The 50,096-nt window shown below is 72.9% G+C and carries 46 protein-coding genes; 28 read left to right on the top strand and 18 right to left on the bottom strand.

Translation table 11 applies throughout. The features are described 5' to 3' along the window. From IEZ00_RS36965 to IEZ00_RS22380, 4 genes are all read left to right on the top strand, one after another. A partial coding sequence (locus IEZ00_RS36965) for an aminotransferase class III-fold pyridoxal phosphate-dependent enzyme (RefSeq protein ID WP_373293177.1) occupies positions 1 to 233 on the top strand: 233 nt, incomplete at its 5' end. Next, a complete protein-coding gene (locus IEZ00_RS22370) occupies positions 230 to 1,720 on the top strand; it encodes a CoA-acylating methylmalonate-semialdehyde dehydrogenase (protein ID WP_189225260.1) in 1,491 nt (496 codons plus the stop codon). The genes IEZ00_RS36965 and IEZ00_RS22370, both read left to right, overlap by 4 nt. Before the next feature lie 224 nt (positions 1,721 to 1,944). Continuing rightward, positions 1,945 to 2,262, top strand: a complete 318-nt coding sequence (locus IEZ00_RS22375; protein WP_189225261.1) for an STAS domain-containing protein — start codon at positions 1,945 to 1,947, stop codon at positions 2,260 to 2,262. Then, on the top strand, positions 2,259 to 3,221 hold the full coding sequence (locus tag IEZ00_RS22380) for an anti-sigma factor RsbA family regulatory protein (protein WP_189225262.1): 963 nt from the start codon (positions 2,259 to 2,261) through the stop codon (positions 3,219 to 3,221). The genes IEZ00_RS22375 and IEZ00_RS22380 overlap by 4 nt, the downstream gene beginning before the upstream one ends. Positions 3,222 to 3,224: 3 nt before the next feature. Here IEZ00_RS22380 and IEZ00_RS22385 read toward each other — a convergent pair whose 3' ends face one another. Beyond that, positions 3,225 to 5,285, bottom strand: a complete 2,061-nt coding sequence (locus tag IEZ00_RS22385; RefSeq protein ID WP_189225263.1) for an elongation factor G-like protein EF-G2 — start codon at positions 5,283 to 5,285, stop codon at positions 3,225 to 3,227. 313 nt (positions 5,286 to 5,598) lie between these two features. On the opposite strand from IEZ00_RS22385, the gene pdxS reads away from it, so the two are divergent. Continuing rightward, on the top strand, positions 5,599 to 6,513 hold the full coding sequence (pdxS, locus tag IEZ00_RS22390; protein ID WP_189225264.1) for a pyridoxal 5'-phosphate synthase lyase subunit PdxS: 915 nt from the start codon (positions 5,599 to 5,601) through the stop codon (positions 6,511 to 6,513). A 51-nt stretch (positions 6,514 to 6,564) separates the two neighbouring features. Here pdxS and IEZ00_RS22395 read toward each other — a convergent pair whose 3' ends face one another. From IEZ00_RS22395 to IEZ00_RS22405, 3 genes are all read right to left on the bottom strand, one after another. Continuing rightward, the gene (locus IEZ00_RS22395) at positions 6,565 to 6,969 is read right to left on the bottom strand and encodes a type II toxin-antitoxin system VapC family toxin (RefSeq protein WP_189225265.1); all 405 of its coding nucleotides are present in this window, start codon (positions 6,967 to 6,969) and stop codon (positions 6,565 to 6,567) included. Next, positions 6,966 to 7,220, bottom strand: a complete 255-nt coding sequence (locus IEZ00_RS22400) for a hypothetical protein (RefSeq protein ID WP_189225266.1) — start codon at positions 7,218 to 7,220, stop codon at positions 6,966 to 6,968. Before IEZ00_RS22400 ends, IEZ00_RS22395 begins: the two co-directional genes overlap by 4 nt. Before the next feature lie 88 nt (positions 7,221 to 7,308). Continuing rightward, positions 7,309 to 7,866, bottom strand: a complete 558-nt coding sequence (locus IEZ00_RS22405; protein ID WP_189225267.1) for a helix-turn-helix domain-containing protein — start codon at positions 7,864 to 7,866, stop codon at positions 7,309 to 7,311. Positions 7,867 to 7,922: 56 nt separating this feature from the next. Here IEZ00_RS22405 and IEZ00_RS22410 point away from each other — a divergent pair, with 56 nt between their 5' ends. Both IEZ00_RS22410 and IEZ00_RS22415 read left to right on the top strand, forming a co-directional pair. Further along, the gene (locus IEZ00_RS22410) at positions 7,923 to 8,621 is read left to right on the top strand and encodes an AzlC family ABC transporter permease (protein WP_189225268.1); all 699 of its coding nucleotides are present in this window, start codon (positions 7,923 to 7,925) and stop codon (positions 8,619 to 8,621) included. Next, a complete protein-coding gene (locus IEZ00_RS22415; RefSeq protein WP_189225269.1) occupies positions 8,618 to 8,926 on the top strand; it encodes an AzlD domain-containing protein in 309 nt (102 codons plus the stop codon). Before IEZ00_RS22410 ends, IEZ00_RS22415 begins: the two co-directional genes overlap by 4 nt. On the opposite strand, the gene IEZ00_RS22420 is transcribed toward IEZ00_RS22415, so the two are convergent. Next, a complete protein-coding gene (locus IEZ00_RS22420) occupies positions 8,919 to 10,772 on the bottom strand; it encodes an acyl-CoA dehydrogenase family protein (RefSeq protein WP_189225270.1) in 1,854 nt (617 codons plus the stop codon). The two genes, IEZ00_RS22415 and IEZ00_RS22420, sit on opposite strands and share 8 nt — an antisense overlap. A gap of 285 nt (positions 10,773 to 11,057) precedes the next feature. On the opposite strand from IEZ00_RS22420, the gene IEZ00_RS22425 reads away from it, so the two are divergent. The 4 genes from IEZ00_RS22425 to IEZ00_RS22440 all read left to right on the top strand — a co-directional run bounded on the left by IEZ00_RS22425 (position 11,058) and on the right by IEZ00_RS22440 (position 14,475). After that, a complete protein-coding gene (locus tag IEZ00_RS22425; RefSeq protein ID WP_189225327.1) occupies positions 11,058 to 12,404 on the top strand; it encodes an amino acid permease in 1,347 nt (448 codons plus the stop codon). Positions 12,405 to 12,535: 131 nt separating this feature from the next. Continuing rightward, a complete protein-coding gene (pdxT, locus tag IEZ00_RS22430) occupies positions 12,536 to 13,147 on the top strand; it encodes a pyridoxal 5'-phosphate synthase glutaminase subunit PdxT (RefSeq protein ID WP_189225271.1) in 612 nt (203 codons plus the stop codon). Positions 13,148 to 13,165: 18 nt separating this feature from the next. Then, positions 13,166 to 13,918: a YebC/PmpR family DNA-binding transcriptional regulator gene (locus tag IEZ00_RS22435; RefSeq protein WP_189225272.1), complete on the top strand. Its 753-nt coding sequence runs from the start codon at positions 13,166 to 13,168 to the stop codon at positions 13,916 to 13,918. 35 nt (positions 13,919 to 13,953) lie between these two features. Then, positions 13,954 to 14,475 (top strand): DUF4262 domain-containing protein, encoded by a 522-nt coding sequence (locus IEZ00_RS22440; protein ID WP_189225273.1) that lies wholly within the window; start codon positions 13,954 to 13,956, stop codon positions 14,473 to 14,475. A 231-nt stretch (positions 14,476 to 14,706) separates the two neighbouring features. Here IEZ00_RS22440 and IEZ00_RS22445 read toward each other — a convergent pair whose 3' ends face one another. Then, entirely contained in the window at positions 14,707 to 15,270 is a 564-nt protein-coding gene (locus tag IEZ00_RS22445) for a TIGR03086 family metal-binding protein (RefSeq protein WP_229795984.1), read from the bottom strand. A gap of 139 nt (positions 15,271 to 15,409) precedes the next feature. Here IEZ00_RS22445 and IEZ00_RS22450 point away from each other — a divergent pair, with 139 nt between their 5' ends. After that, complete coding sequence (locus IEZ00_RS22450) at positions 15,410 to 16,885, top strand: peptide MFS transporter (protein WP_189225274.1); 1,476 nt, start codon at positions 15,410 to 15,412, stop codon at positions 16,883 to 16,885. Between the two features lie 108 nt (positions 16,886 to 16,993). Here the strand turns inward: IEZ00_RS22450 and IEZ00_RS22455 are convergent, their stop codons facing one another. Both IEZ00_RS22455 and IEZ00_RS22460 read right to left on the bottom strand, forming a co-directional pair. After that, positions 16,994 to 18,283, bottom strand: a complete 1,290-nt coding sequence (locus IEZ00_RS22455; RefSeq protein WP_189225275.1) for a cytochrome P450 — start codon at positions 18,281 to 18,283, stop codon at positions 16,994 to 16,996. 95 nt (positions 18,284 to 18,378) lie between these two features. After that, complete coding sequence (locus tag IEZ00_RS22460) at positions 18,379 to 19,539, bottom strand: cytochrome P450 family protein (RefSeq protein WP_229795985.1); 1,161 nt, start codon at positions 19,537 to 19,539, stop codon at positions 18,379 to 18,381. An 88-nt stretch (positions 19,540 to 19,627) separates the two neighbouring features. Here IEZ00_RS22460 and IEZ00_RS22465 point away from each other — a divergent pair, with 88 nt between their 5' ends. Next, entirely contained in the window at positions 19,628 to 20,704 is a 1,077-nt protein-coding gene (locus IEZ00_RS22465; RefSeq protein WP_189225276.1) for a TetR/AcrR family transcriptional regulator, read from the top strand. A gap of 35 nt (positions 20,705 to 20,739) precedes the next feature. Here the strand turns inward: IEZ00_RS22465 and IEZ00_RS22470 are convergent, their stop codons facing one another. From IEZ00_RS22470 to IEZ00_RS22485, 4 genes are read right to left on the bottom strand one after another with little or no spacing between them, the layout of a single operon-like run. After that, positions 20,740 to 21,327, bottom strand: a complete 588-nt coding sequence (locus tag IEZ00_RS22470) for a maleylpyruvate isomerase mycothiol-dependent enzyme family protein (protein WP_189225277.1) — start codon at positions 21,325 to 21,327, stop codon at positions 20,740 to 20,742. Positions 21,328 to 21,353: 26 nt separating this feature from the next. Next, positions 21,354 to 21,779 carry an acyl-CoA thioesterase gene (locus IEZ00_RS22475; RefSeq protein ID WP_189225278.1) on the bottom strand — a complete coding sequence of 142 codons (426 nt, stop codon included), beginning with the start codon at positions 21,777 to 21,779 and terminating at the stop codon, positions 21,354 to 21,356. A gap of 8 nt (positions 21,780 to 21,787) precedes the next feature. Next, entirely contained in the window at positions 21,788 to 22,954 is a 1,167-nt protein-coding gene (locus IEZ00_RS22480; protein ID WP_189225279.1) for an MFS transporter, read from the bottom strand. After that, positions 22,954 to 23,547: a TetR/AcrR family transcriptional regulator gene (locus tag IEZ00_RS22485; protein ID WP_189225280.1), complete on the bottom strand. Its 594-nt coding sequence runs from the start codon at positions 23,545 to 23,547 to the stop codon at positions 22,954 to 22,956. Before IEZ00_RS22485 ends, IEZ00_RS22480 begins: the two co-directional genes overlap by 1 nt. 138 nt (positions 23,548 to 23,685) lie before the next feature. Between IEZ00_RS22485 and IEZ00_RS22490 the strand changes: the two genes are divergently transcribed. The 5 genes from IEZ00_RS22490 (at position 23,686) to egtD (ending at position 28,731) form a co-directional block, all read left to right on the top strand. Then, a complete protein-coding gene (locus IEZ00_RS22490; protein WP_189225281.1) occupies positions 23,686 to 24,243 on the top strand; it encodes a Scr1 family TA system antitoxin-like transcriptional regulator in 558 nt (185 codons plus the stop codon). Positions 24,244 to 24,442: 199 nt separating this feature from the next. Next, positions 24,443 to 25,708 (top strand): glutamate-cysteine ligase family protein, encoded by a 1,266-nt coding sequence (locus tag IEZ00_RS22495; protein ID WP_189225282.1) that lies wholly within the window; start codon positions 24,443 to 24,445, stop codon positions 25,706 to 25,708. Further along, on the top strand, positions 25,705 to 27,018 hold the full coding sequence (egtB, locus tag IEZ00_RS22500; RefSeq protein ID WP_189225283.1) for an ergothioneine biosynthesis protein EgtB: 1,314 nt from the start codon (positions 25,705 to 25,707) through the stop codon (positions 27,016 to 27,018). Before IEZ00_RS22495 ends, egtB begins: the two co-directional genes overlap by 4 nt. A 1-nt stretch (position 27,019) precedes the next feature. Beyond that, positions 27,020 to 27,766, top strand: a complete 747-nt coding sequence (egtC, locus tag IEZ00_RS22505) for an ergothioneine biosynthesis protein EgtC (RefSeq protein ID WP_189225284.1) — start codon at positions 27,020 to 27,022, stop codon at positions 27,764 to 27,766. Beyond that, complete coding sequence (gene egtD, locus IEZ00_RS22510; protein ID WP_189225285.1) at positions 27,763 to 28,731, top strand: L-histidine N(alpha)-methyltransferase; 969 nt, start codon at positions 27,763 to 27,765, stop codon at positions 28,729 to 28,731. Before egtC ends, egtD begins: the two co-directional genes overlap by 4 nt. Positions 28,732 to 28,737: 6 nt before the next feature. Here egtD and IEZ00_RS22515 read toward each other — a convergent pair whose 3' ends face one another. Then, complete coding sequence (locus tag IEZ00_RS22515; RefSeq protein WP_189225286.1) at positions 28,738 to 31,479, bottom strand: WD40 repeat domain-containing protein; 2,742 nt, start codon at positions 31,477 to 31,479, stop codon at positions 28,738 to 28,740. A gap of 124 nt (positions 31,480 to 31,603) precedes the next feature. On the opposite strand from IEZ00_RS22515, the gene IEZ00_RS22520 reads away from it, so the two are divergent. Beyond that, on the top strand, positions 31,604 to 31,960 hold the full coding sequence (locus tag IEZ00_RS22520; protein WP_189225287.1) for a hypothetical protein: 357 nt from the start codon (positions 31,604 to 31,606) through the stop codon (positions 31,958 to 31,960). 180 nt (positions 31,961 to 32,140) lie between these two features. Beyond that, positions 32,141 to 33,742 carry an alpha/beta hydrolase gene (locus IEZ00_RS22525; RefSeq protein WP_229795986.1) on the top strand — a complete coding sequence of 534 codons (1,602 nt, stop codon included), beginning with the start codon at positions 32,141 to 32,143 and terminating at the stop codon, positions 33,740 to 33,742. A 102-nt stretch (positions 33,743 to 33,844) separates the two neighbouring features. Here IEZ00_RS22525 and IEZ00_RS22530 read toward each other — a convergent pair whose 3' ends face one another. Then, entirely contained in the window at positions 33,845 to 34,873 is a 1,029-nt protein-coding gene (locus tag IEZ00_RS22530; RefSeq protein WP_189225289.1) for an NADP-dependent oxidoreductase, read from the bottom strand. Positions 34,874 to 35,015: 142 nt separating this feature from the next. On the opposite strand from IEZ00_RS22530, the gene IEZ00_RS22535 reads away from it, so the two are divergent. The 3 genes from IEZ00_RS22535 (at position 35,016) to IEZ00_RS22545 (ending at position 37,782) form a co-directional block, all read left to right on the top strand. Next, complete coding sequence (locus IEZ00_RS22535) at positions 35,016 to 35,894, top strand: helix-turn-helix domain-containing protein (protein ID WP_189225290.1); 879 nt, start codon at positions 35,016 to 35,018, stop codon at positions 35,892 to 35,894. Positions 35,895 to 35,906: 12 nt separating this feature from the next. Continuing rightward, positions 35,907 to 36,605 (top strand): SDR family NAD(P)-dependent oxidoreductase, encoded by a 699-nt coding sequence (locus tag IEZ00_RS22540; protein WP_189225291.1) that lies wholly within the window; start codon positions 35,907 to 35,909, stop codon positions 36,603 to 36,605. A 322-nt stretch (positions 36,606 to 36,927) separates the two neighbouring features. After that, positions 36,928 to 37,782 carry a helix-turn-helix domain-containing protein gene (locus IEZ00_RS22545; protein WP_189225292.1) on the top strand — a complete coding sequence of 285 codons (855 nt, stop codon included), beginning with the start codon at positions 36,928 to 36,930 and terminating at the stop codon, positions 37,780 to 37,782. Here the strand turns inward: IEZ00_RS22545 and IEZ00_RS22550 are convergent. Further along, positions 37,694 to 39,394, bottom strand: coding sequence for a vWA domain-containing protein (locus IEZ00_RS22550; protein ID WP_189225293.1), 1,701 nt, complete (start codon positions 39,392 to 39,394; stop codon positions 37,694 to 37,696). The genes IEZ00_RS22545 and IEZ00_RS22550 overlap by 89 nt on opposite strands. Before the next feature lie 299 nt (positions 39,395 to 39,693). Continuing rightward, positions 39,694 to 42,552 (bottom strand): aconitate hydratase, encoded by a 2,859-nt coding sequence (locus tag IEZ00_RS22555; RefSeq protein ID WP_229795987.1) that lies wholly within the window; start codon positions 42,550 to 42,552, stop codon positions 39,694 to 39,696. Positions 42,553 to 42,707: 155 nt separating this feature from the next. On the opposite strand from IEZ00_RS22555, the gene IEZ00_RS22560 reads away from it, so the two are divergent. Both IEZ00_RS22560 and IEZ00_RS22565 read left to right on the top strand, forming a co-directional pair. After that, entirely contained in the window at positions 42,708 to 43,463 is a 756-nt protein-coding gene (locus IEZ00_RS22560) for an ABC transporter ATP-binding protein (RefSeq protein ID WP_229795988.1), read from the top strand. Positions 43,464 to 43,548: 85 nt separating this feature from the next. Next, positions 43,549 to 44,196 (top strand): hypothetical protein, encoded by a 648-nt coding sequence (locus IEZ00_RS22565; protein ID WP_189225296.1) that lies wholly within the window; start codon positions 43,549 to 43,551, stop codon positions 44,194 to 44,196. Positions 44,197 to 44,264: 68 nt separating this feature from the next. Here IEZ00_RS22565 and IEZ00_RS22570 read toward each other — a convergent pair whose 3' ends face one another. Both IEZ00_RS22570 and IEZ00_RS22575 read right to left on the bottom strand, forming a co-directional pair. After that, positions 44,265 to 45,752 (bottom strand): flagellar basal body protein FliL, encoded by a 1,488-nt coding sequence (locus IEZ00_RS22570; RefSeq protein ID WP_189225297.1) that lies wholly within the window; start codon positions 45,750 to 45,752, stop codon positions 44,265 to 44,267. Beyond that, positions 45,749 to 46,189 carry a hypothetical protein gene (locus IEZ00_RS22575; RefSeq protein ID WP_229795989.1) on the bottom strand — a complete coding sequence of 147 codons (441 nt, stop codon included), beginning with the start codon at positions 46,187 to 46,189 and terminating at the stop codon, positions 45,749 to 45,751. The genes IEZ00_RS22570 and IEZ00_RS22575 overlap by 4 nt, the downstream gene beginning before the upstream one ends. A 73-nt stretch (positions 46,190 to 46,262) precedes the next feature. Here IEZ00_RS22575 and IEZ00_RS22580 point away from each other — a divergent pair, with 73 nt between their 5' ends. The 3 genes from IEZ00_RS22580 (at position 46,263) to IEZ00_RS22590 (ending at position 49,961) form a co-directional block, all read left to right on the top strand. Continuing rightward, positions 46,263 to 47,048, top strand: coding sequence for an SIR2 family NAD-dependent protein deacylase (locus IEZ00_RS22580; protein ID WP_189225299.1), 786 nt, complete (start codon positions 46,263 to 46,265; stop codon positions 47,046 to 47,048). A 54-nt stretch (positions 47,049 to 47,102) separates the two neighbouring features. Then, positions 47,103 to 48,635, top strand: a complete 1,533-nt coding sequence (locus tag IEZ00_RS22585) for an AMP-binding protein (RefSeq protein ID WP_189225300.1) — start codon at positions 47,103 to 47,105, stop codon at positions 48,633 to 48,635. Between the two features lie 132 nt (positions 48,636 to 48,767). After that, entirely contained in the window at positions 48,768 to 49,961 is a 1,194-nt protein-coding gene (locus IEZ00_RS22590; RefSeq protein ID WP_189225301.1) for an NlpC/P60 family protein, read from the top strand. Positions 49,962 to 50,096: the final 135 nt, after the last annotated feature.

Consider the following 50,096-nt stretch of genomic DNA (forward strand, 5'->3'; position numbering starts at 1 on the left):
TGCGCGGCAAGGGCCTGATGGTGGGCGTGGAGCTGGTCGGCCCCGGCGGTGAACCGGACCCGGCCGCCGCGGTGGCGGTGCTGGAGGGCGCGCGGGAACGAGGTCTGCTGGTGGGCAAGGGCGGCTTGTACGGCAACGTGATCCGCCTGGCCCCGCCGATGACGCTGACCGAGGACGAGCTGGAGGAGGCGCTGGCGGTGCTGCGCGAGACCATCGCGGAGGTGGCGTCGTGAGGATCACCCACTGGATCGGCGGCAAGCCGTGGACCGGCGCGGTCGAGCGCGCGGGCGAGGTCCACGACCCGGCCACCGGCCGGGTCTCGGCGCGGGTCGACTTCGCGTCGGCGTCGGTGGTGGACGAAGCGGTGGCCGCGGCGCGCGAGGCGTACACGCGGTGGCGCGGCGCGTCACTGGCGCAGCGGGCGAACGTGATGTTCGCCTTCCGCGAGCTGCTCAACGCGCGCAAGGGCGAGCTCGCCTCGATCGTCACCGCCGAGCACGGCAAGGTGCTCCCCGACGCGATGGGCGAGGTGCAGCGCGCCCTGGAGGCGGTCGAGTTCGCCTGCGGCGTCCCGCACCTGCTCAAGGGCGGGTTCAGCGAGAACGCCTCCACCAAGGTCGACGTCTACTCGATCCGGCAGCCGCTGGGGGTGGTCGGGGTGGTGTCGCCGTTCAACTTCCCCGCCATGGTGCCGCTGTGGTTCGTGCCCAACGCCATCGCGTGCGGCAACACCGTGGTGCTCAAGCCGAGCGAGAAGGACCCGTCGGCGTCGGTGTTCATCGCCGAGCTGTTCGCGGAGGCGGGCCTGCCCGACGGCGTGCTCAACGTCGTGCACGGCGACAAGGTGGCCGTGGACCGCGTCCTGGAGCACCCGGAGGTCAAGGCCGTCTCCTTCGTCGGCTCCACGCCGGTCGCCCGGCACGTCTACGAGACCGGCACCCGGCACGGCAAGCGCGTGCAGGCGCTGGGCGGGGCCAAGAACCACATGGTCGTGCTGCCCGACGCGGACCTGGACCTGGCCGCCGACGCGGCGGTGTCGGCGGGCTTCGGCTCGGCGGGGGAGCGGTGCATGGCCATCTCGGTGGTGGTCGCCGTGGACCCGGTGGGCGACGAGCTGGTGGCCAAGGTCGCCGACCGCATCGCCGCGCTGAAGGTCGGCGACGGCCGTCGCGCGGGCTGCGAGATGGGGCCGCTGATCACCGGCGAGCACCGCGACCGCGTGGCCGCCTACGTGGACGCGGGTGTCGCGGAGGGGGCCCGCCTGGTGGTCGACGGCCGCGACCGCCCGGTCGACGGCGACCCGTCGGGCTTCTGGCTCGGGTCGACCCTGTTCGACCACGTGGGCGTGGACATGTCCGTCTACCGCGACGAGATCTTCGGCCCGGTGCTGTCGGTGCTGCGGGTGCCCACCTACGACGAGGCGCTGGAGGTGGTCAACGCCAACCCGTACGGCAACGGAACGGCCGTCTTCACCAACGACGGCGGTGCGGCCCGGCGGTTCCAGAACGAGGTCGAGGTCGGCATGGTCGGGGTGAACGTGCCGATCCCGGTGCCGGTGTCCTACTACTCGTTCGGCGGGTGGAAGGACTCGCTGTTCGGCGACTCGCACGCCTACGGCCCGGACGGCGTGCACTTCTTCACCCGCACCAAGGTCGTCACCGGCCGCTGGCTGGACCCGTCGCACGGCGGGGTCAACCTCGGGTTCCCGCGCAACACCTGACCGACCGGCACACCGCCCCGCGAACGGCTTGCGCGCGCAACCGGAAAATCGGTGGCGAACGGGCGCAATGCCCGGCGGTGCCAGTTCAATAGCTGAACAATTTATTTCGCACGGTCGTGGTGGGGCCGTTTTGGCATTGTGGGCGGAATGGCGTAATCTGCTCCGCGTTGTGCACTCGGCTTTGGGGGCGCTGGGGCTTATCGCGATTCCCGCTAGGAGCACCGTTGGTCATCACTCGCCACACCGATCCGCCCGGTCTGGTGTTGTCGGGGGACATCGGCGCCGCGCAGTTGCAGGCGCTGCGCGATGTCGTCCTCGAAGCCGCTGACGCGGGGGGTGACGGCGTCCGGCTCTGCGCGCGGGACGTGCCGTTCCTCCGGGTCGAGGCCATCCGCGTACTGATCGCGGTCGCCGCTGAGCTGGCCCCGAGAGGTCGCGCGCTGGTGCTCGACGTCGCCAGGCACCACGCCTGGGCGATCGAAGCGCTGGGCTGGGCGGATGCGCCCGGTCTGGTCCTGTTGAACGGAGGTGTGCCCAGGTGAGCGAAGACCGGTTCCGGCACCACGCGGCCGTCTACACCACGGACGAGGAATTCCTCGCGGTGGCGGCCCCATTCGTGGCCGAGGGGATCGAACTCGGTGAGCCGGTGCTGGTCGCCACAACACCCGCGAACGTCGAATCGTTGCGATCCGCGCTCGGCACCCTGGCGGGTGATTTCGACCATGCCGAAACTGCCTATTTCGGGCGGCGACCACCGGAACGGGCTACCGCCTTCTTCCGCTACTGGCAGCACAAAGTGACGTCGGCCACCTGCCGCAACGTCAGGGTGCTCGCCGAACCGCTGTGGGCGGGCCGCACGCGCGCCGACGCGACGGCCTGGCGGCGCATGGAGTCGGGGCTCAACGTCGTCTTAGCCGCCACTAACGTGTGGATGCTGTGCCCGTACGACGCGCGGGTGGTCGGCGAGGAGGGCGTGACCCACGCGCTGATGACCCACCCCGAGCACGTGGTCGACGGCGAGGTGATCACCTCGCCGCACTACGTCGAGCCCGCCCACTACGCCGACACCTGCGACGCGCTCCCGCTGCCGCCCCGACCGGCCGACGCCAGGGTGCTGCCGCTGCGCGGTGACCTGCAGGCGTTGCGCCGGTTCATCGTGGGCCGGGCCATCGGTTTCGGGCTGTCGGAGGAGAACGCGGCGATGCTGACCGTCGCGGTCGGCGAGGCGCTGGCGTTCCTGCGCGACGACGGCCACGCCGCGATGTGGCTGGCCGACGGCTCGCTGGTGTGCGAGCTCAGCGGTGCACAAGCGGGTGAGCTGGACCCGTTCGCCGGGTTCCGGCCGCCCGCGCTGCACGCGCCCACCGCACCCGGCGACGGGCTGTGGGTGACCCGCCAGATCTGCGAGTCGGTCGACGTGCGCTGCGTCGAGGGCACCGTGGTGTTCCGGTTGCGCGTGGCGGGACCGCGCGCGGCGGAGAGCGCGGTCCCGGAGCGGTAGGAGTCACCTGGCCTGGGCGGCCAGCGCTTGGGGGAGCGGGTCGTAGCGGCAGAAGCGGCGGCTGTAGGTGCCGGTGCCCGACGTCAGCGAGCGCAGCTCGATGGCGTACCGCAGCAGCTCGGTGCTGGGCACCTCGGCCCGGATCACCGTGTGGCCCGCGCTGTCGGCCTCGGTGCCCAGCACCCGGCCGCGCCGCCCGGACAGGTCGCCCAGCACCGTGCCGAGGTGCTCGTCGGGCAGCCTGATGCGCACCTCGTCCACCGGCTCCAGCAACGAGGTCCGGCCGTTGGCCGCGGCGTCCTTGAGCGCCAGCGAGCCCGCGGTCTGGAACGCCGCGTCGGAGGAGTCCACCGAGTGCGCCTTGCCGTCCACCAGCGTCACGCGCACGTCGACCACCGGGTGGCCTGCCTGCAGGCCGCGCTCCAGCTGCGCGCGCACCCCCTTCTCGACGCTGGGGATGAACTGGTTGGGGATCGCGCCGCCGACGATGCGGTCGACGAACTCGAAGCCCGCGCCGCGCGGCAGCGGTTCGACCACGATGTCGCACACCGCGTACTGGCCGTGCCCGCCGGACTGCTTGACGTGCCGCCCGTGCCCCTTGGCCGGCGCGGCGAAGGTCTCCCGCAGCGCCACCCGCACCGGCTCGGTGTCCACCTCGGCCCCGCCCGCGCGCAGCCGGGCCAGCACCACGTCGGCGTGCGCTTCGCCCATGCACCACAGCACCAGCTGGTGGGTCTCGGCGTTGCGCTCCAGCCGCAGCGTGGGATCGCCCGCGACGAGCTTGTTCAGGTTGCGGGCCAGGTTGTCCTCGTCGCTGCGGCTGCGCGGCACCACCGCGACCGGCAGCAGCGGCTCGGGCATGTCCCACGGCGCGACCAGCAGCGGGTGCTCCGGCGCGGACACGGTGTCCCCGGTCTCCGCCGAGCCCAGCTTGGTCAGCGCGCACAGGTCGCCCGCCACGCAGTACGGCACCTCGCGCAGGTTCGCCCCCAATGGTGAGTACACGTGCGCGACGCGCTCGTCCGCGTCGTGGTCCTCGTGCCCGCGATCGGCCATGCCGTGACCGGAGACGTGCACGGGCCGTTCCGGCCGCAGCGTCCCGGAGAACACCCGCACCAGCGACACGCGGCCCACGTAGGAGTCGACGGCGGTGCGCACCACCTCGGCGACCAGCGGCCCCTCCGGGTCCGGGGCGAGGCGGGGATGCGGGATGCCGTCCACGCCGGTGATCTCGGGCAGCGGGTGCTCCAGCGGCGAGGGGAACGCGCGGGCGATGCCGTCGAGCAGTTCGGGCAGGCCCGTCCCGGTCGCCGCGCACACCGGCAGCACCGGGTGGAACGAGCCGCGCGCCACCGCGGTCTCCAGGTCGGCGATCAGGGTGGCCTGGTCGATCTCCTCGCCGTTGAGGTAGCGGTCCATGAGGGTCTCGTCCTCGCTCTCGGCGATGATCCCCTCGATGAGCTGGTCGCGCTGCTCGGCGTAGCGCTCGTCGTCGGTGGTGAGCAGGCCCACCAGCCCTCCGTCGTCGCCGGGCAGGTACAGCGGCACCACGCCCGCGCCGAACGCCTCCTGGCAGGCGGCGATCTCGTTGAGCACGTCGGCGCGGTGGTGGTCGGTGCGCGAGATGACGACCGCGCGCGGCATCCCGACCGCCGCGCACTCCTGCCACAGCGCCACGGTCGTGGCGTCGACGCCTTCCGCGGCGCTGACCACGAACAGCGCCGCGTCCGCCGCGCGCAGGCCCGCGCGCAGCTCGCCGACGAAGTCGGCGTAACCGGGGGTGTCGATGAAGTTGATCTTGATGTCGCCGTGCCGGACCGGGGCGACCGACAGGCCGACGGAGCGCTGCTGGCGCACCGCGGCCGGGTCGTGGTCGCACACCGTGGTGCCCTCGGTGACCGAACCCGCCCTGGTCAGGACGCCGGTGGTCGCCAGCAGGGCTTCGGCGAGGGTCGTCTTGCCCGACCCGGAGGGGCCGACCAGCACGACGTTGCGCACTTTGGCCGGGTCGTCCACAGCGACCGCGGCTGCCGAGGGACTGCTGTCGGAGTGTTTGCTGCCCATGGGATGCCCACCCTCCACAAGTGATTAGTGTTCGATCTCACACCCGTGGCGCGCGTCGGACAACCCCGTGGGCCGGACCCAACCCGGCAGGAGGAACCAGGGCGGGCGCGGACGGGGGCCGTGCTCACCCCACCGCTGCCACCGGAGCGTCGGGTCGCCCGCTCGGCCGGTGCTCGCACCCGGACGTGTGCCAGGCCACTACCTGCGGTGGGGGTGCGAGTGGACTGCTGAGAACGCGTCGGATTGGCCTGCTTCGGCGGTCCACGTCCGACGTACGATCAGGTGGTCGTCCCCCTGATCCGAAAGGCTGGCCGTGACCACTTCATCCAACTCCGAGGCCGGTGCGCACCTGACCGGCACCGCCCGCGTCAAGCGCGGCATGGCGGAGATGCTCAAGGGCGGCGTGATCATGGACGTGGTCACCCCCGAGCAGGCCAAGATCGCCGAGGACGCGGGCGCGGTCGCCGTCATGGCGCTGGAGCGGGTGCCCGCGGACATCCGCGCGCAGGGCGGCGTGTCGCGGATGAGCGACCCGGACATGATCGACGGCATCATCTCCGCGGTCTCGATCCCGGTGATGGCCAAGGCCCGCATCGGCCACTTCGTCGAGGCGCAGGTGCTGCAGTCCCTCGGCGTGGACTACATCGACGAGTCCGAGGTGCTCACCCCGGCCGACTACGCCAACCACATCGACAAGTGGCAGTTCACCGTGCCCTTCGTGTGCGGTGCGACCAACCTGGGCGAGGCGCTGCGCCGGATCACCGAGGGCGCGGCGATGATCCGCTCCAAGGGCGAGGCGGGCACCGGCGACGTCTCCAACGCCACCACCCACATGCGCAAGATCCGCGCCGAGATCAAGCGCCTGCAGAACCTGCCCGCCGACGAGCTGTACGTGGCGGCCAAGGAGCTGCAGGCCCCGTACGAGCTGGTGCGCGAGGTCGCCGAGGCGGGCAAGCTGCCGGTCGTGCTGTTCACCGCGGGCGGCATCGCCACCCCGGCCGACGCGGCGATGATGATGCAGCTGGGCGCCGAGGGCGTGTTCGTGGGCTCGGGCATCTTCAAGTCCGGCAACCCGGCGCAGCGCGCGGAGGCCATCGTCAAGGCCACCACCTTCTACGACGACCCGGACGTGATCGCCAAGGTCTCCCGCGGCTTGGGCGAGGCCATGGTGGGCATCAACGTGGACGAGATCCCGCAGCCGCACCGGCTCGCCGAGCGCGGCTGGTAGGAGCGGTCCGCGGCGGCTTCCGGCCCACCGCGGGCCGGGAGCCGCCGCGCGTCAGGACACCGGGTACACCTCGATGTCGACCTGGTGGCCGTTCGACCCGGCCAGCTTGGCGTCGCAGGTGATGAGGGGGACGTTGAGCTCCTCGGCGAGCGCCAGGTAGAGCGAGTCGTAGGTGTGCACCGCGTGCCGCAACTCCCATGCCCGGCGGAGCAGGGTCCGCAGGGGCACCCGGTTCACTGGTGACGCGGTGATCCGGGACATCGCGAAGGTCGCGTCGTCCGGGGTCAGGTGGAGGTTGCGCTCCATGCGGCGCAGCACGCTCATCGCTTCGGCGTCGATGAGCTCCGGGGCTGACGCGGTCGAGGTCATCAGCCTGCGCAGGAGTTCCCGTTCCGGGCTCTTGCCCGCGACGACCTCGACGAGCGCGGAGCAGTCCACGACGATGGTGGTCTTCATTCGCTGTCCACCTCGTCCCGGAGCTCGCGGATCGTGCGCACGATGGTCTCCCGGTCCACACCCCAGGTGCGGTTGGTGGCGGACTCGATCCACTCTTCCATGGTCGGCTTGCTGGCCACTTCGATCAGGTGCTGGCGCAGGTAGCCGGTCAGCGACATGCCCTGTGCGTCGGCGCGTTTCTGGAGGATGTCCACCACCTTGGACGGCACCTCACGGATGTGCACGGGTTTGGTGTCGCCGCCCTCGTCCATGTCTTCGAGCGTAGGGGCGGTACATGCTGTCTGCATGAAGCTCTCATCGGCACATGCACCGATGGAATCAACTACTCGAACGGGTGTTCTACACGTGCTCCATGACCATCACCGCTGATGTGCCCGGCTCCAGCGCCTGGCAGGTGTGCGGCACGTCGCCGGGGTAGAGCAGGTAGTCGCCCGGCCCCAGTTCCACCGGCTCCTCCCTCGGCCCCGCCAGCACCCGCCCCGCGCTGACCACCAGGTGCTCGGTCGTGCCCGGCATGTGCGGCTCCGACTCGCGCGCCGCGCCCGGCTCCAGGTTGAGCACGTAGATGTCCCGCCGCGCCCCCGGCGGGCAGGACGCCAGCAGGGTCGCCGTGTAGTGCGCCCGCTCCGAGTAGATGGCGGGCCCCTCGCCCGCGCGGATCACCCGCACCCGCGGCGTGGGCGGGTCGACCAGCCTGCTGAACGGCACCCCGAGCGCGACGCCGAGCGCCCACAGCGTCTCCACGCTGGGGTTGCCGCTGCCCGACTCCAGTTGGGAGAGCGTGGACTTGGCGATCCCGGCCCGCTTGGCCAGTTCGCTCAGCGACAGGCCCGCGCGCTCCCGCTCCCGTCGCAGCGAGGCCGCGATGACCTCCAGCGGCGCCCCTGTGTTCGGCATGACAGTCCAATCGTTCGGCTTGACGAACACACCGTAGGTGTTCAGTCTAGAAGACGATGCGTTCGATATGGCGTACACATGACACCGACCTGCTGCGCGACGTGGCGGCCATCGCCGCCGCGGCGGCGGTCAACGGCGCGTCCTTCGGCGCGATCTCGGTCGCGGGCGGCCTGCAGTGGTGGGTGCCGCTGGTGATGTCCGTGCTGGTCTTCGCGGGCGGCTCGCAGTTCATGGCGGTCGGCGTGGTCGCCGCGGGCGGCAGCCCGGCCGCCGCGGTGCTCGCCGGGCTGGTGCTCAACGCGCGGCACCTGCCGTTCGGCCTGGCCGTCGGCCACGTGCTGGGCCGGGGACTGGCCGCCCGGCTGGTCGGCAGCCACCTGATGGTCGACGAGAGCGTGGCCTTCTCCCTGGCGCAGCGCGACCCGGCGCGCGCCCGCACCGCCTTCTGGGCCTGCGGCGTCACCCTGTTCCTCGGCTGGAACCTCGGCGTGGTCGCGGGCTCGCTGGTCGGGCAGGGCATCGGCGACCCCGGCGCGTTCGGCCTGGACGCGGCGTTCCCCGCCGCCCTGCTGGCGCTGGTGCTGCCCGCCCTCAAGGACACCGCGACGTTGCGCGCGGCCCTGCTCGGCGCGGTGGTCGCGCTGGCCACCACGCCGCTGCTGCCCGCGGGCGTGCCGGTGCTGCTGGCGCTGGTCGGGCTGGTGGCCACGGCCGGGCGGAAGAAGACCGGGCGGAAGAAGGAGGTGGCCGCGTGAGCCTCGCCGCGATCCTGGTGCTCGCCGCGGGCACCTACGCCTTCCGGGTGGCCGGTCCGCTGCTGCGCGACCGGCTGACCCTGCCCGACCGGGTCAAGGAGCTGATGGCCACCGCGGCGACGGTGCTGCTCGTCGCGCTGGTCGCCACCTCCTCCCTGACCAGCGGCCGGGAGTTCGCCGGGTGGGCGCTGCCCGCGGGCGTGCTGGTGGGAGGTCTCGCCGCGTGGCGCAAGGCCCCGTTCGTGGTGGTCGTCCTGCTGGCCGGGGCCACCACGGCGGGGCTGCGCCTGGCGGGCGTCAGCTGAGCACCGGCGCGGCCAGCCACCCCTCCGGGATGCCGAACGCGTCCACCAGCGTCCGCGCGTGCGGGCGCAGCTGGCGGCACAGCTCGTTCACCGCCTGGGACACCGCCTTCGAGCGGGCCGGGCTGAGCCTGCCGTGCTCCAGGAACCACGCCCGGTCGCCCTCGATCGTGCTCAGCGCGTACAGGTCGCACACCCGGTCCAGCAGCGCGGACACCTCCGGGTCCGGGCACCGGTCGACCGCCGCCACGAACGCCTCCAGCACCACGCGGTCCACGTGCGCGCGGGCCGCGTGCAGCACGTGGTCCTGCGCGGCGTTGAACACGTCGAACGCGTCCTGCTTCGAGGCCTTGCGCAGCCTGCGCGCCAGCCCCTCCAGGATGTGCCGCTCCCGGTCCTCGAACTGGCGCACCTGCCAGCCCCGGTCCAGCAGCGCGTCGGAGCTGCCGCGCACCAGCCGGTCGATGATCGCGCGGGCGGCGGTGCGCTCGATCACCACGCTCACCGCCTGGTCGGCCACGAACCGGGCCATGCCCCACGGGTCCAGGTCGCCGACGTGGTCGCGGTAGCTGGTCAGCAGGCCCTTGGCGACCAGCTGGAGCAGCACCGTGTTGTCACCCTCGAAGGTGGTGAACACGTCCGTGTCGGCCTTGAGCCCGGCCAGCAGGTTCTCCGACAGGTACCCGGCGCCGCCGCAGGCCTCGCGGCAGGTCTGGATGGTGTGCGTGGCGTGCCAGGTGGCCACCGCCTTGAGCCCGGCCGCGCGCGACTCCAGCTCCCGCTGGTGCCGGTCGTCGCCACCGTCGTGCAGCGCCGAGACCAGCTCCTCCTGGGCGAAGTGCAGCGCGTAGGAGGTGGCCAGCGCGGGCAGCAGCCGCCGCTGGTGGGCGAGGTAGTCCAGCACGACGACCTCCTCGCCGGTGTCCGGTCGGGTGAACTGCCGCCGCTGCGAGCCGTACCCGATCGCGATGGCCAGTGCCTTCTTGGTGGCGCTGCCCGCGCCGCCCGCCACGCTGATCCGCCCGCGCACCAGCGTGCCCAGCATGGTGAAGAACCGGCGGCCGGTGCCCTCGACCGGGCTGGAGTAGGTGCCGTCCGGGGCCACGTCGCCGTACCGGTTGAGCAGCGCCTCGCGCGGCACCCGCACGTTGTCGAAGGTCAACCGGCCGTTGTCCACCCCGTTCAGCCCGGCCTTGGGCCCGCAGTCCTCGATCCGCACCCCCGGCATCGGGGCGCCGGACTCGTCGCGGATCGGCACCAGCAGCGCGTGCACGCCGTGCTGCTGCCCCCGCGTGACGAGCTGGGCGAACACCACCGCCATTCGACCGTCGCGGGCGGCGTTGCCGATGTAGTCCTTGCGCGCCGCGGGGTCGGGCGTGTGCACCACGAACTCGCCCGCCTCGACGTCGTAGGTCGCCGTGGTCCGCAGGTGCTGCACGTCCGAGCCGTGCCCGGTCTCGGTCATGGCGAAGCAGCCCGGCAGTTCCATGCTCATGATCGCCGGCAGGTAGCGCGCGTGGTGCTCCTCGGTGCCCAGCGCCTGCACCGCTCCGCCGAACAGCCCCCACTGCACGCCCGCCTTGACCATCAGCGACAGGTCGCCGTAGCCCAGCGCCTCGAACGCGACCACCGAGCCGCCGATGTCGTCGCGGTCGCCGTGCTCGGCGGGGAAGCCGATCGCCGGGTAGCCGCCCTCGGCCAGCGTGCGCATCTGCTCCAGAACCCAGGCGCGGTGCTCCTCGCGGGAGAGCTCACCCGCCGGTTCCAGCTTCCCCAGCAGGTCCAGCGAGTCCCGCCGCAGGGTGGCCCACCGGCCGTCCAGGAGTTCGCGCAGCACGTCGGTCCTCATTACTCCTTAGTAGCACGGCCCTCGGCGCGGGCGGACCCGGCCTGGGTCAACCGTGCCCGGAGTCACGGCCGGACCCGCCCGTCCCGGTCCGGCGGAACCGCGAGCCGAACGCCCGGCCTGCCGGAAGAGCTCCACCAGGCGTTTTCCCGCCGTTGTGGAAATGATCACATCAAGCCTTGCTCAAGCCGGCGTGGCAGTCGCGCCGCGAGGTTCTAACGTCCAACCCTCGTGAACGAGGAGAACACGGACGGTTACACCAAGTCACTGGGCAAGCGCCAGGTCCAGATGATCGCCATCGGCGGCGCCATCGGCGTGGGCCTGTTCCTCGGCGCGGGCGGCAGACTCGCCCAGGCCGGTCCTGCCCTCGTGTTCTCCTACGCCGCGTGCGGCCTGGCCGCGTTCTTCGTGATGCGGGCGCTGGGCGAGCTGGTGCTGCACCGCCCCACCGCGGGCAGCTTCGTGGAGTACGCCCGCGAGTTCATCGGGCCGTGGGCGGGCTTCACCTCGGGCTGGATGTACTGGGTGAACTGGGCGATGACCGGCATCGCCGAGATCACCGCGGTGGCCATCTACGTCCACCGCTGGCTGCCGGACCTGCCGCAGTGGGTCACCGCGCTGATCGCGCTGGCCTTCCTGGTCGTGGTCAACCTGCTGTCGGTGAAGCTGTTCGGCGAGCTGGAGTTCTGGTTCTCCGTGGTCAAGGTGACCGCGATCGTGGTGTTCCTGTTCACCGGGGTCGCGCTGGTCGTGGGCAACGCCGAGATCGGCGGGGCAGAGGCGGGCGTGCACAACCTGACCGCGCACGGCGGGCTGTTCCCGGCGGGCATCGGCATCGCGCTGATGACCCTCCAGGCGGTCATCTTCGCCTACTCGTCGATCGAGCTGGTCGGCATCGCGGCGGGCGAGACGCGCAACCCCCGCGAAGTGCTGCCCAAGGCCATCAACGGCGTCGTCTACCGGATCGGCGTCTTCTACGTCGGCTCGGTCCTGCTACTGGCGATGCTGCTGCCCTGGAACCTCTACAGCGGCGCGGAGAGCCCGTTCGTCACCGTCTTCTCGCAGCTGGGCATCGCCGGTGTCGGCGACGTGATGAACGCCGTGGTGCTGACCGCCGCGCTGTCCTCGTGCAACTCGGGGCTGTACTCGACCGGCCGCATCCTGCGCGCGCTGGCCGACAAGGGCGAGGCGCCCGCGTTCACCGGCCGGATGAGCAGCAGGCACGTGCCCTACGGCGGCATCCTGTTCACCTCGGTGGCCTACCTGGCGGGCGTGGTGCTGAACTACCTGGTGCCCAAGGAGGCGTTCGACATCGCGATCGCCATCGCCTCGCTGGGCGTGGTGGCCACCTGGGCCACGCTCATCCTCTGCCAGCTCAGGCTGCGCCAGGCGGTGCGGCGCGGCGAGCTGCCCCAGCCCGCGTACCGGATGCCCGGCGCCCCCTACACCGGGTGGGCCACGCTCGGGTTCCTGGCGCTGGTCCTGGTGCTGATGGCCTTCGCCGGACCGGCCGAGCGCATCGCCTTCTGGTCCATCCCCGTGCTCGTCGTCCTGCTGTTCGCGGGGTGGCGGGCGGTCCAGTCCCGGCGCTCGACGGCCCGACCGGACGTCGAGCGGGTCGCGGCGGGCGACTAGCCCACCGCGGGAAGGTGGAAGCGGGCGGGGCGGGTGTCACGAGCACCCGCCCCGCCCTGGTGGAACAGGGGTGCGGGGCCACGCCTTAGGCTGGTGGGGAGCGTTCCCCGCCGCAGGAGGAAGATCCAGTCGTGTCCGTCGTCGGTGTCCTGGCCCTGCAGGGCGATGTCCGCGAGCACCTCGTCGCGCTGGCCGAGGCCGACGCGCTGGCCCGCCCGATCCGCCGCCCCGAGGAGCTGGCCGAGGTCGACGGCGTGGTCCTGCCCGGCGGCGAGTCGACCACCATCAGCAGGCTGCTGCACACCTTCGAGCTGCTGGAGCCGCTGCGCGCCCGCATCGCCGAGGGGATGCCCGCCTACGGCTCCTGCGCGGGCATGATCCTGCTCGCCGACCAGGTGCTCGACGGCCGCCCGGACCAGCACCAGCTGGGCGGACTGGACATCGTCGTGCGGCGCAACGCGTTCGGCAGGCAGGTCGACTCGTTCGAGTCGGACCTGGACTTCACCGGGGTCGGGGATGAGCCGGTGCACGCGGTGTTCATCCGGGCCCCGTGGGTCGAATCGGCGGGGTCCGATGTGGAAGTGCTGGCGCGCGTGCCGGAATCCGAGGACGCGGGCGAGGCCGCCGGTAGGATCGTCGCGGTTCGGCAGGGGCACGTGCTGGCCACCTCGTTCCACCCGGAGCTGACCGGTGACGGGCGCGTGCACCGCCTTTTCGTGGACATGGTCCGCGCCGCGGGCTGAGTATTCGACGGAGGAGCAATGAGCGGCCACTCTAAGTGGGCGACCACCAAGCACAAGAAGGCCGCAATCGATGCCAAGCGCGGCAAGCTGTTCGCGCGGCTGATCAAGAACATCGAGGTCGCGGCGCGCACCGGGGGCAGTGACCCGGATGGCAACCCCACGCTGTACGACGCCATCCAGAAGGCGCGCAAGAACTCGGTCCCGCTGGACAACATCGAGCGCGCCCGCAAGCGCGGTGGCGGTGAGGAGGCGGGTGGCGCCGACTGGCAGACCATCATGTACGAGGGCTACGGCCCCAACGGCGTCGCGGTGCTGGTGGAGTGCCTGACCGACAACCGCAACCGCGCGGCGAGCGAGGTCCGCACGGCGATGACCCGCAACGGCGGTTCCATGGCCGACCCCGGCTCGGTGTCCTACATGTTCACCCGCAAGGGCGTGGTGATCGTGCCCAAGAACGGCCTGTCCGAGGACGACGTCCTGATGGCGGTGCTGGACGCGGGCGCGGAGGAGGTCAACGACCTGGGCGAGAGCTACGAGGTCGTCTCCGAGGCGGGTGACCTGGTGGCGGTGCGCAAGGCGCTGCAGGACGCGGGGTACGACTACGAGTCGGCCGAGGCGAACTTCCTGCCGTCGGTGACGGTGCAGCTGGAGGCCGAGGGCGCGCGCAAGATCTTCAAGCTCATCGACGCGCTCGAGGACTGCGACGACGTGCAGAACGTGTACGCGAACTTCGACGTCTCGGACGAGGTCATGGCGGCCGTGGACGCCTGACGGGGGTGATCGGGTCGGCGCGGCGGTCCGGGACAATGGGCGCCGTGTCGACCCCCTCGCTGAGCCCCGAAGAGCACAACCTGCGCGCCTGGCTGCTGGACCAGGCCGAACGCCACGGCCACGCGGTGGTCACCGTGCCGCAGGACGAGGAGGGCGCGCCGTACGCCTTCTCGGTCGGGGCCTGGCGGCGCTTCGGGGTGGCCGAGGCCGTGGTGATCGGCCTGGACGCGGGCATGGCGGAGGTGCTCATCCGCGCCTACGTCGACCGGGCCAGCCGGGGGGAGCGGTTCGTGCCGGGCAAGCTCTACCACGACTTCTTCCAGGGTGTGCCGGTCACCTTCGAGCGGGTGTTCAAGGGGTTCTACCCGGAGTTCTTCGGCAGCGCCTTCCTGCTCTACGGCAAGGGTGACTTCGCCGCCGTGCAGATCGTGGTGCCAACCCCGCAGGGCCACTGGCCGTGGCAGCCGGACGCGCCGGAGGGCTTCGGCGACTGGCAGCTGCTGCTCACCGAGAGCGGTCGACCGGAGAGCTGGACGCCCGGCGTCGACGGTCCCTGAGGGCCGCGTTGTCAGGTCGTTGTTGTCAGGTCGTTGTTGTCAGCAGGTCCGCTGCCGACAGCTGACAAGCTCCGAGGAGTAGGAATTCCGGTGTGCGGGTGTGCTGGGGGGCACGCGCACTGAGGGGGGACATGCGTCCCGCTCCTCGCACGCCGGGGGAGGCGCGGGGAGCGGGACGCGTGCCCCGCACGGCGGTCCTGGGCGTCCGACGAGGAACCGGCGGGCTGCCCCTCAGGGCGTGCGGCCCAGCAGCGCGACCAGCTTCGCCGTCGGGTCGGCGTCCGCGGGGACCGGCACCGGCGGCTCGAACAGCCCGCTGCCCTGCCACCGCTGGACCTCCGGGCCCATCCGCTCCAGCAGCTCCTCGGCCAGGTCCGGGTCGACCCCGGCTCCGACGCCGATGGCCTTGGCCAGGTCCCAGGCGTGCACGGCCAGGTCCAGCGTCATCTGCCAGCCGTACTCCGGCGCGGCGGTCCGGCCGGAACTGAGGTGCACCTGCCGCTGGAGCGCCTTCGGCGCGATCCACGCCTCCCGCGCCGCCGCGGCGGCCAGCACCCAGGCGTGCAGCGGGTCCTCGCCGAGCTGATCGCCCTCGAAGCGGTCGCCGACCTGCTCGACGGTGCAGCCCGCCAGCAGCTCGGGCGCCCACAGCTGCTCCTGGACCAGGTGGTTGACCAGGTCCCGGACCGACCACTCCTTGCACGGCGTGGCCAGCTCCCACTGGTCGGCGCGCACCTGGCGCACCCTGGTGTCGAACTCGTTCATCGCCCGTCCGTGGGCCTCGATCAGATCCACCTCCCGAGTGCACCAAAGCTCGCCGGGCCGCGCACCTCAAGCCTGTGCGCTGCGCCACTCGGAGTAGTCGAAAATTTTTCCGGTACCTCCGTACGGCGTAACTTCGTCCGGTACACCGAACCGCCACGCAGGAGGCACCGTGAGCGCCACGAGCGCGGTAACCGCCCCTCGGCGGGGCTTCTTCGGGCACCCCCGAGGACTGTCCACGCTGTTCTTCACCGAGTTGTGGGAGCGCTTCTCCTACTACGGGATGAAGGCGATCCTCGCCTACTACCTCTACCGCTCCACCGCCGAGGGCGCGCTCGGCCTGGACAAGAGCTTCGCGCTGTCCCTGGTCGCCATCTACGGCGCCGCGGTCTACATGTCGGGCATCGCGGGCGGCTGGCTGGCCGACCGGGTGCTGGGCGGGCAGCGGGCGGTCTTCCACGGCGGTGTGCTGATCATGCTCGGCCACGTCGCGCTGGCCATGCCGATCGGCGTCGCGGGCGTCTACACCGGCCTGATCCTCATCGTGCTGGGCACCGGCCTGCTCAAGCCGAACATCTCCACCGTGGTCGGCGGCCTCTACGCCGAGTCCGACCCGCGCCGCGACTCCGGTTTCACCATCTTCTACATGGGCATCAACCTCGGCGGCTTCCTCGCGCCGCTGGTGTGCGGCTTCCTCGGCGAGAACTACGACTGGCACCTCGGGTTCGGCGCGGCGGCGGTGGGCATGGCGCTGGGGCTGGTGCAGTACCGGTTCGGCAGGCGCTACCTGGGCGGCTCCGCGATGAACCCGCCCAACCCGCTGCCGGTCGCCGAGCGCGGCCGCGTGCTGGGCCGGATCACCGCGATCACCCTGGCCGCGGTGGCGGCGGTGGTGCTGCTGCTGGTCACCGGCGTGCTCGGGGCCGAGGGCGTGATCAACCTGATCAGCGTCGCCTCGGTGGCGCTGCCGGTGTGCTACTTCGCGGTGATGCTGCGCAGCCGCAAGACCACCTCGGTGGAGCGCTCCCGGCTGGTCGCCTACATCCCGCTGTTCGTCGCGGCGGTGATGTTCTGGCTGCTGTTCGAGCAGAGCGCGACGGTCATCGCCGCGTTCGCCGACACGCGGGTGGACACCCGCTTCCTCGGCCTGGAGTTCCCGCCGTCGTTCGTCCAGTCGATCAACCCGGTGATGATCATCGTGATCGCGCCGCTGTTCGCCCTGCTGTGGACCCGGCTGGGCAGCAGGCAGCCCGCCACCCCGCGCAAGTTCGCCTACTCGCTGCTGCTGGTGGGGCTGTCGTTCCTGCTGATGATGGTGGCCAGCCAGGGCGACCCCGCGGTGCGGGTGGGCTTCCTGTGGCTGGTGGCCATGTACCTGGTGATGACCTGCGGTGAGCTGCTGCTGTCCCCGGTGGGCCTGTCGGTGACCACGAAGCTGGCCCCGCGCGCGTTCGCCTCGCAGACCATGGGCCTGTGGTTCCTGGCCTCCGCGGCGGGGCAGGGCATCGGCGCGGTCGTGGTCCGGTTCTACAGCGACGAGAACGCGGTGACCTACTTCGGCGTGCTGGGTGGCGTGGCCATCGCCCTGGGCGTGCTGCTGGCGGTGTCGACCGGCCGCATCCGCAAGCTGATGCACGGGGTCGGCTAGCAGTCGCCCCCACGCCACCCCGGTGGGTGGCGGCGAGCGGGCCCCGCCGCGGCGGCGGTGCGGCGGGGCCCGCTCGCACGGTTCCAAGAATGCCCCAGAACCCGGTGTTCAGCGGGCGTTTTGCCGAATCGGGCGGCGGAGGCCGGTGCTCACCGGCAGGCGCGCCGCGCCGCGGATCACCCTTGAGGGTCTGCGGTGGACCCGACCGGCGGCGCGCAGGTCGGGGAAGCGGCGGAACAGGCCGCGCAACGCCGCCGCGGCCTCCATCCTGGCCAGACCCGCGCCCAGGCAGTAGTGGATGCCCGAGGAGAACGCCAGGTGCTCGCGCCCGTCCGGCCGGCCGGGGGCGAAGCGGTGGGGGTCGGCGAACACCGCCGGGTCGCGGTTGGCCGCGGCGAGCATCAGCATCACGGGCGTCCCCCTGGGCAGCCGCGTGCCCGCCACCTCCACCGCCTCGCTCGGCGCCCGCACGGTGTACTGCACCGGCGGGTCGAAGCGCAGCGTCTCCTCGACGACCGCCTCGGCGTGGTCGGGGGAGTCCAGCAGGCGCTCGCGGACCTCCGGGTGGCCCAGCACCGCCAGCACGGCGTTGCCGATCAGGTTGACCGTGGTCTCGAAGCCCGCCACCAGCAGCAGTTCGGTGGTCGCGATGAGGTCTTCGCGGGTCAGTTCGGGCTCGGCGGCCAGCGCGCTGACCACGTCGTCGCCGGGAGTGCGCCGCCGGTGCGCGATCAAGCCGTCGAGGAACTCCTCGAACTCGCGCAAGCCGGTGTGCAGCGCCCTCATCTCGGCCATGTCGCGCACCCCGTCCAAGGCGTTGACCAGCACGCTGCCCCAGCGGGCGAACGCGGCCTGGTCCGCGCCGGGCACGCCGAGCAGATCCGTGATCACCCGGACGGGCACCCGCGCGGCGAAGTCGCGGACCAGGTCGAACGTGGGCCGGGCGGCCACCTGGTCCAGGTGCTCCTCGACCACCCGCTCGATCATGTCCGCCTGCCTGCGCAGCCCGCGAGGGGTGAACCAGGGCGCCACCAGCCTGCGCAGCCGGGTGTGGTCGGGCGGGTTGAGCACCAGGAAGGAGTCCTCGACCGGGTTCATCAGCCGCCTGCCGCCGACGTGCGCGGTGGTGTCCACCGGGGACAGCGCCCCGGCGGGGACGACGCCGAACGCGGGGTCGCGCAGCAGTCGCGAGCACAGCTCGTGCGACGCGGTGAGGTGCAGGCCCATCCGGCTGGGCACCAGCACCCCCTTGGCGCGCACCGACTCGAACACGGGGTAGGGGTCTTCGCCCTGGTCGAGCCCGAATAACCGGGCGGCGGGGTCGCCGAGGACGGCTTGGACGCGGACGGCGGTGCGTCCCAGCAGCAGCAGTGAGGCGGTTCTCAGCGCGGACGGCATGGCCACACGGTGGTCAAGGAGTGGGGGATTTTCAAGCGGGTTCGCCGCCGGTGCTGCGAACGCGGTGTTCGCGCCACCGGCGGCGAACCCGGCGATCAGTAGGTCACCGGCAGGTGCGCCACGCGCCACGTGCCGCCATCGGGCGCGTGGCGCACCTCGCCCGCCGGCGCCAGTCGCGGGAACCGGTCGAGCAGGGCGGTCAGCGCCACCTCGGTCTGCACCCGCGCGAACGCCGCGCCCAGGCAGAAGTGCGGGCCGTGCCCGTAGCCCAGGTGCCCCGGCGCCGCCGCGCGGCCCAGGTCCAGCCGCTCGGGTTCGGCGAACGCGCGCGGGTCGCGGTTGGCGGCGACGATCGCGGTGGTCACCGGCTCCCCTCGGCGCACCAGCACGCCGCCGATCTCCACGTCCTCGCGCGCCCAGCGCGGCGTGGTGAGCAGCTGAGGGGTCGTCCAGCGGGTCAGCTCCTCCACCGCGCGCGGCGCCAGTGCCGGGTCGGCGCGCAGCGCGGCCAGCTGCTCGGGGTGGGTGAGCAGCACCTCCACCGCGTTGGCGATGAGGTTGGTCGGCGTCTGCCCGGCCAGCACCAGCTGCCACACCAGGGCGACCAGCTCCACGTCGTCGAGCCCGTCCTCCACCGCCAGCAGCACGGAGATCACGTCGTCGCCGGGCTCGGCCCGCCGCCGGGTCACGGCGGCCTTGGCGTCCTCGACGATGTGCGGGATGGCCTCGATGAACTCGGGGCCGTGGCCCGCGGCGACCGCCGCGCCGTAGCGCCGCCACCGCGCGCGGTCGTCCTCGGGGATGCCCACCAGCTCGCAGATCACGTCCGTGGGCAGCGGTCGCGCGAAGTGCTCCAGCAGGTCCACCGGCCCGTGCGGGGGCAGCGCGTCGAGCAGGCGGCCCACGATCTCCTCGACGCGCGGCCGGAACTCGGCGGCGCGGCGCGCGGTGAACGCGGGCGCGGCGAGCCTGCGCAGCCGGGTGTGCTCCGGGCCGTCGATCTCGGCCATCGTGCGCAGGTAGGGCAGGCAGTGCTCGGGGATGCCGGGCGGGCGCAGGAAGCTGGCCGCGTTCAGCTCGAACCGCGGGTCGCCCAGCACCTGCCTGGCCTGCTCGTGCCGCGTCACCACCCACAGCGGTCCCATGCCGGGCACCCGCATCCGGGCCAGCGGCGACTGCTCCCCGGCCCGCCGGTAGGCGGTGAACGGGTCGTGCAGCACGGCGGGGTCGGTCGGGTCGATCTCGGGGACGGTCACGCGATCCTCCAGATGTTCACATCAGATGTTCTCATCATCTGAGTGGCGACGTTATCTTGGTCGCGGCGCAGGCGGCAAGGAGGGGTGCGTGGCCCGACTCAGCAGGGCGGAGGCGCAGGAGCGCAACCGGGCCAGGGTGCTGGCCGCGGCCCGCGCCGAGTTCGCCGAGCGCGGCTTCCGCGACGCCAAGGTCGACGCCATCGCCGAACGGGCCGAGCTGACCCGCGGCGCGGTCTACTCGAACTTCCCCGGCAAGCGCGCCCTCTACTTCGCGGTGCTGGCCGACCTGGTCGAACGCGCTCCCGGACCGGCCCACCCGCAGCACGGCACCACCCCGGCCGAGGCGCTGGGCGCGCTGGCCCGCGCGTGGGTGAGCAGGCTGGACGCCGAACCCGGCGGCTGGGCGCGGCTGGCGGGCGACCTGCTGCCCGAGGTGGTCTCCGCCGAGCTGACCCGCCGCCCGTTCGAGCAGCTGATGGCGCTGGACGCGCTGCTGCTCGGCCTCGCCCTGGAACGCCTGCGCCCGCCCGCCCGCGAGCCGGGAGGACCCGTGCCGCGACGGGTGCGGCTGGCCACGACCGTGCTGGGCGCGCTGCACGGCGCGAGCGGCCTGGCGGGCGCCGCACCGGGGTTCCTCCAGCCGTTCGACGTGATCAGCGCGTGCGAGCGGCTGGCCGGGCTGGAGCTCAACGACCACTGGCCGCCGCCGACCGCCGTCCCTCCCGTGCGGGCGGCGGACCTGCCCTGGTCACCGCCGAGCGCGGTCGACCTGGTGACCGGCGGTCCGGCCCGGCTCGACGGCGACGGCGTGGTGGCCGTGCTCGGGCTGCACCGCCTGGCCGCGGTCGAGCAGGCCGTGCGGGCCGGGGCGGAGGTGACCGCCGTGCTGGTCACCGGCGAGCCCGCCGAGCTGGCCCCGCTGGCCCGGCTCGTGGTCGCCGAGCTGTGCGGCTGCCTGCGCCAGTCCTTCCCGCCCTCGGCCTGGCCGCGACTGCGGGTGGTGTGCGACGAGTCCGGCGCGGTGGCCGCCGCAGCGGGCGTCGCGGCGGTCAGCGACGCGACCGAGGCGGCCGTGCGCGTCGAGTCGGGACGGGTGGTGGCGCGGGCGGAGGGCTTCGGCGCCTGCCAGGCGGTCGCCTCCGGCAGCGTCGTCGCGGCGGGGTAGGCGCTCGCGGGCGGGACCGGGACCGCGTCCGGCGGTCACTCGCCGGGCACGGCGCTCCGCCAGCGCCAGCGCCCGCGCCGCCCACGTCCCGGCAGCTCCGACCGGTCGGTGGCCCACAGCAGAACCCGCCACGGGTCGCCGCTCGCGTCGACATCCGGGAACAACCGGGCGAGCACGCGCGCGCACAGCTCGCGCGGCGGGTCCAGCGACAGGCCGAGGTTGCGCGCGATGTCCTCGCCGTGCACGAGCACTTCGACGCAGCCCATGGCCGCGAAGCCCGCCGGGTCGGAGGTGCCCGCGGGGTGGTGCGCGCGGGCCTCGGGTGGGGACGTGCGCACGGTCGAGACGAGGATCCTCCCGCCCGCCACGACGAACTCCAGCGCGTCGGCGGCCGAGGCGCCCCGCGCCAGCACGCCCTCGAAACGCACGTACCGCGATGTGGGGCGGATGACGAGCTGTCCCGCGTAGGACAGCAGGCAGTCGCCGATGTGCTCGGCGGTGCGCAGGGCGCTCCACTCGCCGACGCCGGGCAGCGCCGCCCAGTCGTGGGCGACGCCCCGGCTCAGCACGGCCTCCGCGTGGGCGACCGCGGTGTCGAGGTCGTCGGCGGTGACGGTCGTCATGTTCGTCCTCGGTGGGTGGTCGGGGATCAGCGGCGGACCGGGCCGCGCGGTTCGAGCGCCCGGCGGAACTCGTCCGGGATCGGCGTGCTGCGCAGCTGCGGGGTGCCGAAGGAGACGTACCGGTGCCACGCGGTGGCGATCGGCGTGCCGTCCACGTCGGCGTCGAAGCCCACGGTCAGCGTGGTGGTGCCCAGGGTCCGCACCCGCACCGCGATGCGCAGCAGGTCGTCGAACCGGGCCGGGTTGAGGTAGCGGACGGACGTCTCGGCCACCACCAGGTCGATGCCGCGCTTCTCCAGCTCCTTGTACGAGCCCAGCAGCGAGCGCAGGGCCTCCACCATCGCCGCTTCGAAGAACACGGGGTAGCGGGAGGCGTGCACGGCTCCCCGGCGGTCGCAGTCGACCGGGCGCACCCGCACCCGGTGCACGTGAACGGGGCGGGCGTCAGCCATGTCAGCGATTATGGGCTCACCCGGACGGGGTGGCGAGAGCGGGCGGTGAGCGCGCCCAGGCCCGCCGCCGCCACCTGGCCCGCCGCCACCAGCAGGATCACCAGCGCCGGGGCCAGTCCGCCCGCGACCAGCCAGCCGCCCGTCGCCGCGCCCACCGCGTAACCGCCGATCTTCAGGCTCGCCCCGGTGGTGGACACCTGCCCGAGCAGCTCCTCTGGGGTGTACCGCTGCCGGGCGGTCATCGTCGCGGTCAGCACCGGGCCGTCCACCGCACCGCCGACGAACACCAGCGCCAGCAGCACGCCGAGGCCGGAGGGCAGCGGCCACACCGCCACCGCCAGCCCGTACAGCGGCAGCAGGGTGAAGATCACCCGCTCGGGACGCCAGCGGGGCAGGTGGCGGCGCAGCGCGAAGACCCCCGTGATGGCCCCCGCCTCGAACACCGCCCACACCACCCCGACCAGGTCCTCGTCCAGGTCCAGCGACGCCAGGTGCGCGGGCAGGCCGGTGGACAGCAGCCCGACCGTGCCGTAGCTGAGCACCGTGGCCGCGGTCGCGCCGCGCAGCGGGGCAGTGGTCGCCAAGTGCCGCAGGCCCGCGCGCATCGCGGCGAGCAGCGGCGCACGCCGCGCCGCCTCGTGCGGCGGCACCCGCAGCGCCGTCGTGCACAGCCCGCCGAGCAGGGACAGGCCGCTGATCCCCAGCACCGCCACCGCGGGTCCCCACACCGCGCTCAGCACGCCCGCCAGCGCCGGGCCGCCGATCGCCGCGGCGTTGAACACCAGCGCGTCCGCGGCGGTGGCGCGCGGCAGGTCGTCCCGGCCCAGCCTGGGCACCAGGCTGCTGAAACCGCCGCTGGTCATGGGCAGGGTGGTGCCGCCGAGGAAGGCCAACCCCAGCAGCACCGCCAGCCGGTCGCCCGCCAGCACCAGGCCCAGCGCCACCGCGGCGAGCAGGAACTGGTTGCCCGCCAGCGCGATCACCGGCCGCCGGGCGCGGTCCAGCCAGGCGCCCAGCAGCGGACCGGACAGCACCGAGGGCACGGTGTAGGCGGCGACCACCGCGCCGGACAGCGCCGCGTCACCGGTGCGTTCGAGCACCAGCAGCACCAAGGCCACGCCGACCATCTCGTCGGCCGTGCGCGCCAGCGCCGCCGCGCACAGGTACAGCCGCATCACGCCGACCGGCGGTGCCTGCGCACCGTCTCCTCGACCAAGTCCAGCACCGGCCCCAGGTCGTCCGCGGGCAGGCCCATCGCCAGGTGCGAGACCAGACCCTCCAGCACCAGCTCCAGGAACGAGGTCAGCACGCCCACGTCCACGTCGTCGCGCAGCTTCCCGGCCTCGCGCTGGCGCAGCAGCCGCTGCCGGGTGGCGTCGGTGAGCTGCTGGGAGCGCTCCGCCCAGCGGGCCCGGAACTCCGGGTCGGTGCGCAGCCGCCGGGAGACCTCCAGCCGGGTGCCCAGCCAGTCGGCGGGGTGCTCGGCGTCGGCGGGCTCCGGCGCGGACAGCAGGTCGCGCATCACCTGCACCAGGCCCTGCTCGGCCACCACTTCGGCCATCCGCAGCGCGTCGTCCTCGGCCAGCGCCAGGAACAGCGACTCCTTGTCCCGGAAGTGGTGGAAGATCGCACCCCTGGACAGACCGGTAGCCTCCTCCAGGCGGCGCACGGTGGCGCCCTCGTAACCGTGGCGCGCGAAGCACGCCCGCGCGCCGTCGAGGATCTGGCGGCGGCGGGCGTCGAGGTGGTCCTGGCTCACCCTGGGCACTGTTCGATCGTTCCAGTCCGGGCCTGCGAAATCCAATCAGTACGTACGGTTTGGGTCGCCGGTGTCCGTGATTCTTTGGGGTGGACTTCGGCGTGCGCGGTCGAATCGGCAGGTCAACCGCCATTACGGTGCGCTTTCGTGACGACAGGGGAAACGGGCGCGGCGCGGCTGCTCGGCGGGTTGCCGGGAGCGCGGGCGGCGGTGGAGGCCATCGACCTGATCCGGTTGCTGGGCCACGGGCAGCAGTTGGCGCTCGACGAGCGCAAGGCCGACGCCGTGACCTGCTACGAGGTGCTCGCGGTGCCCGCGCCGCTGCGCACCCCCGAGTACGCCGAGGTCTTCGACCCGGCCGCGACCCCGCGGTCGCCCACCGCCCCGCGCTACACCTTCTACCTGCACGAGGCCGCCCTGCTCACCCCGGTCGGCGGCCCGGCCGTGATGACCGCGCAATTGCGCGCGCTGGCCGAGTCGCCGTGGCCGGTGCGGGTCGTGCCGTTCACGGCGGGCGCGCGGCCGAGCCTGTTGCGCCCGTTCGTCTACCTGGAGTTCGCCGACGCCCCGGCGGTCGCCTACTCCGGCGGCAGGCCGGAGGTGGCGGGCGAGCACCGCGCCGCACTGGTCGAGCTGGACCGGCTGGCCTGGGACGCCGACCGGACGCGGGTCGAGCTGCGGGGGCGGGCGTGGTCGGCGAGGTGACCGGCGGACGTCCGGTCGGGAACGAAGTGTGAACGCTTGGCGGTTGTTTTCCCGAATGGGCTTGTGCAAGCACCGCGCGGTGCCCGGTGCAAATCGGACACCGCGGCGGATGTGTTGGCCCGCAAGGGTTTGAGGTGTGTGCGACTGTCGGTACCCCGGTGTAGCTTCGAAACCACGCCCGAAACACCTGGGAGAGCGAATGGTCGCAGCTGTTCGTCCTGACCCGGCGCAGGGGCCCGCTCCGGCGGTCTTCCGCGACCGCGCGGAAGCCGAGGCATACGTGGCCTCGGTGTGCTTCAAGCACGGCCCCCCGAGACTGCTCGGAGTCGAGATCGAGTGGACCGTCCACCACGCCGATGACCCGGCCCGCCAGCTGGACGCCGAAGTGCTCGCGGCGGCGCTGGGCAAGCACGCACCACCCACCCTCGTCCCGGACAGCCCGCAGCGGCCGCTGCCCAGCGGCACCCCGCTGACGGTGGAACCGGGCGGGCAGGTGGAGATCTCCACCCCTCCCCGCGACTCGCTGGCAGAGCTGCTCGACACGGTCGCGGAGGACGTCGACCACCTCACCGCCCTGCTGGAGCCCGCGGGCCTGGTGCTCGGCGACCGCGGCGCCGATCCGCACCGACCGCCCCGCAGGATGCTGCGGGTGCCCCGCTACACCGCGATGGAGCGGGCGTTCGAGCCGATCGGCCCCGAGGGCCTGACCATGATGTGCAGCACCGCCGGGATGCAGGTGTGCCTGGACACCGGCGAGCGCGCCGACCTGCCCGCCCGGTGGGCGGCGGTGCACGCGCTGGGACCGGTGCTGCTGGCGCTGTTCGCCAACTCGCCCGGCATCGGCGGGCGGCGCGCGGACTGGACCTGCGCCCGGATGCGCACCGTCTACGGCACCGACCCGGTGCGCACCCGCCCCGCGGCGGTGTGCGCGGACCCGGTGGCGGCGTGGGCCCGGCGGGTGATCGACTCGCCGGTGATCGTGCTGCGCAGGCCCGGCCGCGACTGGCGACCGCCGTTCCCGCTGACCTTCGCGGACTGGATCGCCGGGGCGCTGGAGCAGCCGCCCACCACCGAGGACCTGGACTACCACCTGAGCCTGCAGTTCCCGCCGGTCCGGCCGCGCGGGTACCTGGAGGTCCGCTACCTCGACACGCCCCCGCCGGGCGGGTGGGCGGCCCCGACCGCGCTGCTGGCCGCGCTGTTCTCCGACGCGGCCGCGGTGGACGGGGTGCTGGCGGCCACCGAGGCGGTGGCGGGCCGGTGGCTGGCCGCCGCCCGGCACGGCCTGGCCGACCCGGCGCTGGCAGGCGCCGCGCGCGCGGTGGTCGACCTGGGCTGCCGGTGGCTGCACCGCACCGACCTGCCCGCCGACCGGGCCGACGCCATCGCCGAGGAGCTGCACCGCACGCTCGCGGAGAAGACCGCGGGCAGGACCGCTGAGAAGATCGGAGGGGGCCGTTCATGACCAGCACCGAGGAGTTGCGCGACCGGGTGGCCGCGCAGCTGACCAGGGCTCGCGCCCGCAGCGTCGCGCTCACCGACGCGGTGGACGACGACGACCTGGTGCGCCAGCACTCGAAGCTGATGTCGCCGCTGGTGTGGGACCTGGCGCACATCGGCAACCAGGAGGAGCTGTGGCTGGTGCGCGACGTGGGCGGGCGCGAGCCGGTCCGCGCCGACATCGACGAGCTCTACGACGCGTTCAAGCACGCCCGCGCGGTGCGGCCGGAGCTGCCGCTGCTCGGGCCCGCCGAAGCCCGCCGGTACGTCGGCGAGGTGCGCGACAAGGTGTTCGACGTGCTGGAGCGCGTCCCGCTGGAGGGCGACCGGCTGGTGGACGGCGGGTTCGCGTTCGGCATGATCGTGCAGCACGAGCAGCAGCACGACGAGACCATGCTGGCCACCCACCAGCTGCGGGTCGGTCCGCCGGTGCTGCACGCGCCGCCGCCCCCGGCGGGCGGGCCGGTCGGCCCGGCCGAGGTGCTGGTGCCCGGCGGCCCGTTCACCATGGGCACCTCGACCGAGGCGTGGGCGCTGGACAACGAGCGGCCCGCGCACCAGGCGTTCACCCGGCCGTTCTTCATCGACACCGCGCCGGTGACCAACCGGGCCTACGCCGAGTTCATCGCCGACGGCGGCTACACCGACCCGCGCTGGTGGAGCGAGGCGGGCTGGGCGCATGCGCGCAAGGCGTCGCTGGAGGCCCCGCGGTTCTGGCTGCGCGAGGGCGACCGCTGGTACCGGCAGGCGTTCGGCGCGGTCGCGCCCCTGGTGGACGACCAGCCGGTGGTGCACGTCTGCTACTACGAGGCCGAGGCGTACGCGAGGTGGGCGGGCAAGCGGCTGCCCACCGAGGTGGAGTGGGAGAAGGCGGCCCGCTTCGACCCGGCCACCGGGCGCTCCCGGCGCTACCCGTGGGGCGACGAGGAGCCCACCGAGGCGCACGCCAACCTCGGCCAGCGGCACCTGTCACCCGCGCCGGTGGGGGCCTACCCGGCGGGCGCGTCGCCGCTGGGCGTGCACCAGCTCATCGGCGACGTGTGGGAGTGGACCAGTTCGGACTTCCACGGCTACACCGGGTTCGAGGTGTTCCCGTACGCGGAGTACTCGCAGGTGTTCTTCGGCTCCGACTACAAGGTGCTGCGCGGCGGGTCCTTCGGGACCGACCCGGCGGCGGTGCGCGCGACGTTCCGCAACTGGGACTTCCCGATCCGGCGGCAGATCTTCGCGGGTTTCCGGTGCGCGCGCGACGCCGCGCCGCAGGAGCTGGCCTGACGTGTGCCGCCACCTGGGTTACCTGGGCCCCGCCGTGCCCATCGCACGGCTGGTGCACGAGCCGCCGCACTCGCTGGTGCACCAGTCCTACGCCCCGGCGGACATGCGCGGGGGCGGCACGATCAACGCCGACGGGTACGGCGTGGGCTGGTACCCCGCGCCCGGCGGCCCCGCGGTGCGCTACCGCAGGGCCGGGGCGATCTGGGCCGACGAGAACCTGGCCGCGCTGAGCCGGGTCACCGCCTCGGGCGCGGTGCTGGCCGCGGTGCGCTCGGCCACCGTCGGGATGCCGGTGGTGGACACCGCGTGCGCGCCGTTCACCGACGGGCGGTGGCTGTTCAGCCACAACGGACGGGTGGTCGACTGGCCCTCGTCCGTGGTGGACCTGGCCGCGTCGCTGCCGGTGGAGTCGCTGCTGACGCTCGACGCGCCCACGGACTCGGCCCTGTTGTGGGCGTTGGTGCGCTCCCGGCTGAACGCCGGGAGCGCACCGGCCGATGCCGTGGCGGGCGTGGTCGCCGAGGTGGCCGCCGCCGCGCCCGGATCGCGGCTGAACCTGTTGCTCACCAACGGTTCCGTGCTGGTCGGTACGACGTGGACGCACTCGCTGTGGGTGCGCCGCGACGACGGCGCGGTGACCCTGTCCTCCGAGCCGCTGGACGACGGGCCGTGGGCCGAGGTGCCCGACGGCCGCGTCGTCGTGGCCGATCCCTCCACTGTGGACGTTCAACCGATAGGACGACGATGACCGAGCCAGTGCTGGACGTGCACCTCACCCCCGAGGACGCGGCGCGCGCGCTGCGCCTGGAGGCGCGCGAAGGGCTGACCGCGCGACCGAAGTGGCTGTCCCCCAAGTGGTTCTACGACGCGGTGGGCAGCGAGCTGTTCGAGCGCATCACCCGGTTGCCGGAGTACTACCCGACCCGCGCCGAGCGGGAGATCCTGGTGGCGCGGGCCGGTGAGATCGCCGAGCTGACGGCGGCGCGGGCGCTGGTGGAGCTGGGGTCGGGGTCGTCGGAGAAGACCCGGCTGCTGCTGGACGCGCTGCGGCCCTCGCTGCGGGAGTTCGTGCCGCTGGACGTGTCGTCCTCGGCGCTGACCGCGGCGGCCTCGGACATCATGGCCGACTACCCCGGACTGCGGGTGCACGGCGTGGTGGGCGACTTCACCGAGCACCTGGGGCTGCTGCCGGGCACCTCGCCCCGGCTGGTGGCGTTCCTGGGCGGCACCATCGGCAACCTGCTCCCCGAGGAGCGGGAGAAGTTCCTCGCGTCCGTGCGGGACGTGCTGCACGAGGGGGAGTGGCTGCTGTTGGGCACCGACCTGGTCAAGGACCCCGCGACGCTGGTCCGCGCCTACGACGACGCGGCGGGCGTGACCGCGCGGTTCAACCGCAACGTGCTGCGGGTGCTCAACCGCGAGCTGGCGGCCGACTTCGACCCCGACGCGTTCTCGCACGTGGCGCTGTGGAACGCCGAGCAGGAGTGGATCGAGATGCGGCTGCGCGCGGAGCGCCCCGTCCGCGTCCGGGTGGCGGCGCTGGACCTGGAGGTCGGGTTCGAGCGGGGCGAGGAACTGCGCACCGAGGTCTCCGCGAAGTTCCGCCGCGAGGGCGTGGAGCGCGAGCTGGCCGCGGCGGGCTTCGAGCCGGTCCGCTGGTGGACCGATCGCGGTGCCCGCTTCGCGCTGACGCTGGCGCGGGTCCTGCCGTAGGCCCGCTCAGCCCGCGCAGGGCGGCCGGTGGTCGAGGCCGGGGAAGTGGCGCTCCCACTCCGCGCGGGTCAGCGGTTCGCGGACGCGCTCGCAGGCGTGCGCGATGGCCCGCGAGAAGTCCGTGGTGAGCAGCCGGACGGTGTTGTCCCAGCTCGCCGTGGCGACCACCCGGCCGTCGGGGCTGAAGACGAGTTCGCTCACCGCGTCGGTGTGGCCGCTGAGGGTGGCCACACCGACGGGGCCGCGGGGGTCGGCGACGTTCCACAGCCGCACCGCGCGGTCGTCGCTGCCGCTGGCCAGGGTGCGGCCGTCGGGGCTGAACGCCAGCGCGTAGATCCCGTCGACGTGCCCGGTGAGCACGGCCAGCCGGGTGGGTCGCCGCGGGTCGGTGACGTCCCACAGCCGCGCCGTGTGGTCGTCGCCCCCGCTGGCCAGGGTGCGGCCGTCGGGGCTGAACGCCAGCGCGTGCATGCCGTCGGTGTGCTCGGTGAGGGTGGTCAGCTCGACCGGTCGCCGGGGGTCGCGGACGTCCCACAGCCGCACCGCGCGGTCCATGCCGCCGCTGGCCAGCGTGCGGCCGTCCGGGCTGAACTCGACCACGTTGACCGCCTCGGCGTGCGCGAGCACCGCGAGCTCGACGGGGCTGCGCGGGTCTTCGACCCCCCACAGCCGCACCGTGTGGTCGAACCCGCTCACGGCCAGGGTGCCGCCCTCGGCGCTGAACGAGACCGAGTAGACCGCTTCGGCGTGCTGGAGGACGGCGATCTGCACGGCGCGCCGGGGGTCGGTGATGTCCCACAGCCGCGCGGTGCGGTCCGTGCTCGCGGTGGCCAGGGTGCGGCCGTCCTGGCTGATGGCCGTCCCGTAGATGCCCTCGTCGTGCCCGGTCAGGGTGGCCAGCTCGGTGGGCCGTCGCGGGTCGGTGACGTCCCACAGCCGCACCGCGCGGTCGAACCCGGCGGTGGCCATCGTGCGGCCGTCCGGGGCGAACACCGTGGAGAGGACCTCGTTGGAGTGACCGACCACGGCCAGGGGCAGGGTGCTGAGCAGGCTGTCGCGGGTGTGGTCGGTGGGGGCCTGGCGGTGCGCGGCCAGCGCGAGCTGGACCGCCAGGTCCGGGTCGTCCGGGTAGCGCGCGACCGCTTCGCCCGCCGCGATCTGGGCGAGGGCGGCGTTGCGCTGCGCGGCGGCGGTCGCACCGGTCCGCACGGCGAACGCCGTCGCGGCCACCGCCAGCAGGAACAGCACGCCCAGCAGCGCCACCAGACGGCGCAGGCGGCGGTGGCCGCGCAGCTCGGCGGACCTGCTCGCGTGCAGGAACCGCTGTTCGCGCCGGGTCAGCGCGGCGGGGTTGCCCGCCGCCCAGTCCAGGGTCAGCGCCAGCCGGGTGCCGCGGTAGAGCGCGCCCGCGTCCCCGCCCAGCGCCTCCCAGGCGTCGGTGGCCTCGGTGAGGTGGCGGTGCAGCCGCCTGCCCTCGCGGTCCTCGGCCAGCCACTGGCGCAGGCGGGGCCATCGCTGGATGAGCGCTTCGTGGGCGATCTCGACGCCCTCGCGGTCGACGGTGAGCAGCCGGTTCTCGGTCAGCCGCCGCAGCACCGCGGTCAGGTCGGCGTGGTCGTCCAGCTCGTCCCACGCGACGCGCCGCTTGGTGTCGCCCGCCTCCTCGTCGGACGCGGTCAGGCGCAGGAAGAGGTTCTTGAGCAGGTCGCGCTGGTGCGGGGGCAGCGCGTCGTGGACCGACTCCGCGGTCTGCGCGAGCGCGCCGGTCAAGCCGCCCGCGGCCTGGAAGGCGGCCAGCGTCAGCGCGTTGCCCCGGCGGCGGTGCCAGGTCTCCAGCAGGGCGTGCGACAGCAGCGGCAGGACACCCGGCCGTCCGGCGGCCTCGGCCACGATCGCCGCCTGCAGCGCGCCCTCCACGGTGCAGCCCGCGTTGACGGCGGGCTGGGTGATGGCCCGCTGGAGCTCGACGGCCGTCATGGGGCCGACGGTGAGCTGGCCGTCGCGCAGCTCCTCCACCAGTTCCGGGTAGGCGGTGCAGTGCGCGAAGAAGTCGGCCCGGACGCCGATGACCACCCGGTGACCGCCGTGCTCCGCGCGGCAGGCGCCCACCAGCAGCTCGATGAAGCGGTCCCGCTGGGCCTGGTCCCGGCACAGCGTGAAGACCTCCTCGAACTGGTCGACGACGACCACCCGCTCCCGGTCCCCGCCGTCCGCGAGCACGCGCCGGTACTCCTCGACCGGGAAGGGGCCGGGGGTGAGCAGCACCGCGGAGTCCAGCCGCGCCAGCAGGCCCGCTCTCAGCAGTGACGACTTGCCCGAGCCCGACGCGCCGAACACGGCGACGAACCGGTGCCGGGACAACCGGTCGCACAGCTGCCCGACGAGCCGGTCGCGGCCGTAGAAGTGGTGGGCGTCCTCCCGCTGGAACGCGGCCAGCCCCCGGTACGGCGGGTCGCCGCCGTCCTGCGGCGGCTGCCTGCCCGCCTGCTCCGCGGCGATGTCGTGCCAGCGCCGCTCCCACTCCTCGACGTCCCCGCCGCAGGCGCCCACGTAGGCGAGGGTCAGGCCGAGGCTGGGCAGCTTGCGGCCGCTGGCCGCCTCCGACAGCGCGGCGGCGGAGTAGTGCGCCCGCGCGGACAGCGTCCGGTAGGGCGGCAGGCCCGCTCTGGCGCGCAGCTCGCGCAGCCCTTCGGCGAACTCCACCAACGTGCTGTCACCCGCGTCGAGCGGGCGTTCTTTGCGCGGCATGGCACGTCTCCCCCCGTGCTCCATTGTCCAGTGCTCGTCGTTCACCGCGCCGGGATCGATCCAAGACCACCCGTCCGCACTAGAACTCGTCTGGTCAACGCCGGTGCTCGGGAAGGAGCAGCGCATGGTTCTGATGCGACGTGTGGTCGGGTCGCTGGTCGCCGTGCTCGTGGTGGTGGTGTCGCTCACCACCGCGACATCGGGAGCGGTGGCGGTGGAGCGGACGGCGCGACCCGCGGTCACCGACGTGGGGGTGCTGGTCTACTGCACGGACGCGCGCCCGGTGCCCGGATCGGTCCACTACGGCAACTTCGGCGGTGATCGGACCACCGCCTGCCGCAAGTGCGACGAGTCCATGAGGGTGCTGCGGGCCAAGGGGCGGATCTCCGCGTACTCCTGTGACTACAACACCTCCACGAAGTCGGCCTTCGCCTACGTGCTCTGGACGTGCCCGTGGCCGCTGAGCCCGCCTTGCCCGTAGCCGTTCGTTCACGGAGTCGAGCCTCTCTCTGGCCACTCATGAGACTGGATGCATCACAGAACGTACGCAAAACCTCCGTTCTGCGGGTGTTGTCCGCTGCCCGATGGTGGGAGCCTCCGGCGATGGCGTCGCGGCACCGGAGGAGGGCGGCGCCGAGGGAGACCTGAGGGAGCGACACTCGTGTTACATCCACTCGCAAGGAGAGCGCTGGCCGTCGCGCTGGCCGTCGGCACCGCCGCGTCGGGGCTCGTGGCCACCGGGTCGGCGGCGGCGCAGGAGACGCAGGGGGCGACGCCGGTCCAGTGGGCGGCCTGTCCGGAAGACGTGCTGTCCTCGGTCCCGGCCGAGGAGCGGGACAAGGTCAGCTGCGCCGACCACCCGGTCCCGCTGGACCACCGCGAGCCGCACGGCGAGAAGATCACCATCGCGCTGCTGAAGCGGTCCGCCGACGACCAGGCCAACCGGATCGGCTCGCTGTTCCTCAACCCCGGCGGGCCGGGTGGCTCGGGCCTGCTCTACCCCACCTACAGCGGATCGCTGTTCCAGCCCGAGGTGCTCAAGCGCTTCGACCTCGTCGGCTTCGACCCGCGCGGCGTGGCCCGCAGCACCCCGCTGCGCTGCTTCAAGACCGAGGAGGAGGCGCGGGAGGTCTTCGGCCGGATGGCGGCGGTCCCGGTGACGCGCACCGAGATCCGCGACACCATGGACGCCACCGAGGACTACACCTCGGCCTGCGCCCGCAACGCCGGGCCGCTGCTGCGGCACATGTCCACCGAGGCCGTGGCGCGCGACCTGGACCTGCTGCGCCAGGGCGTGGGCGACAAGCAGTTGAACTACGTGGGCTTCTCCTACGGCACGCTGCTCGGCGCCACCTACGCCGCCATGTTCCCGAGCAAGTCGCGCGCCCTGGTGCTGGACGGCAACGTTGACCCGGCGCTGCGCACCAGTGACGGCACCGAGTACGACCGGCAGCGCGCCCAGGGCTTCGAGCTCGCGCTCGACGCGTTCCTGAAGCACTGCGACGCCGTGGGCGACAAGTGCGCCTACAGCGGCGGCGACCCGCGCGCCAAGTTCGACGAGGTGCGCGACCACCTGCGCGCCAACCCGATCACCCTCCCGGGGGGCGCGGTCGTGACCTACGCCACGTACATCACCAGCGTGGCGGGCGTGCTGTACTCGCCCGGCGCGTTCCAGGGGTTGGCGGAGTGGTTGCAGGACATCTACAACGTCCTGCACCCCGACTCGGCCTCGTCGTCCGCGCGGATCGCCGAGCAGCCCGCCCCGCCTCCCAACAAGCGCGGCCTGGCCGATGTCCGGGTGGGCGTCGCGGGTGACGCCGAGTACCTCGCCGACGACTCCTACTACGGCGTGAACTGCTCGGACAAGCCGTTCCCGAAGGTGCCCGAGCGGTTCCCGGCGGTGGCCGCGAAGTGGGAGCGCGAATCGCCCACCTTCGGCCGCATGCAGGCCGCGTCCGACCTGCTGACCTGCGCTTCGTGGCCGGTGCGGTCCCCGGACCGGTGGTCGGGCCCGTGGCACCGGCGCACCCCGAACCCGGTCGTCGTCGTGGGCAACTACTACGACCCGGCCACGCAGTACAAGTTCTCGCAGCGCATGGCCCGGCAGCTGGGCAACGCGGTGCTGGTGAGCGTGGACTCGTTCGGCCACTGCATCCTCGGCGACAGCGCGGGCGTGGACGCCGTGGTGGCCGACTACCTGGTCAACCTCAAGGCACCCGCGTCCGGCCAGGTCTTCCAGCCCGACAACCAGCCCTTCGCCTGACCGGTCCGCCGGAGCGCGGTGACGGCCACAGCCGCCTCGAGGTCCTCACGGGTCGCGACCCGGTGATCTTGAGGCGGCTGTCCGCGCGGTCGGCGGGCGTGCTCAGCCGATCTCCGCGATCATCTTGCCCGCGACCTGCCCGGTGAACATCCGGGGGAACGCGGCGGGGATGGCTTCGAGTCCCTCGACGACGTGCGCGCTGTGGTGCAGCTTCCCCTCCACCACGGCCGGGGTGAGCTCGGCGAGGAACCGCGGGTAGCGGTCGTAGAACTCGGTCACGTCGAAACCGCGGATGGTCAGGGTCTTGTAGAGGGCAGCCCTGAGCAGGTCCGGCAGGTGGTCCGGTCCCTCGAAGGCCCCGGTCCGGGTGATCTGCGACATGACGCCGCCCACGGCGATCCGCGCGCCCCGGTTCAGGTGCGGCACCAGCGCGGGGAACAGGGCGGCACCCACGTTCTCGTAGACGGTGTCGATCCCGTCGGGCACGGCGCGGGCGAGCCGTTCGGCGAAGTCGGGTGCCCGGTGGTCGGCGGCGGCGTCCAGGCCGAGGTCGTCGAGCAGGTGGCGGGTCTTCTCGGGGCCGCCCGCGATCCCCACCACCCGGTGCCCCCGGAGCTTGCCCAGCTGGGCCGCGGCCGAGCCGACGGCCCCCGCCGCGGCGGTGACCACGAGCGTCCCGCCCGGCTCCGGGTCCAGGACCTCGGTCAGGCCGACCCAGGCCGTGAGGCCGGTCACGCCCAGCACGCCCAGGTGCGCCGACAGCGGCACCGCGTCCGGGTCGACCACCCGCAGGTCCGACCCGTCGGACACGGCGTAGTCCTGCCAACCGGTGGTGCCGGTGAAGCCCACGACGTGGTCGCCGACGGCGAAAGCGGGGTCGTCGCTGCGCTCGACGACGCCGACGGTGAAGCCGAACATCGTCTCGCCGAGCTCGATGGGGGCCTGGTCGCTGTTCGCGTTGCCCATCAGGATGCGGTTGAAGGGGTCCAGCGAGACCAGGAGGTTCCGGACGAGCACCTGCCCGTCGCCGGGGACGGGCACGGGGCGCTCCACGATCTCGAAGTCGCTCTCCTTGGGGTTGCCGTGTGGCCGGGCCGCCAGGACGATCTGCCGGTTCACCTGTGAGCGCATGAAGTGGTCTTCCTCGGTGGAGTGGGGTGAGTGGTGGCCCCGCCAGACAACGCCGGGCGTCGGGACCGGACCAGTGCCCCCGCGGACCCTGGTAGTGACAGGTCCTCCCGTGCCCGGTCGCCCGCCGCATACGTTGATTCCCATGACCGACAAGCCGAATCGCCTGGGCGAGTACCTCCGCGCCCGCCGCGAGCTGGTCACCCCCGAGCAAGCGGGCCTCACCGACGTCGGCGGGCGGCGGGTGCCCGGCTTGCGGCGCGAGGAGGTGGCCATGCTCGCAGGCATCAGCGTCGACTACTACCTGCGCTTGGAGCGGGGACGCGACCGCAACCCGTCGGCGCAGGTCCTCGAATCCATCGCGCGCGTCCTCCAGCTCGACGACGAGCACGTGGCCTACCTGCTGAGCCTGGTGGCGGACAAGCCCCGGCGACCCCGGCGCAGGCCCCGCGAGGAGGCGGTGCCCGCCAGCACCGTCGAACTGCTGCCGACCCTGCCGCACCCCGCGTTCGTCGAGGGGCGCTACTTCGACGTCCTGGCCGCCAACGCCGCGGCGACCGCGCTGTCACCACGCCTGGCGGTCGGCCGCAACCAGCTGCTCGACGTGTTCCTCGACCCGGCGGAGCAGGGCCTGCACCTGGACTGGGACGGGACCGCGAGGTGCTACGTCGCCGGCCTCCGGCAGGCCGTGGGCACCGACACCGACGACCAGCGCTTCATCGAGCTGGTCGGGGAGCTGTCCGTGGCGAGCCCGCGCTTCCGCGACCTGTGGAACCGCCACGACGTGGCCAACCAGCGCGTCACCCCGGTCCTGTTCGACCACCCCCAGGTGGGACAGCTGCGAGTGCACCGCCAGCGGCTCGCGATCAGCGGGACCGAGGGCATCACCCTCGTCATCTACCACGCCGACGCGGGTTCGGCGGACGCCGAGAAGCTGGCGCTGCTGGGCTCGTCCGCGCTCAGCCCCGCCCCCGGCCGGGCGGCACGACCAGAGCCCGACTCGGCGGCACATCCCTCCTCCTGAGAGCAGGTGCGCATGGCAAGCGAGCAGCGCGTCGCCGTCGTCACCGGCGGCACGGGCGCGATCGGGAGCGCCATCGTCGCGGCGCTCGGCGCGACGGGCCACCGGACGGTCGCCCTCGGCAGGCGCGACGGGGACGTCGTCGCCGACCTGGCGTCGGAGTCCGCGACCAGGCGCGCCGCGGCCGAGGTCCTGGACCGGTACGGGCGGGTCGACGTCCTGGTCCACTGCGCGGGCGTCATCGACCCGATGTCCCTGGGGGAGTTCGACGCGCGGCGCTGGCGGGCCGTCCAGGCCGTCAACGTGGAAGCCGCGCTGTGGTTGGCGCGGGCGTTCACGCCGGGGATGGCCGAGCGCGGGTTCGGCCGCATCGTGCTCGTCGCCTCCGACACGCTCTGGTCGCCCCCCGATCCCCGGTTCCTGCCCTACGTGGCCAGCAAGGGGGCCATGCTCGGCGTCGTGCGCACGCTGGCCGTCGACCTCGGCGGCGACGGGATCGCGGTCACCGCGGTCGCGCCGGGCCTGACCGACACGCCCATCGCGCGAAGCGTCAACGACGCTGGGCAGATCGAAGCGGTCGTCGCCACCCAGGCGATGAAGCGCCCGCTGACCCCCGAGGACACCGCTCACACCGTCGCCTTCCTCGCCTCCGACGGCGCGCAAGCGCTGACCGGGCAAGTCCTCGTCGTCGACGGCGGGGCGACGATGCGCTGAGGAGCGGTAATCGAATATCCGCGTCGATATCGCGGAGCGCGGCGTCGAACACGTCGCGGCAGCGCTTGACCAGCGAATGCGGCATGGCCCACTCGACTTCGATCGGACCGAATACCACGAACGTGGCGCAATCGTCATCGGGAGCGACCCAATAGCTGACGGCGCTGTCCTCTTCCAGGTGCGCCCATGTCGAACCCCGCACCGCCCGCGTTCACCTCCCGGCTCCGCCAACCTTGTCGACAAACGCATCTACTGACGTCGAGCCGCGCATTTATCCAGTTGAGTGACTTTCGCAAGGCGGACAGCCCGCTACGTTGAAACCATGACAATGCGCGGGGTGCAGCCGGAGCACATCCAGATCGCCGCGACCCTGCGGCGAATGCGCGAACAGGCGCGCGTGACGCGGGAGGGCGCCGCCACGGTGCTCGGGTGCACGATCTCGAAGATCGGCGACCTGGAGACCGGGCGGTCCAAGCCCAAGCCGGTGGAATTGGAGCGGCTGCTCGACCACTACGGCGTCATGGGCGAGGAACGCGCGGAACTGGTGCGGTTCGCCCGGACTTCGCGCAGGCGTCGGGCACCCGGCCCGTACACCGCCGCCACCGTGCCCGACAACCACCGCCGGATCGTGGACCTGGAAGCGCAGGCGGTGTCCTCGCTCCGCTGCTCCAGCGAACCGGTGCCCGGCATCCTCCAGATCCGCCCGTACGCCGAGGCGCTGCTGGACTGGACGTGGAACGGTCAGCGGAACGAGGTGGCCAAGCTGCTCGACCTGAGGATGGAGCGCGGCAAGCTGCTGACCCGCACGCACCGGCCGCCACTGCGCTACTGGTGCATCCTGAGCGAAAGCGCTCTGCGCACGGCCATCGGCGGTCCGAAAGTCATGAGCGAGCAACTCGACCACCTGATCCACTTCAACTCCGCCACGGAGAACGCGACCATCCAGGTGATGCCGTTCGACGGCGGTGTTCACCCACGAGGAGTGGGCGGTGTTCGTCGCGGGCGTCAAGGACGGCGACTACGACGTCTGAGCGCCCGACCCCCGGGTGAGCGGCGCGGGGCGCGCCGCGCCGCTCATCGTCCGGGGACTACTTGGGGCCGGGCGGCACCAGGCAGCTCACCGGGGCGGACTGGTTGCCCGACGCGTCCACGGCGTACACCAGCGCGTCGCCGTTGAGCGTGATCCGCCAGTCGATGTCGCCCACGCCGACCTTCTGGTTCGGCGTGGCGCCCGGAGCCTGCACCAGCTTGATCTTCGTGCCGCTGGGGAAGCCTCCGAAGACGTAGGAGCTGGCCGAGTCCGCGACGTAGACCTCCGGGGCGGGGTCCACCGCGTCGGTGGCGGTGAGCTGGAAGAAGCCGTCCTCGTTGTCGGCGGGCGGCTCGGTCCCGCCGCCGGGGTTGTTGGTCGGCGTGCAGGTCACCGTCGGGGGAGTGGTGTCCACCCAGTCCTTGAGCACGTCGTCGCACCGCTGCTGCCCCGAGGCGTGGGTGAAGCAGCCGCGGATGCTGTCGGTGCCCAGGCCGGCCAGGCTCTGCGCGCCGGGGTAGGTGAAGTCCGAGGTGCCCGCGCCCGAGGTGTCCGCCGCGCCCGCCGCGCCCGCGTTCGGGCCGGACAGCACGGTGAAGTCCACCGGCACGCCCGCCACCGGGTCACCGAAGTCGTCGGTCACCGTCGCCGTGGCGGTGTGCGTCTGGCCCGGCGTGCCCAGCTCGTTGACCGCGTGCTCGGGCTCGACGTCGATGGCCGCCGCGCACCCGTGCACGTTCACCACCGGGTTGGCGAAGGTCACCACGTGGCCCTCGGCGTCGGTGTAGGCGACCGACGGGTTGACCGCCAGCGCGCCGCCGCCCGCCGCCGGGTCGTGCGTCGCGGTGAAGGTCAGCGTGGGCGACTCGGTGCCCAGCTCGTCGATGGTCCAGGTGAGCTGGTTGCCCGCCTGGGCGACCGACCCCTTGGAGACCGCCGGGGAGCTGATGGAGAACTGCGGCGCCACGGTGTCCACCACCGTCACGCCGGTGGCGGCGGGCACGACGATCGCCGCGCCGATGGCGGCGAACACCTCGGCCAGCTGACCGGAGTCCGGCGCGTAGCGGTAGTGCGCGCTGTCCGGGTCGCTGGTCCAGTCCTGGATCTCGGCCTCGTCGGCGGCACCCAGCCCGATGCCGAAGATCTCCGTCCCGGCCGCCCGCGCGGCGACCGCGTCGTCACTGGCGTCGCCGCCCGCGGTGGTCTCGCCGTCGGTCATGACGACCATCTTCTTGGCGTTTCCGGGCAGTGATCCGGCCAATTGCGCCTGCGCGGTGGAAATGGCCTCGGAGTGGTTGGTGCTGCCGTCGGCGACCAGCGCGTCGATGGCCGATTTCACGGCGTTGGCGTCGGAGGTCAGCGGCGTGTCCGCGGTCGCGGTGGAGGCGAAGCTGACCACGCCCAGCCTGCTGCCGTTGGCGATGACCCCGTCCAGCGAGCCGTCGGTGGCCTCGTCGACGAGGTCGACGAACCCCTTCGCGGCGGTCTTCAGGTCCGCGATCGGCTGGCCCGCCATGCTGCCCGAGCGGTCGAGCACCAGCGCGACGTCCACCGGGCTGCCGGAGATGCCGTTCTCGGCGTCGAGCGCGACGGTCACCGGGACCGACCCGCCGCAGTCGATGTCGGTCGCGCCCAGCGACTTGGTGCCCGTGACGGTGCCGCCTGCGGCCTGCGCGGCGGGCGCGGCCGCGAGCGGCACGGCCAGCGCGGCGAGCACGGCGGCCGCGGTGAAGCAGGTCTGTCTCTTTCTGGTTCTCATCGGTGTCGCATCTCTCTCGTGCGCGCCGGTCGCTCGTGAATTCCCCGTGGAACCACGTCGCGCTGTTCCCGACGAGTCGGGGTGCCCGGCACGGTGAGATTAAGCGCGGTTTTCGGAAAGGGGGTCGGAACTCACCTGAAAGAGTTAGCGGAATCGTGCATCGCCGCTGTGGTGGCGAATGTTAGCGGGCTGGGCGGATTTGTAATCCGGAAATCGCGCGTGCGATATTTCCTTCGTGTTCCGCGCGAACGGCGAGGGGCCGCCCGCCGAAGCGGACGGCCCCTCGAACGCGGTCCGCGTCAGCTGCGGACCATCTTGCGCAGCACGTACTGCATGATGCCGCCGTTGCGGTAGTAGTCCGCCTCGCCGGGGGTGTCGATGCGGACCACCGCGTCGAACTCCACCTTCGAGCCGTCCTGCTTGGTGGCCACGACCTTCACCGTCTCCGGCGTCGCACCGTCGTTGAGGGCGGTGATGCCGCTGAAGTCGAAGGTCTCGGTGCCGTCCAGGCCCAGCGAAGCCGCCGACTCACCGGCCGGGAACTGCAGCGGCAGCACGCCCATGCCGATCAGGTTCGACCGGTGGATGCGCTCGAACGACTCCGCGATCACCGCGCGCACGCCCAGCAGCGAGGTGCCCTTGGCCGCCCAGTCGCGCGACGAGCCCGAGCCGTACTCCTTGCCCGCCAGCACCACCAGCGGCACGCCCGCCTCGGCGTAGGCCACCGAGGCGTCGTAGATGGTGGTCTGCTCGCCGTCCGCCAGGAAGTTGCGGGTGTAGCCGCCCTGCACGCCGTCCAGCAGCAGGTTGCGCAGCCGGATGTTGGCGAACGTGCCGCGGATCATGACCTCGTGGTTGCCGCGCCGCGAGCCGTAGGAGTTGAAGTCCTTGCGCTCGACGCCGTGCTCGGTGAGGTACTTGCCCGCCGGGGAGTCGGCCTTGATCGCGCCCGCCGGGGAGATGTGGTCGGTGGTGACCGAGTCGCCCAGCAGCGCCAGCACCCGCGCGCCGCTGATGTCGGTGACCGGCTTGGGCTCCATCTCCATGCCCTCGAAGTACGGGGGCTTGCGCACGTAGGTCGACTCGGCGTCCCACTCGAAGGTGTTGCCGGTCGGCGTGGGCAGCGACTGCCAGCGCTGGTCGCCCGCGAACACGTCGGCGTAGCCCTTGGTGAAGCCCTCCGGCGAGATCGCCGACGCGACGACCTCGGAGATCTCCTGCGGCGACGGCCAGATGTCGGCCAGGTACACCGGCTCGCCGTTCTGGTCGGTGCCCAGCGGCTCGGTGGTGATGTCCTTGTCCATCGAGCCCGCCAGCGCGTAGGCGACCACTAGCGGCGGCGAGGCGAGGTAGTTCATCTTGATGTCGGGGTTGATCCGGCCCTCGAAGTTCCGGTTGCCCGACAGCACCGACACCACGGCCAGGTCGCCCTGGTTGACGCCCGCGGAGATCTCCTCCTGCAGCGGACCCGAGTTGCCGATGCACGTGGTGCAGCCGTAGCCGACCAGGTGGAAGCCCAGCTTCTCCAGGTACGGCAGCAGGCCCGCGCGCTCGTAGTAGTCCATGACGACCTTGGAGCCCGGCGCGAGGGTCGTCTTGACCCACGGCTTGCGCTCCAGGCCCTTCTCCACGGCCTTCTTGGCCAGCAGGGCCGCGCCGATCATCACCGACGGGTTGGAGGTGTTGGTGCACGAGGTGATCGCGGCGATCGCGACCGCGCCGTGGTCCAGCTCGAACTCGGCGCCGTCCACGGTCACCTTGACCGGGTTGGACGGGCGGCCGTCGCTGCCCTCGGCGGCGGAGTGGACCGCGGGCTTGCCGTTCGCGCCGTCCTCGTGGCCGTAGGCGGGCGGGTCGCTGGCCGGGAACGACTCGGAGACCGCCTCGTCCACCGACGAGTCCGCGCCGTAGGGCGCGGTGTTCTGCGGCACGCCGGGCTTGCGGTCGTCGCCGCCGGTCACGCCGTGGCTGACGTAGTCGGTCAGCGCCTGGCGGAACGCCGCCTTGGCGTTGGTCAGCTCGATGCGGTCCTGCGGGCGCTTGGGACCGGCGATCGACGGGACGACCGTCGACAGGTCCAGCTCCAGGGTCTCGGAGTAGACCGGCTCGCGCGCCGGGTCGTGCCACAGGCCCTGCTCCTTGGCGTAGGCCTCGACCAGCGCCAGCTGCTCGGCCGAGCGGCCGGTCAGCTTCAGGTAGTCGATGGTCTCGCCGTCGATCGGGAAGATCGCGCAGGTGGAGCCGAACTCGGGGCTCATGTTGCCGATGGTGGCGCGGTTGGCCAGCGGCACCGCGCCCACGCCCGAGCCGTAGAACTCGACGAACTTGCCGACCACGCCGTGCTCGCGCAGCATCTGCGTGATGGTCAGCACCAGGTCGGTGGCGGTGGCGCCCGCGGGCAGCTCGCCGTGCAGCTTGAAGCCGACCACGCGCGGGATCAGCATGGACACCGGCTGGCCCAGCATCGCGGCCTCGGCCTCGATGCCGCCCACGCCCCAGCCCAGCACGCCGATGCCGTTGACCATGGTGGTGTGGCTGTCGGTGCCCACCAGGGTGTCGGGGTAGGCCTGGCCGCCGCGGACCATGACCACGCGCGCCAGGTGCTCGATGTTGACTTGGTGCACGATGCCGGTGCCCGGCGGGACGACCTTGAACTCGTCGAACGCGGTCTGCCCCCAGCGCAGGAACTGGTAGCGCTCCCGGTTGCGCTCGTACTCCAGATCCACGTTCAGCTCGAAGGCGTCCGGGCGGCCGAACACGTCGGCGATCACCGAGTGGTCGATGACCAGCTCGGCGGGCGCCAGCGGGTTGACCTTGGCCGGGTCGCCGCCCAGCTGGGTCACCGCCTCGCGCATGGTGGCCAGGTCGACCACGCAGGGCACGCCGGTGAAGTCCTGCATGACCACGCGGGCCGGGGTGAACTGGATCTCGGTGTTGGGCTGGGCGGTGGGGTCCCAGCTGCCGAGGGCGCGCACGTGGTCGGCGGTGATGTTCGCGCCGTCCTCGGTCCGCAGCAGGTTCTCCAGCAGGATCTTCAAGCTGTACGGCAGGCGCTCCGCGCCCTCGACCGCGCTCAGCCGGAACACCTCGTACGAGGCGTCGCCGACGGTGAGCGTGCCGCGGGCGCCGAAGCTGTCCTTGCTCGCTGGTGCAGTCACGACCAACTCCATCTTGGTGACGCGCAAAAGTCGGTTGGGGAACTTCCGTGAGTCTTCCGCACCCGCGGGTGCGGCGCCCTCCCGGGTTAAACAGTACGCGTGTCCTGTATTCGGCTTCAACCCGACCCCACGGAGATCACGGCATCATCGCCCCGGTGTTGGGTCTTGATCGGATCGGCAAGCGCTACGGGCGCGGTCCCTGGGTGCTGCGGGACGTGGACCTCGCGGTGGAGCCGGGGGAGCTGGTGGTGGTCGCGGGCGGCAACGGCTCGGGCAAGTCCACGCTGCTGCGGGTGGCGGCGGGGCTGACCGCGCCGACCACCGGGCGGGTGCGCCGACCGGCCTCGGTCGGCTACCTGCCCGAGCGCTTCCCCGCCGGGGTCGGCCTGTCGGCCCGCGCCTACCTGGGGCACCTGGCCGCCGTGCGCGGCGTGCCCGCGCGGTGGGACCTGCTGGAGGCGCTGGGGTTCGTCGGCGACGACAGCGCGCCGATGGCGCGGCTGTCCAAGGGCAACGCGCAGAAGGTCGCGCTGGTCCAAGCCCTGCAGGCCACCGACCTGCTGGTGCTCGACGAGCCGTGGTCCGGGCTGGACGCGGCCGCGGGCGCGGTGCTGGGCGAGCTGGTCGCCACGGCGCGGGAGGAGGGGGCGGCGGTGCTGCTGACCGACCACCACGGCCACGACCTGCCCGACGCGCGCGAGCTGCGGCTGACCGGCGGCTCCCCGACCGGGGTGGTGGTCGAGCTGGACCGGGTGGGCGGGCTGCTGGCGCGGGTGAGCGAGCTGGACGGGGTGCTGGCGGCCACGGCGGTCGGCGGCGGCGCGCGGCTGGAGGTCCGGCGCGACGCCAGTGACGGGGTGCTGGCGGAGGTGCTGCGGCTGGGCTGCTCGGTGCGGAGCGTGCGGTCGTGACGCCGAGGTGCGCGAACGCTTGGTTCGCGGTGTCGGAACGCTCGGTTCGGGGTGTCCGGACGCGCGACTCGCGGAGGGGTGGAGGGTGAACGCGCTGGTGCGGTACCTGCTGGCGGACGTGCTGCGCTCGCAGCGGTTCCTGGCGCCGGTGATGGTGTTCCTCGCGGTGCTGGGGATGTTGTACGCCAGTGACGCGGGGGTGCCGCTGATCGCCTACGCGGGGTCCTGCGTGCTGATCTACCCGGTGGCGGTGTGGCTGACCGTCGTGGTCGCCACCGCCGAGGACCCGGTGCGGCGGTCGGTGACCGTGGTGGCGGCGGGCGGCTGGGGCCGCGTGCAGGGCGCGGTCGCCATGAGCGCGGCGCTGTGCGCGTGCCTGCTGGCGCTGGTGGCCACCGGGGTGCCGGTGCTGACCCAGTCGCGTCCCTACCCGCCGGAGGTGGTGGCGCAGGGCTTCGGCGCGCACCTGGTGTGCGGGCTGACCGGGGTCGGCGTCGGCCTGCTGTGCGCCCGGCCGGTGATCACCAGGCTCGGGTGGGGCGTGCTCGCGGCGACCGCGCTGGTGGTGCTGCCGTTCCCGCTGGGACGGGTGCCCCCGGTGGGCAGCGTGCTGGGGGCGCTGAACGACCAGCGCGGCGTCCTGCCCGTGCTGCTGGTCTCCGGCGCGTGCGCGTTGGCGCTGCTGGTGATCGCTACCTTGACCGCCACGAAGCTGGGGCCGCGCAGGGGATGACGTGGGACGGCGGGCGAGCACGGCGAAGGGGGCCCGCCTGCACGACGGGCCCCCTTCGGTGAACCGGACTACTTGGCGGCCTTGAGCAGCTCGTCGATGTCCTTGGGCTGCAGACCCCGCAGCAGCGTCAGGAAGACCTCGCTGTAGCTGCGGATGGGGCTGACGTACCACTTGCCGTCGACCTCGGTCGCCACCACGCCGAGGCCGTCCTTGAGCACCTGCGCGCCGATCCTGGAGATCACGTCGACCGCGGCGGGCGGGATCTGGCTGCCGCCCTGCTGCTCGATCAGCTGCGCGATCTCGTCCGCGCACAGGCCCTGGGACTGGCGCTGCACCCGCACGGTGTAGCAGTCGCCGTCCCGGCTGACCTCCACCTTCTCACCGTCGGCCTCGACGATCAGCTTGCGGATGGTCAGCTGCTTGCCGCCCGCGACGTCCTTGGCGTCGGTCTCCAGCTCCAGCAGCTTCGCGCCGGTCGCGGACACCTTGCCCGCCTCTTCCAGCAGGACCGGACCGACGTCCTGCAGCACGCCCATCTCGTCCGGCGGCAGCAGCGCGATGACCTTCTCCAGGTCGCCGTCGAGCCCAGCCTCCAGGATCTGCTTGGCCGCGTCCTGGGCCGAGCCCGCCCCGGCCGGGGCGATGCCCTTCGCGGGCCACTCCAGCTTCTCCTCCTCCAGCGCCGCGTGGGCGATGGTGTAGAAGAGGCTGGGGTACCACTCGTCGCCGACCTTGATGGTGGCGATGCCGATGGGCTTGCCGTCCCGCTCGGCCTTGACCTCGGCGAAGTCCAGCGTCTCGCTCTGCGGCTCCTTGTCCAGCTCCGCGCCCAGCGCCTCGACCAGCTTGTCGGTCAGCGGGACCTGCTTGACGTCGGAGGTGACCGTGATCTTGCCCTCGACCACCTTGTTGATGGTCAGCCGGTCGTTGACCTTGACCGCGGCGGCCTCGTCGAACTTGATGCCCTCGCTCTTGATCTGGACACCGGTGAGCTTGTTCGGGTCCGCGTCGGGCTTGAGGATCTCCAGCCGCTTGGCCTCGGAGACGGTGGCCTCGGTGTAGTCCTTGCTCAGCTGCGCCTCGGCCGGGGCGAGGCCGTTCATGATGCCCAGCACGTCACCGCTGCCCAGCGCGCTGAGCAGGTTGTTCGCCGCGGCGCTCGGGCTGTCCGAACCGGCCGCCGCGTCGCTGGAGCTGCGCAGCGCCCACACCGTGGCCACCGTGCCCGCAGCCAGCGCGAGCACCGCGACGATGGCGGTGACGACCAGTCCGGTGCGCTTCTTCTTCGGCGGCTCGCCCCCCGCGTAGGCGTAGGGCTGCTGCCCGAACTGCTGGTCGAACTGCGGCTGCCCGAACTGGGGCTGCTGGCCGAACGGCGGCTGCTGGCCGTAGGCGGGCTGGGGGCCGGTCTGCGGGTAACCGCCCTGCTGGGGCTGCGGGCCGGTCTGCGGCCAGCCGCCCTGCTGCGGCTGCTGAGGACCGCCATAGGGCTGCCCCGGCTGGTGCGGGTTGGGCTGCGGTGGCCATTCGCCTCCGCCGCCACCTGGGTAGGTCACGGTGCTCCTCCTGGAGAGATGATCGCTGCGCGGGCCGGTGCGGTGAGCGCGGTGATCGCCCCCGCGACCGCCAGCACGGCACCACCGAGGGTGGTCACCGGTCCGATCAGGCTGATCCCGACCAGTGCTCCCTCGTTGCCCCCTTGGACGGCGGCAAGTGCCGCCACCGTTCCCGTCATCGTGCCAAAAAGAAGAACAAAAATTGCCGCGATCCGGTGAAGATGTAGTGCCCAAAGGAGCACGGAGCACACGGCCAACGGGATGACTGCCACCCAGATGGCCCGGATCACTTCCCCGGACGTGTCGTCCAACCCGGCGAAACCACGGAACGCGAGCACTTGGTAACTGCTCCGGCTCACCGTTCCCGACCGCAGCCACGGCAGGAACGCGCCCACCACCGCGGTGACCAAGCCAACAGCCGCCAGCGCGGAACCCACCCGTCTCCTCAGCACCGGAACATGCTCGCAGGGCGGTTGGCGCTCTCGCCGGGGACCGTGTCACGGTGGGGGTATGAACGCACGGGAGGCGATGGCACGCGCGCGGCGGATCACCGCGCTGACCGGCGCGGGCGTCTCCACCGAGTCGGGCATCCCGGACTTCCGCGGTCCCGAGGGCGTGTGGACCGCCGACGCCGACGCGGGCCGCCGCTCCAGCCTCCAGGACTACCTGGCCGACCCGGCGGTGCGCAGGCTGGCGTGGCGCGGCAGGCTGCACCACCCGATGTGGACCGCCGAGCCGAACGCCGCGCACCGGGCGCTGGTGGACCTGGAGCGCGCGGGCAGGTTGCGCGCGCTGCTCACCCAGAACGTCGACGGCCTGCACCAGCGGGCGGGCTCGACGTCGGTGGTGGAGCTGCACGGGTCTCTGCTGGGCACGGTGTGCCTGTCCTGCGGGGCGACCGGCACGATGCGCGACGCGCTGGAGCGGGTCCGCGCGGGTGAGGAGGAACCGGACTGCCCGGCGTGCGGCGGCATCCTCAAGTCCACGGCCGTCTCCTTCGGACAGCGACTGGACCCGGATGTCCTGCGGGCCGCCCGCGCGGCGGCGCTGGACTGCGACCTGATGCTGGTCGCCGGGACCTCGTTGCAGGTGCAGCCCGCGGCGGGGCTGGTGGAGCTGGCGGCGCGGGCGGGCGCGGCGGTGGTGATCTGCAACGCCGAGCCGACCCCGTGCGACGGGCTGGCCGCGGCCGTGGTGCGCGGGCCGGTCGGCGGGGTGCTGCCGGAGCTGGTGGCGGCGCCGGTGGCCGCCGCACAGCGTCCGATCAGGACCTGGGGCGACCCGAGCACCTGGTGAACCACCCGTTCCGAGCCCTGGTCCGGGTGGTGGCGGCTCAATAGAGTCGTCCCCATGCGGGTGCCACTGACTGTCACCGACTTCCTCGACCGCGCCGAGCGGGTCTTCGCGGACTCCACCGCCACGGTGGACGAACCCGCGCAGCCCGCCGCCCCGGTGCCCACCACCACCTACCGCGAGCTGGGCGCGCGGGTCCGCGCCTGGCAGGCCGGGTTCGACGCGCTCGGCGTCGGCGAGGGCGAGCGCGTCGCCGTGGTCAGCCACAACTCCGCGCGGCTGCTGGAACTGCTGCACGCGGTGCCCGGCAGCGGGCGCGTCTGCGTGCCGGTCAACTTCCGGCTGCGGCCCGACGAGGTGTCCTACATCGTCGAGCACAGCGGCGCGTCGGTGCTGCTGGTCGACCCGGAGCTGGAGCTGGACGGCGTCACCGCGCCGCACCGGTTCACCCTCGGTGAGCAGACCGAGACCGAGCTGATGCGGTTCGACGTCGAGCCGAGGCCGTGGAGCGCGCCCGACGAGGACGCCACGGCGACGATCAACTACACCTCGGGCACCACCGCGCGGCCCAAGGGCGTGCGGCTGACCCACCGCAACATCTGGCTCAACGCGGTGACCTTCGCCATGCACACCCGCGCCTGGGAGCGCGACGTCTACCTGCACGTGCTGCCGATGTTCCACTGCAACGGCTGGGGGATGCCGTTCGGGCTGGCCGGGCTGGGCGTGCCGCAGGTGGTGCTGCGCAAGGTCGACGGCGCGGAGATCCTGCGCCGCGTGCGCGACCACGGGGTGACGCTGATGTGCGGCGCGCCCGCGGTGTGGAACGCCGTGCTCGACGCCGCGCGGAGCTGGTCGGGGGAGATCCCCGGTCGGGACGCGGTGCGCGTCGTGTGCGCGGGCGCGCCGCCGCCCAGCCGCACCATCGCCCGCGTCACCGAGGAGCTGGGCTGGGAGTTCCTCCAGATCTACGGCCTGACCGAGACCTCACCGCTGCTCACGTTCAACCGCGCCCGGCCAGCGGACGACGCGCTGCCCGCCGAGGAGCGCGCCCGCAAGCTCTCCCGCGCGGGCGCCCCCGCGCTGGGCACCCGGCTGGCCATCTCCGACAGCGGCGAGGTGCTGGCCCGCTCCAACGTGGTGATGGACGGCTACTGGGACAACCCGCGGGCCAGCGCCGAGGCCCTGGAGGGCGGCTGGTTCCACACCGGGGACGGCGGCCACCTCGACGACGAGGGCCACCTGACCATCTCCGACCGCAAGAAGGACGTGATCATCACCGGTGGGGAGAACGTCTCCTCCATCGAGGTCGAGGACGCCCTGTTCGCCCACCCGGCGGTGGCCGAGGTCGCGGTGATCGGCGTGCCGCACGAGAAGTGGGGCGAGACGATCAAGGCGCTGGTGGTGCTGGCGGAGGGGGCCTCGGCGACCGAGGCCGAGCTGATCGCGCACTGCAAGCGGCGACTGGCCGGCTACAAGGCGCCCACCTCGGTGGAGTTCCGCGCGGCCATCCCGCGCACGGCCACCGGCAAGATCCAGAAGTTCAAGCTGCGCGAACCCTACTGGGCGGGACTGGACCGGAAGGTGAACTGACGGCGCGGTCGCGCCACCTGTGACCGGTGGTGCGGCCGGGTCGAGTGGTGCTGTTGGGGCAGCAGTGGCACAGTCCCCCGCGAGTACGGCTGAACGGAGCAGTCCGCTGAGCCGAACGGGCGGGAGGTGTGCGTGGGTCGGTGGGGTGCTTGCGGCGCGGTCGTGCTGACCGCCCTGGTGTCGTTCGCGGGCACGGCGGCAGCGGTGCCCCCACCGGACCCCGAGGTCAGCGCGGGGCGCAAGCGGCTCGACCCCGCCACGCCCCGCGTCGACACCCTGACCAAGGAGCTGGCCAGGGTCGATGCCCGGCTGCGGGCGCTGGCCGACGAGGTCGCGCACGCCGCCGAACTGGCCGACAAGGCCCGTGCCGACTTCGAGGCCGCGCGCGGCGAGGCGGCCAGGGCCCGCCAGGCGGCCGAGGCGGCCGAGGCCGAGGCCGCCAGGGCCGATGAGGCCGTCGAGGCGGCGCGCACCGCGCTGGACGAGGTCGCCACCGCCAGCTACCTGCAGGGCAGCGTGGTCGGCTCGATCACCGCCTACTTCGGCGCGACCAGCCCGCAGGACCTGCTGGCCCGCGTCCACCTGCTGGAGGTGGCGGGCGGCGCCGGGCTGGGCGTGCTGGAGGAGGTCCGGCGCAGCCGGGCGGAGAAGGCGACCAGAGCCGCCGCCGCGCGCCGGGCGCTGGCGCGGGCCGAGCGCGAGCAGGCCGCCGCCGACCGGGCCGAGCGGGCCGCCGACGCGGCGCGGGCGCTGGCCGCGAAGGCCCGGCAGGAGCAGGCCGGGCAGGCCGTCGCGCTCGGGCGGGACAAGGCGGCGCTCGAAGCCGAGCTGGCCAGGGCGGTGGGGCAGGCGCGAGACGCGGACCAGCGGCGCGCGGAAGGGGCCGCCGCGCCCGCCGTGTCCTCGCGCGGTGCCGTGGAGATCGTGGTGACCAGGGCGATGGCGCAGTTGGGCGTGCGCTATTCGTGGGGTGGCGGCAACCACCAAGGTCCCACCGTGGGCGTGCGGGACTGGGGTGTCGGCGACTCCCACGGCGACTACCGCGCGGTCGGGTTCGACTGCTCCGGGCTGATGGTGTACGCCTTCGCGGGTGTGGGGGTCCGACTGCCGCGCCACAGCGGCGCCCAGCACAACGCGGGCCGCAAGGTGCCGCTGGCCCAGGCGCAGCGCGGGGACATGCTGTTCTGGGGGCCCGGCGGCGGCACGCACGTGGCGCTCTACCTGGGTGACGGACTGATGGTGGAAGCGCCGTACTCCGGTTCGGTGGTCCGCCTGGCACCCGTGCGCTACGGCGGGATCACGCCCTACGCGACGCGCGTGCTGTGACCGCGCGCCGGTGAGCCCGGTGCGGGGCGCGGCCCCGCACCGGACTCGCTCGCTCACGGCACCCGGTTGCAGGACGTTCCGGTCTTGACCGGGTAGTGCCTCATCGCCTTGCGGGTCTGGGGACCGTACTCGCCA

The sequence above is a fragment of the Saccharothrix coeruleofusca genome (assembly GCF_014648515.1).
Lineage (GTDB): Bacteria > Actinomycetota > Actinomycetes > Mycobacteriales > Pseudonocardiaceae > Actinosynnema > Actinosynnema coeruleofuscum.

Coding starts and splice junctions, on each gene's coding strand:
- IEZ00_RS22385 (WP_189225263.1), bottom strand. CDS start 5,285: ATGGGCAGCAAACACTCCGACAGCAGTCCCTCGGCAGCCGCGGTCGCT.
- IEZ00_RS22395 (WP_189225265.1), bottom strand. CDS start 6,969: ATGAAGACCACCATCGTCGTGGACTGCTCCGCGCTCGTCGAGGTCGTC.
- IEZ00_RS22400 (WP_189225266.1), bottom strand. CDS start 7,220: ATGGACGAGGGCGGCGACACCAAACCCGTGCACATCCGTGAGGTGCCG.
- IEZ00_RS22405 (WP_189225267.1), bottom strand. CDS start 7,866: ATGCCGAACACAGGGGCGCCGCTGGAGGTCATCGCGGCCTCGCTGCGA.
- IEZ00_RS22410 (WP_189225268.1), top strand. CDS start 7,923: ATGCGTTCGATATGGCGTACACATGACACCGACCTGCTGCGCGACGTG.
- IEZ00_RS22420 (WP_189225270.1), bottom strand. CDS start 10,772: ATGAGGACCGACGTGCTGCGCGAACTCCTGGACGGCCGGTGGGCCACC.
- IEZ00_RS22425 (WP_189225327.1), top strand. CDS start 11,058: ATGATCGCCATCGGCGGCGCCATCGGCGTGGGCCTGTTCCTCGGCGCG.
- IEZ00_RS22435 (WP_189225272.1), top strand. CDS start 13,166: ATGAGCGGCCACTCTAAGTGGGCGACCACCAAGCACAAGAAGGCCGCA.
- IEZ00_RS22440 (WP_189225273.1), top strand. CDS start 13,954: ATGGGCGCCGTGTCGACCCCCTCGCTGAGCCCCGAAGAGCACAACCTG.
- IEZ00_RS22455 (WP_189225275.1), bottom strand. CDS start 18,283: ATGCCGTCCGCGCTGAGAACCGCCTCACTGCTGCTGCTGGGACGCACC.
- IEZ00_RS22470 (WP_189225277.1), bottom strand. CDS start 21,327: ATGACGACCGTCACCGCCGACGACCTCGACACCGCGGTCGCCCACGCG.
- IEZ00_RS22475 (WP_189225278.1), bottom strand. CDS start 21,779: ATGGCTGACGCCCGCCCCGTTCACGTGCACCGGGTGCGGGTGCGCCCG.
- IEZ00_RS22480 (WP_189225279.1), bottom strand. CDS start 22,954: ATGCGGCTGTACCTGTGCGCGGCGGCGCTGGCGCGCACGGCCGACGAG.
- IEZ00_RS22495 (WP_189225282.1), top strand. CDS start 24,443: ATGGTCGCAGCTGTTCGTCCTGACCCGGCGCAGGGGCCCGCTCCGGCG.
- egtB (WP_189225283.1), top strand. CDS start 25,705: ATGACCAGCACCGAGGAGTTGCGCGACCGGGTGGCCGCGCAGCTGACC.
- egtD (WP_189225285.1), top strand. CDS start 27,763: ATGACCGAGCCAGTGCTGGACGTGCACCTCACCCCCGAGGACGCGGCG.
- IEZ00_RS22515 (WP_189225286.1), bottom strand. CDS start 31,479: ATGCCGCGCAAAGAACGCCCGCTCGACGCGGGTGACAGCACGTTGGTG.
- IEZ00_RS22520 (WP_189225287.1), top strand. CDS start 31,604: ATGGTTCTGATGCGACGTGTGGTCGGGTCGCTGGTCGCCGTGCTCGTG.
- IEZ00_RS22530 (WP_189225289.1), bottom strand. CDS start 34,873: ATGCGCTCACAGGTGAACCGGCAGATCGTCCTGGCGGCCCGGCCACAC.
- IEZ00_RS22535 (WP_189225290.1), top strand. CDS start 35,016: ATGACCGACAAGCCGAATCGCCTGGGCGAGTACCTCCGCGCCCGCCGC.
- IEZ00_RS22540 (WP_189225291.1), top strand. CDS start 35,907: ATGGCAAGCGAGCAGCGCGTCGCCGTCGTCACCGGCGGCACGGGCGCG.
- IEZ00_RS22545 (WP_189225292.1), top strand. CDS start 36,928: ATGACAATGCGCGGGGTGCAGCCGGAGCACATCCAGATCGCCGCGACC.
- IEZ00_RS22550 (WP_189225293.1), bottom strand. CDS start 39,394: ATGAGAACCAGAAAGAGACAGACCTGCTTCACCGCGGCCGCCGTGCTC.
- IEZ00_RS22580 (WP_189225299.1), top strand. CDS start 46,263: ATGAACGCACGGGAGGCGATGGCACGCGCGCGGCGGATCACCGCGCTG.
- IEZ00_RS22585 (WP_189225300.1), top strand. CDS start 47,103: ATGCGGGTGCCACTGACTGTCACCGACTTCCTCGACCGCGCCGAGCGG.